Genomic DNA, 56,520 nt, shown 5'->3' on the forward strand with positions numbered 1-56,520 from the left:
TCCAGGGCCGTGAAGATCTCCGTTTTGGCTTCGGGGTTCTCGGTGACGGCCTCGATCACGAGCTGCCGGTCGCCGAGGTCCTCCAGGTCCCCGGTGCATACGAGCCGGGCCAGGGCATCCTCGGCGGAGAGGCGGTCGAGCTTGCCGCGCTGAACCGCTCGCTCCAGGGAGACGGCCACGCGTTGACCGGCCGCTCGGGCGGCGGTGGCGTCCGCTTCGGCCACGACGGTGTCGAGTCCGGCGCGGGCGCATACCTCGGCGATGCCCGCGCCCATCTGGCCGCCGCCGACGACACCGACTCGCCGGATACCGGCAGGCTGCGGGAGGGCGTTCACGCGTTCACCTGCGCGGGGGCGCGGCGGACCAGGTGGCGGGCGTAAGCGTCAGGCGTGAAGAACAGCGCGAGCTGCACCGAAAGCGCGGAGTCCACGAAGACCTCACGGGCTTCGAGGGCGAGCGCCTGCGGGTCCTCGGCCTCCAGCGCCGCGCATTCGGCGTCGAGGAGGTCGATGACCGTACTCCGGTCCACCCGGTCGTGGCGCAGCCACTGCCAGATCTGGACGCGGGCGATCTCGGCGGTGGCGGCGTCCTCCATCAGGCCGTTCAGTGCGACGGCGCCACTGCCGCGCAGCCAGGCGTCGAAGTAGCGCAGCGCCACGGCCACGTTGGAGCGGATGCCCTCGGAAGTCGGCGGAGCCGCGATCCTGCGGACGGACAGCAGGTCGGCGGCCGTGACCTCGACGTCCTCGCGCGTGCGCTCCAGCTGGTTCGGCCGGTCCGCGAGGACACCGTCGAAGACCTCCCGGCAGAGGGGGACGAGGCCGGGGTGGGCGACCCAGGAGCCGTCGAAGCCGTCCTCGGCCTCCCGTTCCTTGTCGAGCCGGACCTTCGCGAACGCGGCGACGTTCACGTCCGGGTCCTTGCTGGGGACGTGGGCTGCCATACCGCCGATGGCGTGGGCGCCGCGCTTGTGGCAGGTGCGCACGAGGAGTTCGGTGTAGGCCCGCATGAAGGGGGCGGTCATGGTGACCGAGGCCCGGTCGGGGAGCTGGAAGTCGGTACGGTGGCCGAAGGTCTTGATGAGGCTGAAGAGGTAGTCCCAGCGGCCGGCGTTGAGGCCGGCACTGTGCTCGCGCAGTTCGTAGAGGATCTCCTCCATCTCGAACGCGGCGGTGATCGTCTCGATCAGCGCCGTGGCGCGGACCGTGCCACGGGGGATGTCGAGGAGGTCCTGGGCGAAGACGAAGATGTCGTTCCACAGGCGGGCCTCGGTACGGTTCTCCAACTTCGGGAGGTAGAAGTACGGGCCGTACCCGGCGTCGATCTGCCGCTGCGCGCAGTGGAAGAAGTACAGACCGAAGTCCACGAGCGAGGCGGACACGGGACGGCCGTCGACCTCCAGGTGCTCCTCGGTGAGGTGCCAGCCGCGCGGGCGGACCATGATGGTCGCGAGGTCCGCGCCGAGGCGGTACTCCTTGCCCTCGGTGGTGGTGAAGTCGATGCGGCGCTCGATGGCGTCGAGCAGGTTGAGCTGACCGCCGACGACGTTGTTCCAGGTGGGTGCGGTGGCGTCCTCGAAGTCGGCCATCCAGACCTTGGACCCGGAGTTCAGCGCGTTGATCGCCATACGGCGCTCCGGCGGGCCGGTGATCTCCACTCGGCGGTCGGTCAGCCCGGGGGCGGGCGGGGCCACGCGCCAGTCGGTGTCGGCGCGGACAGCGGCCGTGGCGCGGGAGAAGTCCAGCGGCGTCCCGGACGCCAAGTGGGCGGAGCGGCGGCGGCGTTCCTTGAGGATTTCCAGACGGCGGTCCGCGAAGGCGGCGTCGAGCCGGCCGATGAACTCCAGGGCCTCGGGAGTCAGTATCTCCTCGTGGCGCTCAGCCGGCGCGCCGAGAACCCGGACGCTGCTGATCAGGGGCATGAGTGACATGAGGTTCTTCTCCTCAGCGTGGGGCGGCGGGCGCCCAAGGGAAACCCTCGGGCGCCGTCGGACGACGATCGGTGGAGCGCCGAGCTGGGCCCGGCCGGACCCGGAGCGGAGGCTCCTAGTGGAACTGCTCTTCCTCGGTGGAGCCGGCGAGCGCGGTGGTGGAGGAGGCCGGGTTGACCGCGGTGGAGACCAGGTCGAAGTAGCCGGTACCGACCTCGCGCTGGTGCTTGACGGCTGTGAAGCCCTGGGCCTGGGCGGCGAACTCGCGCTCCTGAAGGTCGACGTACGCCGTCATGCCGTGCTCGGCGTAGCCGCGGGCCAGGTCGAACATCCCGTGGTTGAGCGAGTGGAAGCCGGCCAGGGTGATGAACTGGAAGCGGTAGCCCATCGCGCCCAGCTCCCGCTGGAACTTGGCGATCTGGTCGTCGTCCAGCGCGGCCTTCCAGTTGAAGGAGGGCGAGCAGTTGTAGGCGAGCATCTGGTCCGGGTACTGGGCGTGGATCGCCTCGGCGAACTCGCGGGCCTGGGCCAGGTCGGGCGTGCCGGTCTCGACCCAGATGAGGTCGGCGTACGGGGCGTACGCCAGACCCCGGGCGATGACCGGGGCCATGCCGTTCCGCACGTGGTAAAAGCCCTCGGCGGTGCGCTCACCCGTGCAGAACTCCGCGTCGCGCTCGTCGACATCGCTGGTCAGCAGGGTGGCCGCGAGGGCGTCGGTGCGGGCGATGATCAGCGTCGGGGTGTCCGCGATGTCGGCGGCCAGGCGGGCCGCGTTCAGGGTGCGGATGTGCTGGGAGGTGGGGACGAGGACCTTGCCGCCGAGGTGGCCGCACTTCTTCTCGGAGGCCAGCTGGTCCTCGTAGTGGATCCCTGCCGCACCCGCCGCGATCATCGCCTTGGTCAGCTCGAAGGCGTTCAGCGGTCCGCCGAAGCCGGCCTCGGCGTCCGCGACGATCGGGGCCAGCCAGTCCGTCGTGTCGGTGCCTCCCTCGGCGGTGGCGATCTGGTCGGCGCGCAACAGCGCGTTGTTGATCCGACGCACCACCTGGGGCACGGAGTTGACCGGGTACAGGCTCTGGTCCGGGTAGGTGTGCCCGGCCTGGTTGGCGTCGGCGGCCACCTGCCAGCCCGAGAGGTAGATGGCCTGCAGCCCGGCCCGGACCTGCTGGACGGCCTGGCCGCCGGTGAGGGCGCCGAGCGCGTGGATGTAGTCCTGCTCGTGGAGCTGTCGCCACAGCCGCTCGGCGCCGCGCCGGGCCAGGGTGTGCTCCTCGCGGACGCTGCCCGAGAGCCGCACCACGTCCTCGGCGGAGTACGTCCGCTCGATCCCTGCCCACCGCGGGTCGTCGGCCCAGCGCTGCTTGAGCTGCTCGGCCGCCGCCGTCGTGTTCGCCTCTGCCATGACCGTCACCGTTTCCGTCGTCGCTTGTCTTGCCAATGCCCCCGACAGGGATCCACGCATTGACACTCTGTGCCTGATGAAGAAGGCGCGGCCGCCGAACCCGCCCGTGGGCCGGAGCTGAGCAATGCTGCCGATCGGCCAGGAGCGGACGGCCAGACCACCGAAATCAGGGCATGAATCGAGGTTCTGGGGTCCTTCCCGGCCACCGGTTCCGGCTGGCCGCAGGACTGACTCTGACACTGGCACTGGGTGCCATCAAGGAGGTACGTCTGCCAAGGTTTGCGAATCTTCGAGGCTGAAATTGCCAAGCTTGCGAAGGTTACCGATGAGTCAGGTCGCCGTATGCTGACGGGATCCGTCCGACGGTGGAGGAGTCCGGTGAGCAAGACCTACGCGGGAGCACGCCTGCGGCGGCTGCGCGAAGAGCGGCGCATGACGCAGGCCGACCTGGCCAGGGTGCTGGGCATCTCGCCCAGCTACCTGAACCAGATGGAACACGACTCCCGCCCGCTCACCGTCCCGGTGCTGCTGCGCCTCACCGAGGCCTTCGGGGTGGACCCCGGGTTCTTCTCGGAGCGCGACACCAGCCGCATGGTCGCCGACCTTCGCGAGGCGCTGGCCAAGGAGGTCGCCGAAGCCCGCGTCTCCTCCTCCGACCTGGCCGAGCTGGCCACGCGGATGCCCGCGGTCGCCGCCGTCCTGCTGGACCTCGGGCGACGCAGCCAGCTCCTGGCAGAGCGGCTCGCCGACGCGGCCGAAGGCCGTGGGGGCCCGGCGGAGGCGCCGCGCTCTCCCCACGAGGAGATCCGCGAGTTCTTCTACCGGCGGCAGAACTACCTCCACGACACCGACCTCGCCGCCGAGGACCTGGCCCGCGAGATCCGCATCCGCCCCGGGGACGTCATCCGCGCCCTGACGCACCGCCTCACCGACCGACACGGGGTGAGGATCGCCGCAGACTCCGACAGGCTGCACCACTACGACGCCGATGGCCGCGCCCTGCACCTGTCGAGCAGGCTCCGCCCCGGCCAGCAGGCCTTCCGGATGGCCACCCAGCTCGCCCTCCTCGAGTACGGGGACGAGCTCGACCGCCTGGCCGCCGAGGACTTCCCGGCCGGGTCCGAGGCGCGCCCTCTGGCCCGGATCGGCATCGCCAACTACTTCGCCGCCGCGCTGATCCTCCCGTACACGGCCTTCCACACGGCCGCCGAGGAGTTCCGCTACGACATCGAACGACTCACCGACCACTTCGGCCTCGGCTACGAGACGGTCTGCCACCGCCTCAGCACCCTCCAGCGCCCCAGGCTGCGCGGCGTCCCGTTCTCCTTCGTACGCGTGGACAGGGCCGGCAACATGTCGAAGCGGCAGTCCGCCACCGGATTCCACTTCTCCCGAGCGGGCGGCACCTGCCCGCTCTGGAACGTCTACGAGGCCTTCGCCGCGCCCGGCCGCATCCACGTCCAGGTCGCCGCCATGCCCGACGGACAGCGGTACCTGTGGACCGCCCGCGCCGTCACCCGCCACCGCGGCGGCTGGGGCGAACCCGGCAAGACCTTCGCCATCGGCCTCGGCTGCGAAATCCGTCATGCCTCCCGGCTCGTGTACGCCGACGGGCTCGACCTCGACAACACGGCGGCCGCCACCCCGATCGGCATGGGCTGTCGCCTCTGCGAGCGCCTCGACTGCCCGCAGCGGGCGGTCCCCCCACTCGGCCGTGCCCTCGCCGTGGACGAGAACAGCAGCACGTTCGTCCCGTACCCCGTCATCGGCGCGTCCTCGTCACCCCGCAGCTGACGCACCTGGCATCGGCCCAGGCCTCGCGGACACGTCCCCAACCCCCTACCAGCTGTGGCGGTCATGGAACCCTCGGCATATCCCGAACCCGACGTACGTCTGGCGCGCCTCGCGCAGGTGGTCGGCCTCCCAGCCACATGGCCTCCGACCGATAAGCTCCTCGACGAACTCGCGAAGCGGACCGGGCTGCGCACCCACGACCTCCTGCTCATCGCGGACCTCCCCGTGCCCGCGACGGCGTGGCTCTTCGACGAGACGGCCGGCGCTTCCAGTTCCATGGTGTCGCGTTCCCTTGCTCTGCCCCCGTCCGGCAGGCACCTGTTGCGCACCCGTGCACGCTCCATGACCGCGCCGGCGGGCACGCTCACGCCTTGGAAACCCCGCCCGTACGAGCAGTACCCACTGGGCTTCGGCTCCCTCCTCCTGCGGATGCTCGCGCTCCGTAACCTGAACTGGTCTGGGGCAGCCAAGGTCATGTGCCTGATGTCCGGTGTGTGCAAGGCGGCCTCGACCATCGGCGCGGTGGGACGAGGTGCCAAGGAACTCGATGCGGAGATGCTCGACGGCTTCGCGGCGACGCTCGGCATACGGGTCGCCGTGCTGGCTGGGCTGACCGACGTCCGCCCATCGGCCGAGCCTTGCGAACCTGCGCCCGAGGTGGTCGACACGGCCTTGCTGATCTGGGAGGTCCGGCAGCTGACCTGGGACCAGGAAGGTGCGCTCGCCGAGTACGCGCAGGTGCTGGGCGGGACGTGAAACCGTCCGGGACGCCCGATCACCCGCTCTTGAACACCGGGTAGGGAACGTACGTCTGCCGGTCGGGGTCGACCGCGAGGCGGCCGCCGGCCGGCGGCCTGGCCCGCTGGGCGCAGTCGCGGCGCTCGCAGATCCGGCAGCCGAGCCCGATCGGCGTCGCAGCCGACTGTTCCACCACCGCGAGACCCTCGGCGTAGACGAGCCGGGACGCGTGGCGGAGCTCGCAGCCCAGCGCGACGGCGAACTCGGCCCGGCGGGCACGATGGCCGTAGCCTCCGCGGGTCACAGTGCGGGCGATCCAGAAGTACTTCTTGCCGTCCGGCATCTCCGCCACTTGGGTCAGGATCCGGCCCGGGGCCGAGAACGCCTCGTAGACGGTCCACAGCGGGCAGGTCCCGCCCAGCCTGGAGAAGTGGAAGTCGGTCGCGGACTGGCGCTTGGAGATGTTCCCGGCCCGGTCGACCCGCAGGAACGAGAACGGGACCCCGCGCTGTCCGGTGCGTTGCAGGGTGCTCAGCCGATGGCAGACCGTCTCGAAGCCGACCCCGAAGCGTGCCTGGAGGAGCTCGATGTCGTAGCGCAGTTCCTCGGCCGCTGCCCGAAAGGGCCCGTAGGGCATCAGGAGGGCGCCCGCAAAGTAGTTCGCCAGTCCGACCCTGGCCAGTCCGGACGACGCCTCGGAGTCGAACTCGGTGTTGGCCACCAGGGAGTCGAGCAGCGGACCGTACGCCAGCAGCGCCAGCTGGGTCGCGAGCTGGAAGGCACGCTGCGCGTCGGTCAGCCAGGGCGACAGGAACAGCAGGCCACGTTCGCGATCGAAGCGGCGGGCGTCCGAGGACCAGTCCGGAGCACCGTCGAAGAGGGTCACCCCGTGCCGGGTGGCGAGGACTTTCGCGAGGCGGTCCGCCGTGCGGGACACGGAGCCGCCGCCCAGGGCCGTTGCGACGGCTTCCGCTTCGGTGTCGAGCGCGTCGAAATGGTTGTGGTAGGCGTAGAAGAAGTCCCGTACTTCGTCATGCGGTTCGGCGCGCACCACGACCGCCGAGTCCCCGGGCGGGGCCAGAGCGGCGACCTGCTCGGCCGCGTCCCGATAGCGGTGGTGGAGCGCGACGAGGGCCTTCGCGATGTCCGGGTGGTCACGGGCCATGTCCGCGATCTCCTCGGAGGCCACCGAGACCCCGCCGGCCTCGTCCGCCAAGGCGGCGCGCAGATCGGTGGTGAGGCGTTCCTCGTCGGCTTCGGAGAAGAATTCGGGGTCGACCCCGAACACCTCGGCGATCTTCAGCAGAACCGGAGCGGTGAGCGGCCGCTGGCTGTGCTCGATCTGGTTCAGGTAGCTGGTGGACAGGTCCAGGGCACGGGCCAGCTCCACCTGGTTCATGCCCCGCTCGCGTCGCAGCCTGCGCAGTTTCGCGTGGGCGTAGATCTTCCGTCCGGCCGTACGTCCCATGTGGCGACAGCGTCCCTTCCACCCGTTCCTCTCTTGCGAAGGTAGCACTCGCCTCTTTCGCAAGATTCGCAGATTCGCAGCATTTGAAGGTACTGATTCCGCAGGTTGGAGCTGTCGCATCGGTTCCGAATGCGGGGAAGGGTGAGGCATCGAAACCTTCGCATCCCGCACCCGAGGAGTTCCATGATCGAGCACGAGGTACGCGTCCATCCCAGCGCCGACCGTCTTCCGCGCGAGCGGCAGCTCGCCTGGAAGCTGGCCGAGGCGGCAACCGGCACGGAGCCGGGCTCCGTCCTCGATCCGCAGGCCGCCGACATGGCGGTGAACCGGATCGTGGACAACGCCTCCGTGGCCGTGGCCTCCCTGCTGCGTCGCCCCGTCGCGGTGGCCCGGGCCCAGGCCGCCGCCCACCGGGCGGTGCCCGGAGCCTCCGTCTTCGGGCTGCCGCCGGAAGCACGGGTCTCCCCCGAATGGGCGGCCTGGGCCAACGGCACGGCCGTGCGCGAGCTCGATTTCCACGACACCTTCCTCGCCGCCGACTACTCCCACCCGGGCGACAACATCCCGCCCCTGCTGGCCGTCGCCCAGCACACAGGCCGCTCGGGTGCCGATCTCCTGCGCGGGATCATCGCCGCGTACGAGGTGCACGTCGCCCTGGTCCGGGGCATCTGCCTGCACGAGCACCGGATCGACCACGTCGCCCACCTCAGCGCCGCAACCGCCTGCGGGCTCGGGGCGATGCTGGACCTCGACACCGCGACCGTCTACCAGGCGGTCCAGCAGGCGGTGCACACCACTACGGCCACCCGGCAGTCCCGCAAGGGAGAGATCTCCAGCTGGAAGGCCTACGCCCCGGCCTTCGCCGGGAAGGCCGCGATCGAGGCCGTCGACCGGGCCATGCGCGGCGAGAACTCCCCCTCGCCGATCTACGAAGGAGAGGACGGCTTCCTGGCCAGGATGCTGAAGGGGCCGCAGTCCTCGTACACGGTCTCGCTGCCCGCCGCAGGAGAGTCCCGGCACGCGATCCTGGACACCTACACCAAGGAGTACTCGGCCGAGTACCAGGCGCAGGCGATCATCGACCTGGCCCGTCGGATGCGGGAGAAGACCGGCCCGACCGCAGGAATCCGCAAGGCCGTCCTGCACACCAGCCACCACACCCACCACGTGATCGGATCCGGCTCCGGCGACCCGCAGAAGTACGACCCGACGGCCAGCCGCGAGACCCTCGACCACTCCATCCCGTACATCCTCGCCGTCGCGCTGGAGGACGGCACCTGGCACCACGAGCGGTCCTACGCCCCCGAGCGTGCCCAGCGGCCCGCGACCGTCGAGCTGTGGAAGAGGATCTCCACCGTCGAGGACCCCGAGTGGACCCGCCGCTACCACCACCCCGACCCGGAGCGCCGGGCCTTCGGCGGGCGCCTGGTCATCACTCTCGACGACGGCAGCGTCATCGAGGACGAGCTCGGTGTCGCCGACGCGCACCCGGCCGGCGCCCGGCCCTTCGACCGGGCCGCCTACACCGGCAAGTTCCGCACCCTGGCAGAGGGCATCGTCACGGCGGACGAGCAGGACCGCTTCCTCGACGCCGCCGGCCGACTCGCGGAGCTGGACACCGACAGGCTCGCCGCGCTGTTCCCCGTGGTCGACACGACCCGGACCACCGCCTACGACGGGACGCTCCCGAAAGGACTGTTCTGATGCTGCACACCCACACCACCGCGACAGCCAGGCGCCAGACCTTCCGCGAACAGCTCTCCTCGGGCCGGCTGCTGCGCATGCCCGGCGCGATCAACCCGTACTCGGCCCGCCTCATCCAGGAGGCCGGCTTCGACGGCGTCTACCTTTCGGGAGCGGTCCTCGCCGCCGACCTGGGGCTGCCCGACATCGGCCTGACGACCGCGACCGAAGTCGCGGCCCGTGCCCAGCAGATCACCAGGACCATCGACCTGCCTGCCCTCGTAGACGCCGACACCGGCTTCGGCGAACCTCTGAACGCCGCCCGCACCGTCCAGCTCATGGAGGACGCGGGCCTGGCCGGCCTCCACCTGGAGGACCAGGTCAGCCCCAAGCGTTGCGGCCACCTCGACGGCAAGGCGCTCATCCCCCTCGATGCGATGGTGCGCCGGGTACGGGCAGCCGTCGACGCCCGACGCGATCCGGACTTCCTCCTGATGGCACGCACCGACGCCCGCTCCGTCGAGGGCCTGGAGGCGGCGATCGACCGCGCCAAGGCGTACGTGGACGCGGGGGCGGATGCGATCTTCCCGGAGGCCCTGGGCAGTGAGGCCGAGTTCGAGGCCTTCCGCAAGGCCGTCGGCGTACCGCTTCTGGCCAACATGACCGAGTTCGGCAAGGGCCCCGTGCTGTCCGCCCGCGCGCTGGAAGACCTCGGCTACAACCTCGTCATCTACCCCGTGACCCTCTTCCGCCTCGCCATGGGCGCGGTCGAGGCCGGCTTGCGCACGATCGCCGAAGAGGGGTCCCAGGAGTCCCTCCTCCCCGGTATGCAGACCCGCTCCCGCCTGTACGAGGTCCTCGACTACGGCGCGTACAGCGCCTTCGACGGAAACGTCTTCGACTTCACCCTGCCGCCCGGCAGCTGACCCCACCGGAGTGAGCCATGACCGCCACCATCCCTGAGGTCCACCGCGGCCTCGCCGGCGTCGTCGTCGACACCACCGCGATCTCCACGGTGATCGAGGAGACCAACTCCCTGACGTATCGAGGCTATCCGGTGCAGGAGCTGGCCGCGCACCGCTCCTTCGAGGAGGTCGCCTACCTGCTGTGGCACGGCGAGCTGCCGGACGTCGGCGAGCTGGAGCGGGTCCGGGCCCGGGAGCGGGCCCTGCGCCCGCTCGACCGCACCACGGCCGAACTGCTGGCCGGCCTGCCCCGGACCTGCCACCCCATGGACGTCCTCCGCACCGCCGTCAGCTTCTTCGGCGCGGAGGACCCCACCGAGGACGAGGAGGGCACCGCCGGCCATCTGACCAAGTCGCTGGGCCTGCTCGCCAAACTGCCGGTGGTCGTCGCCGCCGACCACCGGAGACGGCTCGGGCAGGACCCCGTCCAGCCGGATCCGGACCTCGGCTATGCGGAGAACTTCTTCCACATGTGCTTCGGCTCCGTACCCGCCCCCGAGGTGGTGCGCTGCTTCGAGATCTCGATGATCCTCTACGCCGAACACAGCTTCAACGCTTCGACCTTCACCGCCCGCGTCGTCACCTCCACCCTCTCCGACCTCTACAGCGCGGTGACGGCGGCGATCGGCGCACTGAAAGGTCCCCTGCACGGCGGCGCCAACGAAGCGGTCATGCACATGTTGCGGGAGATCGGAGACCCCGAGCAGGCCGCCGACTGGCTGAACCGGGCCCTGACGGAGAAGCGCAAGATCATGGGCTTCGGCCACCGTGTCTACAAGCACGGCGATTCCCGCGTTCCGATTATGCAGGAGGCCACCGACCGGCTCGTCGCCCGGGCCGCGAACACGGAGGTGACCCGGCTCGCCGCACTGCACGCTGCCCTGCGCCACGCGATGATCGGCCGCAAGGGCATCCACCCGAACCTGGACTACCCGGCCGCGCTCGCCTACCACCTGATGGGCTTCGACGTACCCATGTTCACTCCGCTGTTCGTCATGAGCAGGGTCACCGGATGGACGGCCCACATCACCGAACAGCTCGCCCACAACGCACTGATCCGCCCCCTGGGCATCTACAACGGCCCGGAGCAGCGCCCGCTCCCCCAGACAGTCTGAGCGATCGGGCAGCGATGACCGGAGCCCTGCCTCCCCGCATGTGCGGGAAGACAGGGCTCTCTGGAACCGGCTGCGGGTTCCTTGATCAGCTGAGAACCGACGACGGCCGAGCAGCCGCCGACTCCGTACCTGCAGGATCGGTGCGCTGGGCCAGGAGCCGCTGGGCGAGGATGCCGAAGACGATCCCGAACACGGCCCACAGCACGAGCTGGACCGAGATGGATGCGACCCGGAAGTCCCACAGCAGGGCCGCGGGGAACTCGTCCTTGACGGCATCGGTGTTGTCCGGGAGCACCAGGAAGGCCAGTCCGGTGGCGACGACGAAGCCCGCCCCAGCCGCCAGGGTCGCGTTCCAGTTGCCCAGGCGCGGCGCCAGGCGCCGGCCCAGGACGATCGCGCCGACGCCCAGCAGGACGCTGAGCAGGATCATCAGGAAGAACAGCGTGGTGCGCTGGCCGATGGTGTCCGGGTTCCCGACGGCCGGCGGGGTCGCCGGGTACTTCAGGAACGGCACCATGTAAACCAGCGTGAACGCGCCCCCTGCGGTGAGGGCGGCCGTGGCCCGGGGGCCGAACCGGCCCACGCGGCCCAGGGCGAAGGAGAACGCGAGGGAGGCGATGCCGCCCAGCGCGACCCCGTAGACCAGCACGCCGGTGGCGAGACCGACGGTGGACTGCACGGGCCGGCTGACGAGTTCTTCCTCTTCCTCCGCGGCGGCGGGGGCGTCGCCGCCGCCGTGACCGGCGTGGCCGGCCGCGGGAGCGGCTTCCTTGGCGGCCGCGGCCTCCTCGACGGCGATGGAGCCGCGTACCGGGGGCTCACCGACCACATAGGCGACGGCGAAGGCGAACAGACCGGCGATCAGGCCCGCGAGCATGCCGCGGACCAGCAGACCTCTGACAGTGGAGGCGTACATGATGTGCGTGCCTCTCAGTGGCAGGGGAAGCCGAGCAGGTGACGACCGTCGTGCACCCACTCGTGCACGCCCTCGCCGGAGAACACGGCGGTGGCACCCTGCTCCGCGCCGACGAAGTACAGGGCCACGAGCATCAGCAGCCCGACGAACAGCGCCCAGGGCAGGACCGCCTTCACGGGCAGCGGCGCCGAAGGCGAGAGGGCGGGAGCGGGTATGGCAGCGGAAGCAACGGCCTCGGCCATGGTGGAACCTCCTCGGGGAACAACGCGTCCCATACGGTGGTGCAGGACAACGGTCCGAGGGTCTGACTCGCTGCCACCGCCACCCCGGAGAGGGTGCCAGAGCAGCACACAGTGGCGCGACCGTGCCGGATTCACACCGGGCTTCCGTCTCGCCGTCGTCGCTATGTGTAGATGTCGGCGTGACGCTACAGCCTGCGGCCGATCCGGCCAAGGGGGTGAGTCCCTGATCACAGCGCATGCCCAAGGGCGGGGTTCGATGTCCATGTGCCGAAGCCAACCCGGATGGCCTCCGTGTGTGACCGCCGTAGGGTGATCATCATGGCCAGTTCCCCAGTTGATCAGGAGACCGAGAACCCCTTCGACTCAATCAGGGTCGGCGATGTCCGCGAAATCGTCCGCGAGGGCGACAAGATCACCGTACGGATCGTCGCGGTCGACCTGACACGTCAACGGCTCTCCCTGTCCTGCCGGGGCCTTCAGAACAGCGGAAGGCCCCGGCAGGACGAACACCGTTGAGGACGCCGGTCGCGCTCAGCCGTGTGTGAAGTGCGGCGGGCGCTTGTCCACGAAGGCGGACATGCCCTCCTTCTGGTCGGCGGTGGCGAACACGGCGTGGAAGAGGCGGCGTTCGAAGCGGACGCCCTCCGTGAGAGTGGTCTCGAAGGCTCGGTTCACGGCTTCCTTGGCCATCATCGCCACCGGCTTGGACATGTCGGCGACGGTTGTGGCCACCGCGAGTGCCTCGGCGAGCAGTTCGTCCGCGGGCACGATCCGGGAAACCAGCCCTGCGCGCTCCGCCTCTGCGGCGTCCATGGTGCGGCCGGTCAGGCACAGCTCCATGGCCTTGGCCTTGCCGACGGCGCGCGTCAGACGCTGGGAGCCGCCGATGCCGGGGATGACGCCGAGCTTGATCTCGGGCTGGCCGAACTTCGCGGTGTCGGCAGCGAGGAGGATGTCGCAGAGCATGGCGAGTTCGCAGCCGCCGCCCAGCGCGTAACCGGAGACCGCGGCGAGCGTGGGGGTGCGGAGCTGGCCGAGGCGGTCCCAGGCGGTGAACCAGTCGGAGAGGTACATGTCCATGTAGCTCTGCGGGCGCATCTCCTTGATGTCCGCGCCCGCCGCGAAGGCCTTGGCGGAGCCGGTGAGGACGATGCAGCCGGTCTCCGGGTCCCGGTCGAGTTCCTCCGCGGCGGCCACGACCTCCGTCATGACCTGGAGGTTGAGGGCGTTGAGGGCCTCGGGCCGGTTGAGGGTGAGGACGGCCACGCGGCCCTTGCGTTCGACCAGGATGGTCTCGTAGGCGGTCATGCGGGGGTTCCGTTCTGGTTCGTTCCGGCGGGGCGGAGGGTGCGGACGATCGCCGAGAAGTCCAGGCCCGCGCCCGCGCCTTCGGCGAACTCGGCATACATTTCGGCGGCCTTGAGGCCCAAGGGAGCCTCCACCCCGCCGGCCCGCAGGGCGTTCGCGGCGAGGCCCAGGTCCTTGGCCATCAGCGGAGCGGCGAAGCCCGGCCGGTAGTCGCGGTTGGCCGGGCTCGTCGGTACGGGTCCGGGCACGGGGCAGTTCACGGTGAGGGCCCAGCACTGGCCGGAGGCGGTGGAGGCGACGTCGTACAGCGCCTGGTGGTCCAGGCCCAGGCTCTCGGCCAGGACGAAAGCCTCGCTCACCCCGATCATCGAGACGGCGAGGATCATGTTGTTGCAGATCTTCGCGGCTTGGCCGGCTCCTGCCGCACCACAGTGCACGGCCTTCTTCCCCATGGCGCCGAGCAGCGGCTCGGCAGCGGCGAACTCGGTTGTCCCTCCGCCCGCCATGAAGGTGAGGGTCGCCGCTTCCGCGCCCACGACTCCTCCGGACACCGGGGCGTCCAGCCCCCGGTGACCGGCCGCGACGACGGCCTCGTGCGCGGCCCGGGCGTCGGCCACGTCGATCGTGGAGCAGTCGACGAACAGGGTCCCGGGGCGGGCCGCGGCGAGCAGCCCCTGTTCCCGGTAGAGGGAGAGGACGTGACGGCCCGCGGGAAGCATGGTGATCACCACGTCGGCCACGGCGGCGGCCTCGGCGGCGGAGGGCGCCGGCTCGACGCCGGTGGCGGCAGCGGCGGCCAGCAGAGCCGGTACGAGGTCGAAGCCGAGGACGCGGTGGCCGGCTTTGACGAGGTTGGCGGCCATCGGCCCGCCCATGTGTCCGAGCCCGATGAATGCGACGGTAGTGCTCACCAGACGACCTCCTGCGACGAAGTGGCCGCGACGAGCCCGAGCTCGTTCGCGTCGAGCGGGGCGAAGTACCGGTCCACGTCCGCCGGGGTGACGTCCTCAAGCGCGGCCGGAGACCAGCGCGGGTTCCGGTCCTTGTCGATGACCTGGGCCCGGATGCCCTCCACCAGGTCGAGCGAAGACAGTGCCGCGCAGGAGATGCGGTACTCCTGCTCCAGCACCCGCTCCAGCGGGCCGAGCCGGCGGGCGGCGCGCAGCGCGGCCAGGGTGACCTTGACCGCCGTCGGCGACTTGGACAGCAGGGTGCCCACCGCGTCCTTCGCGGCGGACGGGCCCGAGGCCAGGAGCCGGGCCACGATCTCCTCGGCGGTGTCGGCGGCATAGCAGCGGTCGATCCACTCGGCGCGCGCGGGAACGAGGGTCCCTGCGGGAGGCGCTTGCACGTGCCGCTCCAGCACTTCGTGTACGGATTCCACGGCCAGCTCCCGGGACAGCGCGGGCAGCGCCTGTGCCGGGACGAAGTGGTCGGCGAGCCCGCACAGCAGCGCGTCCGCGGCACCGACCGGAGCTCCGGTGAGTGCCAGGTGGGTGCCGAGCTCTCCCGGAGCCAGGGCGAGGAGGTAGGTGCCTCCGACGTCGGGGACGAAGCCGATGCCGGTCTCCGGCATGGCGATCTTGGAGCGTTCGGTGACGATCCGGACGCTGCCGTGGGCCGAGACGCCGACTCCACCGCCCATGACGATGCCGTCCATGAGCGCGACGTAGGGCTTCGGGTAGCGGGCGATCAGCGCGTTGAGGCGGTACTCGTCCCGCCAGAAGTCCGCCGAGGCGGTGCCGCCGGTGCGGGCGTCGTCGTAGATCGCCCGGATGTCCCCGCCCGCGCACAGGCCCCGGTCCCCGGCGCCCTCGATGACGACGAGGGCGACGGCGGGGTCCTCGGCCCAGGCCGTGAGGGCCTGCTCGATGCGGAGCACCATGGGGTGGCTGAGGGCGTTGAGTGCCTTGGGGCGGTTGAGGGTGATGTACGCGGCGTGGCCCTCGGTGCGCAGGAGGACATGGTCGCGGTCTTCAGGGGCTTCGTGTGTCATCGCAGGGTCTCCGTGAGTCCGCGCGCGACGATGACGCGCATGACCTCGTTGGTGCCTTCCAGGATCTGGTGGACCCTTAGGTCGCGGACGATCTTCTCGATGCCGTACTCGCTGAGGTACCCGTAGCCGCCGTGAAGCTGGAGGGCCGCGTCGGCCACCGTGTACCCGGTGTCGGTGGCGAACCGCTTGGCCATCGCGCACAGGCGCGGCGCCAGCGGATCCCCGGTGTCCAGTGCCTCGGCGGCCTGCCGGACCAGCGCGCGGGCGGCGGCCAGTTCGGTGGCCATGTCGGCCAGACGGAACTGGAGCGCCTGCGCGTCCAGGAGTCGGCTGCCGAAGGCCTCACGGTCGGCCAGGTAAGACAGGCTCCGGTCGAGGGCGCTCTGGGCTCCGCCGAGCGAGCAGGCGGCGATGCCGAGGCGGCCGCCGTTGAGGCCGTTCATGGCGATGCGGAAGCCGTCGCCCTCCGCGCCGAGACGCCGATCGGAAGGGATCCGGACGCCGTCGAGGATCACCTGGCGGGTCGGCTGGGCGTTCCAGCCCATCTTCCGCTCGTTGGGACCGAAGGAGACGCCCGGGTCCTCGCGCTCGACGACGAAGGCGGAGATCCCGCCCGGGCCCGGCTCGCCGGTCCGGGCCATGACCACGTAGACGTCCGAGGTGCCGGCACCGGAGATGAATTGCTTGACGCCGGTGAGCACGTAGTGGTCGCCCTGGCGTTCGGCGCGGGTGCGCAGCGCGGCGGCGTCCGAGCCCGCGCCCGGTTCGGTCAGGCAGTAGCTGCCCAGGGTCGCCGCGGAACAGAGTCCGGGCAGCCAGCGGGCGCGCTGGCCTTCGTCTCCGTAGCGGTCGATCATCCAGGCGACCATGTTGTGGATGGAGAGGTAGCCGGCGATGGACGGGCAGCCCGTCGCGAGGGTCTCGAAGACGAGCACGCCGTCGCTGCGGGAGAGGCCGGAGCCGCCGTGTTCCTCGCGGACGTACACGCCAGCGAGACCGAGTGCGGCCGCGCGGCGGATGACGTCGACGGGGAAGTGCTTGTCCTGGTCCCAGGCCACGGCATGGGGGGCGAGCTGCTCCTGGGCGAAGTCGAGGGTGACCTCGGCGAGGGCGAGCTGGTCCTCGGTGAGGGTGGTGGTCACGGCGCTCACCCCATCGTCGGGATGGTGAAGCTCGCGCCCTCCTTGACCCCGGAGGGCCAGCGCGAGGTGACGGTCTTGGTACGGGTGTAGAAGCGGATCGAGTCAGGGCCATGCTGGTTGAGGTCGCCGAAGCCGGAGCGCTTCCAGCCGCCGAAGGTGTGGTAGGCGACGGGCACCGGGATGGGCACGTTGACGCCGACCATGCCCGCACCCACCCGGCGGGTGAACTCGCGGGCGGTGTCCCCGTCCCGGGTGAAGATGGCAACGCCGTTGCCGTACGGGTGCTCGCTCGGCAGGTGCAGCGCCTCCTCGAAGTCGGCGGCGCGGACCACGGACAGGACGGGGCCGAAGATCTCCTCCCGGTAGACGCGCATCTGCGGGGAGACCCGGTCGAAGAGGGAGGCACCGGCGAAGAAGCCGTCCTCGTGACCGTCCAGGGTGAAGCTCCTGCCGTCGACGACGAGCTCGGCGCCCTCGTTGACGCCGATGTCGACGTAGCGGCGCACCCGGTCGAGGGCGTCCCGGCTGACCAAGGGGCCGAAGTCCGCGTCCGGGTCGTCGGAGCGCCCGATCTTCAGGGTCGCGATGCGGTCCTTGAGCGCGGCGACCAGCCGGTCGGCTGTGTCCTCGCCCACCGGTACGGCGACGGCGATGGCCATGCAGCGTTCGCCGGCGGAGCCGTAGCCGGCGCCAATCAGGGCGTCCACGGCCTGGTCGAGGTCCGCGTCCGGCATCACGATCATGTGGTTCTTCGCTCCGCCGAAGCACTGCGCCCGCTTCCCGTGGGCGGCAGCGGTGGCGTAGATGTGCGCGGCGATCGGCGTGGAGCCGACGAAACCGAGTGCCTGGACGCGGGGGTCCTCGAGGAGGGTGTCCACGGCTTCCTTCCCGCCATTGACGACGTTCAGGACGCCCGGCGGCAGACCGGCCTCCAGGAACAGCTCCGCGAGGCGCAGCGGTACGGACGGGTCGCGCTCGGAGGGCTTGAGGATGAACGCGTTGCCACAGGCCAGGGCAGGCGCGGCCTGCCAGAGGGGAATCATGGCGGGGAAGTTGAACGGGGTGATGCCGGCGACGACACCGAGCGGGGATCGCAAGGAGTGCACGTCGATGCCGGTGCCCGCGTTGTCCGTGAACTCGCCCTTGAGCAGGTGCGGGATACCTGCTGCGAACTCGACAACCTCCAGGCCGCGTTGCAGGTCGCCGTGGGCGTCGGCGACGGTCTTGCCGTGCTCGGCCGACAACAGCCGGGCCAGGTTCTCGCGTTCACCCTCGACGAGCTGGAGGAAGCGCAGCATGACGCGGGCGCGGCGCTGGGGGTTCCACTGCCCCCATTCGGCCTGCGCCTCCTCGGCGTTGGCGATGGCGGCCTCGGTGTCGGCGCGCCCGGCGAGCGGGACCCGGGCCTGGACGGCGCCGGTGTTGGGGTCGTACACATCGGCGAAGAGCCCGGAGGTGCCGGTGGTGTGCTTTCCGCCGATGAAATGGGTGAGTTCACGGACCATGGGTGCCTGCTCTCGTCAGGTTGGATCCGGGGATGGCACGGCAGGCCGGCGGACTGCACCCGGGTGTGGGTGCGCCGCTGCGGGGAAGCCGTGAGAACTACGAGCGCGCGAAATCGGTGTGTGCGTGCTCCGCCGGATCACCAGGGTCGTGGGTACAAACCGGTGCCATGCGTGTCTGCTCCATCCTCGTGGACAACACGGAACAATCCGCGGCCGGTATCCTGACTCCCGGATCCCCGCGCGCCGCCCGCCTTCCCGACAGACCTCGTCAGTGGCGTGTGGATGGCAGCACACTCCCCGGTCACAGTGGCGGGACCGTGCCGGTTTCTCACCGGCTTCCCTGCACCGCGGACCTTGTGCCACGAACATATAGTTGGACGTCCTAGTAAGTCCAGACCCACCACTCGGGCGGGCCTAGAGTCGTGGCATGCGCATCGTCTCCCTGCTCCCCGCGGCCACGGACATCGTGGCGGACCTCGGACTGGCCGCTGACCTGGTCGGGCGCACCCACGAATGCGACTGGCCGCCCGCGGCGGTCGCGTCGGTGCCCGTCGTCACCCGCGCCGAATTCGACGCGGACGCACTCAGCAGCCGGGAGATCTCCGCCGCGGTCGGTGGCGCGGCGCACAGCGGCTCGTCGCTCTACACCTTGGACACGGAGGCACTGGCCGCGCTCGCCCCCGACGTCCTGCTCACCCAAGACCTCTGCCGGGTCTGCGCGGTTTCCTACGAGAGCGTCTCCCGGGCGGTGCGCCTCATGGATGCCGGACCTCGCGTGCTGAGCCTGGAACCGCGAACCCTGGACGACGTCTTGGACTGCCTCGTCACTGTGGGCGACCTGCTGGGAGTCCGGGACACGGCCGAGCGCCGACGCACAGAGCTGCTCGGCCGGCTCGCCGGTGTCCGGCGCGCCGTGGCGGGCCGGCCGAGGCCGCGGGTAGTGGCCATCGAGTGGCTCGACCCGCTGTGGCCGGCCGGACACTGGGTACCGGAGCAGATCACGTACGCGGGAGGGAAGCCACTGCTGGCCGCGCCCGGGGAGCACACCAGGCCGATGACGTGGGATGCGGTACGCGCCGCGCGCCCGGACGTCATCCTGGTGCTGCCGTGCGGCTTCCCGCCCGAACGGACCCTGACCGAAATCAGCCTGCTCACCGCGCTGCCGGGGTGGGAGGAACTGCCCGCCGTGCGGGCGGGCGAGGTGTGGGTGCTGGACGGCCCCGCGTACTTCAATCGGCCGGGTCCGCGCGTGGTCCGGGGTGCCGAAGTGCTCGCCCACGTACTGCACGGGGCGCAGGCCGGAGACCCGGTGACCGAGGCGGAGGCGCGGCGGCCGGGCCGGGCGTAGCGTTGCCTTCCGGCCGAACACGGCCCGCCAGAACGGAACCGATGTGTTCACGCGATCACCTTGCTGGATCCGCTTCCGGCGCATGCCCACCAGGTCGTACGATGCGTTCTGCTCCGGTCCCACGCGGCGGGAGCTCACAATCGAATGCATGCACAACTGGGGGAAGCCGGTGGGAATCCGGCGCTGACCTGCAACCGTGAACGGGGCCGAAGGCACCGTGAGTCGGAGTACCCGGGGTGCGATGCGTACTGCTTCTCACTGTCATGGTCTGCAGCGCGAAGCCCCCACCCCGGGCCTGCGTCCCCTGCCCGTTTCCTCATGGAAACGGGCAGGGGACGGGCACGTGTGGCGGAGGGACCGTCGGCTCGGACCCGTCGCCCCTCTCCGGAAGAAGGCACCATGCGCCAGCTCCTCGCCCGCCGCTCAGTGATCACCACCGTCGCTGTCGGCCTCGCGCTCGCCACCGCTCCTGCCGTGGCCGAGGCCGCCCCCAAGCCGAACACGAACGCGGCCGTCAAGGTCAACCTCACCGTTCAGGGCCCCAACGGGCTGCTGTTCAAGGGCAAGATCAAGACCAAGGGCCACGACGTCACAACCACCACCGGTGGCACCCACAAGTGCGACGGCACCAACGGCGGCGCCAACCCGTCCAAGGTTCCGACCCCGACCGCGGCGCTCGACGACGCGGCCCGCCTGAACTACTTCGCCTGGGACGGCACTTGGTACGCGTCCTTCGACGACTTCTCCGTCGACACGATCAAGGACGTCAGCGGCGGTGGCTCCGCCTACTGGAGCATCGCGGTCAACGGCACCCCCACCCCGGTCGGCGGCTGCCAGTTCAAGCTCAACGCCGGCGACCAGGTGTCCTTCACCTGGACGTCCTTCTAGTCCCTTCCGAAATCCGTGCCACCTGGCTCACTCCATCGGTCAGCTAGCGCTTGCGTCCAGGACCGTTGGCCGCGCCGGGTGATGCTTCCGGCTGCTTTCCGATGACGCGTTGGGCCTGCTCGACCGCTGCTTCCAGAGCGCTGAGCAGGCCATACGACCGCTGGCGGGAACCATCGGGTGCCTTGCGGGAAGTCTCGGCCGGGACCTCGCCCGCCCGGAGCAGTGCACACATCGCCCCGGCTACCCGAGTCAAGGAGGTGAGCGCCTCCCGTGTCATCCGCAATCGCACTACGTGGGAGCCGAACTGGCGCCTCGAGGCCGCGAGGCTCTCGTACTCCTGCTCCGTGAGGGCGACCAACGGCACCCCGTCGACGATCACATGACGCGGCACGATCTTCGCCATCCCCGACCCTCCCGGCGCCATGGGTGAACGCCCTGCTTTCACGTTGCCCGTTCCTCCAATAGTGCAACAGTGCGGGTTGCGGGCTTCAGACCCGCAAACCCGCACTGCCGTCGAGATGATCAGGCGCCCCACCGCAGGGCGATGGTGTCGCCCACGTTGATGACCTTCTCGCGCAGGGCCCCGGCGAAGGAGGATCCGTCGACGCTGACCTTCCAGGTGTTCGAGCCGCTGTTGGCCTTGCCGTTGACCGTGGTGATCGTGCCGGTCCCGGAGGACGGGGTCACACCGGTGACGCAGCCCGAGGGGGTGGCCGCCGAGGTCGCGGCGGTGAGCACGTCGCCGAGCGTGGTGGTCGTACCGGTCGGTGTGAAGGCCACCGAGCAGACCTTGAGGTTGCCGGCCCCGTCGTCGACGGTCAGCGCCAGCTTGGTCGCCGTCCCCGCGGTGAAGGTGGACTGGGCGACCCACTGCGGGGCACCGGGGGTGACCGGGACGGGCGGAGCCGTGGTGAAGCCGCCACCGGCGACGGCGCGCAGCGCGTCGATGGAGGAGTAGGCCGAGGGCGTGGTGTCGGAGGGCTTGTACTTGAAGCCGCCCGCCGGCTTGTACTGGTTGGCGATGAGGAAGTCGACCGGGGTCTTGCCGCTGCCGGTGAGGAAGTCGCCCGTCTGGGGGTTGAAGCCGCAGGCGTTGAGGCCCGCGACGCCCCAGCCGTTGGAGCTGGTGTTGACGCCGTACAGGGAGTTGAAGGCGCCGCTACTGGAGACGAGGGTGCTCTTGAGGAAGTTCTTTGCCTGGACGACGTCGGTGTCGGTGTTCGGGACGCCGGAGATGCAGAGGGCAGCCATGGCGGCGCCGGTCATGTCGACGTCGCTCGCGGAATTCAGGACGGTGGGGTTGCCCTCGGCCTTGTTGAAGGTCCAGCCGCCGTCCACGTGCTGGTTGGCGCGGATGCGGGTGACCATGGAGTCGGTCAGTGCCTGCGGCACCCGCTTCGCGCCGCCCTGGGTCTTGGCGCCGCCCAGCGAAAGGGCTGCGAAGACCGTGCCGTTGAAGTTCCCCGACGGGCCGAAGTAGCCGGCCTCGGCGGTCTGCCAGTAGGAGTAGATGTTGGCTATGAGGTTGCGGGAGGCCGAGACCCGGGCCGGGTCGATGCCGGCGGCGTAGGCGTTGAGGGTGCCGCGCTCGTAGTCGGTGACCACCGGGGACGCCTGCGGCCAGCCCGCCGTCGACAGCAGGTTGCGGTAGACGGTGCGCGCGTTCTTCGTCGTGTCGCCAGCGGGGTAGACGTCGACGACGGCCGTGCCGGTGGCTGCGAAGGCGCTGAACGCCCACTCGTTCGACAGGCCGCTGCCCGCGTACGAACCATCGGCGGCCTGGAGGGACTTGAGATACGTCACGCCGTTGGTCTTGGACGTGGCGATCTGGGCGGGCGAGGAGGTCGCGAAGGCCGGCAGGGTCGTGAGGGCGAGTGCGCCGAGGGCTGCGGGCACCGCGAGCGAGAGGCGGCGCGGGGTACGGGTACGGGACATGGCCTGCTCCTGGAATGGGGGACGCCGACCTGACCGTGGCTCGTGCGGGCGGGCAGCCCGGAGCTCGGTGGCGGCCGTCCGAACGCGTGGTACGGCTGGTGATGTGCCATGCCGCATGGGCATTCGGGCTCGGTGACGGCCCCCTGCCGTCCCACACCGCTGCGCGTCAGCCCCGGATTCGCACCAGGTTCCCCCATGTGGCAGCCCAGGACGCTACCCGAGTGATCAAAGCTCCGCCAGCCGCTGTGCCGGGGACCGATCGAGCGCTGCCGGAGCCATGTCACATGAGACGCAGACCACCTTGACGCTGTCTTTATCCGCGTGTTCCACTCCGACTGATAAGCACTCAGCTCCAGGGGAAGCCGGTCGAATTCCGGCGCTGACCCGCAACCGTAGGCCCGGCACCGCCGGGCGAGTCGGAATGCCTGGAGCCGGATTTTGCAGCGAGAAACGCCGTCGCGGACTACGGCGTGGTTCGAAAGGGCTTCCCCGTGCGCCCACGGGCTGCGGAAGCCCTTTTTGCCACGCACTGGTCCGCCCGGCCGACACGAGGGGCCGTGGTGGGGACCGCACAGCAAGCAGAGCGACACCTGGGAAGCAAGGGGCTGCTGTCGCTCATATCGGCGGCGCTGCTGACCTTCGCCGCGAGCGTGGCCTTCGTGGGCGGGACGGTGTCCGCCTCGGCCGACCCGATCGAGCAGTGCACGGCCACCACCGGGGCGATCGTCGCCGTGGACTTCGGCCCGTTCGGCGGCAAGGTGGAGAAGGGCTGCGACACCACGCCCACCACCGGCTACGAGTTGCTGCAGACTGCTGGGTTCACCATGGAGGGCACCGTCCACGACGGCCCCGCGTTCATCTGCCGCATCGGCAAGGGCACCGGTACGCAGTACCCCACGCCGGACAAGGAGGACTGCGTCCTCACGCCCCAGGCCACCGCCTACTGGTCGTACTGGACGGCTTCGCCGGGGCAGCGGAAGTGGTCGTACAGCCAGCAGGGCGCCATGGCCCGCAACCCGAAGCCGGGCGATGTGGAGGCCTGGGTCTACGGTGGCACCGACATCGCCGGTACGAAGGGCAAGCCGTCCTTCTCCCCCGACGACATCCGCGGCTTCACCACCCCCGATCCGACCGTCCCGACGGCCCCGCCCACCGTGCCGGCCGGACGGGTCGATGTACCGGCGACCACCCGCTGGGTCACCGGGACGCTGACGGACGGGGAGCGCGTCGTCGACGAGGGCTCCACCACCCCGAACCACTTCCTCTCCACGGAGGCCGTGTTCGCCCTCGCGGCAGCGGACCGCAAGAGCCCGGTGGCGAAGAAGATCGCCGACTTCCTCGCCACGCCCGCGCAGACCGATGCGTACGCCTACCCGGCAGGCAAGGACGGCATCCCGGACGCCACCGCCGCAGCCCGGCTCGCGCTGGTCGCCGAGGCCACCGGCAAGGACCCCCGCACGTTCGGCGGGCATGACCTCCTCGGCGACCTCGTGAAGTACGCCTGCCCCCGCGACATCGGTGACGGCGAGACGGTCGAAGGCTGCTTCACCAAGGGCGACTTCCGCACGACCGGTCAGGCCGACGCCCAGGCCATGGCCGTCATCGCGCTGGTCAACGCGGGTATGACTCCTCCCCCCGGCTCCGTGGCCCGGCTGACCGTCCTGCAGTGCGAGGACGGCGGATTCACCAGCGTCCTCATCCGGCCCGGTAGCCCGGGGTGCGAGAGCGAGGCCGGCGCCACCGGCCTGATCACGCTGGCCCTGGAACGGGCGGGCGGCCACGAGGCGGTGCTCCAGAAGGCCCGCGGCTACCTGAAGAGGACCCAGCAGGCGACCGGCGCCTGGCCTGCCGTCTACTACGAGACGACCGGCAACCCGGCCGCCACCGGCTGGGCCGCGCAGGCTCTGCGCGCCCTCGGCGACGAGGCGTTCGCGGACGCCGGGGTCTCCTGGCTCTCCAAGCACCAGCTCCAGACGGGCGGATTCGGCTTCGCCGAGGACGACACCGAATCGAGGCTGTACCCCACCGCCACGTCCGCGATCGCGGGCGCCGGCAGCGATCTCGCCACGCTGACCGCAAAGCCGGCCGAACCGCCGACGCCGACGAACCCGCCGACCACGCCCCCGGCCGGTGAAGGGCCCGACCTGAAGAAGGGCGCCGCGTACCTGACCGCGCCGTCCCGGCTGGTGCAGGGCCGCTTCTACGAGAGCCAGCCCGGCAGTGGCTTCGCCGACTACGGCCTGACCATCGACGGCGCGTACGCCCTCGCCGCCACCGGCGGGGACAACACCGCCCTGCGCCGCATCGTCGACTTCATGGACAAGGGCGGCAAGGACGGCCAGAAGCGCGGCATCCACGACTGGACCCTCGTCGGCACGAAGTACGCGAACGGCGGCTCCATCGGCAAGGCGGCCGTACTCGCCGAAGCCGTGGGCCGCGACCCCCGGAACTTCGGCGGCCAGGACCTGATCTCTGCTCTCTCCAAGATCACCTGCCAGGCGAAAACCGACACCCGCCAGGAGTGCGCGGCCAAGGGCAACTACGCCTACGCCACCTCCGTCTTCAAGCAGTCCCTCGGCGTCATGGCCCAGCTCCGCGCCGGTGAGAAGGGCGCCGCGGCCGAACCCGCCACGTATCTCAAGAGCCTCCAGGCCCCCTCGGGCGCCTGGGTCAGCCTGATCGGCGAGCCCAGCGGCCCCGAGGTGGACTCCACCGCCATGGCCGCCATGACCGTGGACCTCCTGCCCGACGCCGACTCCCAGGCGGCGGTGGACAAGGCACTCGCCTGGCTCGCCACCCAGCAGAAGGAGGACGGCGGCTTCCCAGGTGCCTCCGGCAACTCCGTCAACTCCGCGGCCCTCGCCATCCAGGGGCTCTCCCTGGACGCGCCCAAGTACAGCTCTCAGATCGCCAAGGCCCGCAAGTTCCTGGCGAGCCAGCAGAACGGCGACGGCGGGTTCAACGTCGCCCAGGGCGGCCAGACCGGCTCCGACCTCCGCGCCTCCACCCAGGCCGTCGGCGGCGCAACCGGCATCTCCTTCGGCGCGCTGACCCGCGACCTGACCGGCACCACCCCCGAGCCCGTCCCCAGCACCTCTGGCGGAACGTCGGGGGGTACCTCCGGCGGCAACGGTTCGCCCGTCATCGTGACTCCGGGCGAGACCCATGGCGGCACAGGCTCCGCGGGTGGCTCCGGGGCGGGGGGCGGCGGCCCTCTCGCCTCCACCGGAGCCCAGGTCGGCACGCTCGCCGCCGCGGCACTGGCACTGATCCTCGGCGGTTGGGGCATCACCCGCGCCGCGAAGCGCCGCCGCGAGACCCCGGGAAGTGAGGCATGAGCCGCAACCGCGTCGTGCGGGCCCTGGCCCGGACGGCTGCTGCGCTGGGGCTGACGGTGGCGGCCTTCGCCGCCACCGCGTCCCCGGCCGGCGCCGCACCGCAGCCGATGGGCCAGTGCACCACCTCTTCGGGGGTCGTCCTCGCCGTGGACTTCAGCCACTGGGGCGGACCCGTCTACCGCTCCTGCGGCACCACCCCCACCACCGGCTACGAACTCCTCAACCAGGGCGGCTGGGCCACCACCGGCACCGGCCACGACGGTCCTGCCTTCATCTGCCGCATCGGTTACAGCGGCCACCAGGGCGGCAAGCAGTACCCCACCCCGCAGCAGGACGACTGCGTCCTGACCCCGCCCGCCTCCGCCTACTGGTCGTACTGGCACGCGAACCCCGGGCAGAACACCTGGGAGTACAGCCAGCTCGGCGCCATGCTCTACAAGCCGAAGCCCGGCAGCGTCGACCTGTGGATCTTCGGCGGGACGAACATCGAGGGCACCGAGGGCAAGCCCACCGTCACTCCCGACCAGCTCCGCGCCAAGAACACCCGGCCCACCGGGGGCCCCGCGCCCAAGGACACCCGCACGGCCGCACCGCTGCCACCGAATGTCAACACCGGTCCCAGGCCGGAGAACCCGCCCCCGAGCGCCCCTCAGGCCACGGCACCGCCGCCCAGCCCCACGGCTTCGGAAAGCCCCTCGGCCTCGGCGAGCCCTTCGGAGAGCGTCTCGCCCCTGCCCTCCACGCCACCTTCGTCCAGTGCTCCGGCCGTGGCCGCGCCCGGCCCCCAGGTGGTCGAAGCGGCGCCTGCCGCCGACGCGAAGCACGATGTCGGCTCGTACCTGCCCGCCGTCGTCACCGGAGCGCTGGTGCTGCTGATCGGCGCCGCGGCCGTGTACGCCGCCAAGCGCCGCCGTCGTACGGAGTAGCCGCGTGCCACGCACCACCACCTCGGCACAGGCGGCGAAGCCGCCCGTGTCCGGCCCCGCGCCGGACACGGGCGGCCGCCGACTGCCCCGCACCCTGCACCCCGTCGCCTGGTGGATCTGGGCCCTCGCCCTCGCCACCGCCGTCAGCCGCACCAACAATCCGCTGCTGCTGTTCCTCGTCCTCGCGGTCCTCGGCTACGTCATCACCATGCGCCGTACCGAGGCGCCCTGGGCGCGCGGCTTCAAGTACTACCTGTATCTCGCGCTGACCGTCGTAGCGATCCGGGTCACGTTCCGCGCGATCTTCGCCACCGGCATCACCCCGCGCGACCACTTCCTGTTCTCCCTGCCCCACATCCCCACCCCCGACTGGTACGCGGGCATCCAGCTCGGCGGCCCCGTCTCCCTGGAAGCACTGCTCTCCGCTGCGACGGACGGACTCAGGCTCGCCTGCATGCTGTGCTGCATCGGCGCCGCCAACACCCTCGCCAACCCGAAGCGGGCCCTGCGCGTCCTGCCCGGTGCCCTCTACGAACTCGGGGTCGCCGTCACCGTCTCCATCAGCGTCGCCCCGCAGCTCGTCCAGAGCGTGCAGCGCGTCCACCGCGCCAAGCGGCTGCGGGCCGGCCGTTCCAAGGGACTCCGCGCCCTGCGCGGCATCATCGTCCCCGTCCTCGAGGACGCCCTGGAACGGTCCCTGCGCCTGGCTGCCGCCATGGACTCCCGCGGCTACGGCCGCGCAGGCACCGCCACCCGTGGTTCGCGTCGCCTGACCGGCGCCCTCATGCTGCTCGGCATGTGCGGTCTGTGCGCCGGTGCATACGGGCTCCTCGACGCGACCGCGCCGAAGCTGCTCGGGCTCCCGGCCATGGGTGCCGGGGCCGTGCTGTGCTTCGCCGGGCTGCGCCTGGGCGGCCGCCGGATCACCCGGACCACCTACCGGCCCGATCCCTGGCACGTGGCCGAATGGGCGGTCGCCGGCTGCGGCGTCCTCTCCGCCGTCCTCCTCTTCGCGAACGTCGGCTTCAACGCGGCCGAGCTCAACCCGTCGATCTACCCGCTCAGCTGGCCCACCCTGCCGCTCGTGCCTGCGGCAGCGATCCTCCTCGCGGGGACTGCCGGCTTCCTGGCCCCGCCGCCGACCGCGCCGGCCCGTGCGGCCGTCCCACCCCAGCGCACCGAGGAACTCAAGTGATCCACTTCGACCAGGTCACCGTCCAGTACGAGGACACGGCCGAACCGGTCCTGCGCGATGTGAACCTCACCGTCGAGGAAGGCGAACTCTGCCTCGTCGTCGGCCACACCGGCGTGGGCAAGTCCACGCTCCTCGGAGCCGTCAACGGGCTCGTCCCGCACTTCACCGGCGGCACCCTCTACGGTCGCGTCCTCGTCGACGGCCGGAACACGGCCGAGCACCCGCCCCGCGAACTCGCCGACGTGGTCGGCGTGGTGGGCCAGGACCCGCTGGACGGCTTCGTCACCGACACGGTCGAGGAGGAACTGGCCTACGCCATGGAGCAGCTGGCGGTCCCGCCCGCCACCATGCGCAAGCGCGTCGAGGAGACCCTCGACCTCCTCGGCCTCGCCGACCTGCGCCACCGCGCCCTGCACGAGCTCTCGGGCGGCCAGCAGCAGCGCGTCGCCATCGGCTCCGTCCTCACCGCCCATCCACGGGTGCTCGTGCTGGACGAGCCAACCTCCGCCCTGGACCCGACGGCCGCCGAGGAGGTCCTGGCCGCCGTCACCCGGCTCGTCCACGACCTCGGCGTCACCGTCCTCCTCGCCGAACACCGCCTGGAGCGCGTCGTCCAGTACGCCGACCGCGTCATCCACCTGCCTGGCAACGGCCAGGTCGTCTCCGGCACACCCGCCGAAATCTTCCGCAGCTCCTCCATCGCCCCGCCCATCGTCGAACTGGGCCGTGCTGCGGGCTGGACGCCGCTGCCACTCTCGATCCGCGACGCCCGCCGGGCCGCAGCCCCCCTGCGGACCCGGCTGGCAAACACCATCCCCCCGCCGGTCCGGCCCGTCCCGGCCCCGGACCGACCGGAACTCCTCACCGCACGCGGCGTCGTCGTGACCTACCACGGCGTACCGGCCGTCCGAGAGGTCGACCTGACCCTGCACGGCGGCGAGATCACCGCACTCATGGGCCGCAACGGCTCCGGCAAATCCTCCCTCCTCTGGGCGCTCCAGGGATCCGGCCCGCGCAAGGCCGGATCGGTGGCCGTCAGCACTCCCGGCGACCCGAAGCCGCTCGACCCGCGGAAGCTGTCGGCCGCGGACGCCCGGCAGCTGGTCGGGCTGGTCCCGCAGACCCCCACCGACCTGCTCTACCTCGAGTCCGTCACACAGGAACTCGACCAGGCCGACGCCGAGTCCGGCGTCGCCGCCGACGGGATCCGGGCCCGCACCATCCTGGACCGGCTCGCCCCCGGCATCCCCGGCTCCACCCACCCTCGCGACCTGTCAGAGGGCCAGAAGCTCGCCCTCGTTCTCGCGATCCAACTGACTGCGGCACCTCGGGTGTTGCTGCTGGACGAGCCCACCCGCGGGCTCGACTACCGCGCCAAGAGCGAACTGATCCGCATCGTCGACGACCTCGCCGCCGAGGGCCGCGCCGTCGTGATCTCCACCCACGACGTCGAATTCGTCGCCCGCGCCGCCGACCGCGTCGTCGTCATGGCCGAGGGAGACATCGTCGCCGACGGCCCCACCGACGAGGTCATCGTCGCCTCCCCCGTCTTCGCCCCGCAGACCGCGAAGATCCTCGCCCCACTCCCCTACCTCACGGTCGCCCAGGCCGCCGCCACCCTCACCGACCACGGGACGGACCCGGCCTCATGACCGCACGCGCCGCAGCCATCCGCATCCGTGCACGCGCCGGGATCGTCATCGCCATGGCGGCCTTCCTCGGCATCGTCGCCTTCTTCTGGCCCTTCCTCGTGGCCCCGGGAAAATTCGGGTCGAACTACGCCCCGCCGCTCATCTTCGGAGTCCTCCTCGCCATCGTGCTGTGCGTGGTGATCTCCGAAATCGCCGAAGGCGGCATCAACTCCAAGGCCCTCGCCATGCTCGGCGTACTCTCCGCGGTGAACGCCGCGATCCGCCCGCTGGGCGCGGGCACGGCCGGCATCGAGACGGTGTTCTTCATCCTCGTCCTGGCCGGCCGGGTCTACGGCCCGGGCTTCGGCTTCACCCTGGGCTGCACCTCGCTCTTCGCCTCCGCCCTCATCACGGGCGGGGTCGGGCCCTGGATGCCGTACCAGATGTTCGGCTGCGCCTTCGTCGGCATGCTCGCCGGCTTCCTCCCCAAGGCCGCCGGCCGGAAGGAGGTGGCCATGCTCGCCGTCTACGGATCCGTCTCCGGCTACCTCTTCGGCTTCCTCCTCAACCTCTCCTTCTGGCCCTTCTCCCTCGACCCCAACAGCTCCATCGCCTACCTCCCCGGCCTTCCCTTCACCGAGCAGTTCCACCGCTACCTCGCCTTCGACCTCGCCACCTCCCTCGGCTGGGACACCGGCCGCGCCGTCACCAACTTCGTCTGCATCTGCCTGGCCGGCCCCGCCGTCCTCACCGTCTTCCGCCGCGCCGCACGCAAAGCCCGCTTCCAAGCCCCGATCCGCTTCAAACCCAGCACCCCGGCTGAGAACTGAGCTGCAACGCCCGCCGCCGATGACCTGCCACAGCACGGGGCCGGGAGGGGCGACCGGGCGCCTGCCCGAAACTGAGGAGTCCGGGCAGGATCGCGTCGTCATGCCTGTCCGGTGGTGGGACGCAGTTCGCGTTCGAGGGCGGACAGGGCGAACGCGTGCGCGGAGGTGTGCTCCCAGCGGGACCGTCCGAACATCACGTCTTCGGAGATCCCGCTCAGCATCGCCACGGCCCGGATGGTGAACCCGGGGAGGTCCACTTCGGCGAACTGCCCCAGATCGCGGCCCTCACGGACGATAACCCGCCGCGTCGACCTGGAGCTCTGGATGGACGGGCTGGGTCTGGACGCGGTGGTCTTCCCCGCCGTCGCCGACGTCGGCCCCGCCGACATGGACGTCTCCGTGGCCTCCGCCGACCTCGGCTGGCGCAACGGCGTCTGGGTCGCCAACGGCAACCTGGTCCCCCGCCACCTCGGCATCCCGACCGTGACCGTGCCCATGGGCACCATGGCAGACACGGGCATGCCCGTCGGGCTGACCTTCGCGGGCCGCGCCTACGACGACAACGCCCTGCTGACTCTCGCCGCCGCCTTCGAGAACACCGGCACCCGGCGCTCCGAGCCGCAGCGCACCCCGCGCCTTTCGGCGGAGTGACCTGACAGAGACCTCCGGGAGATCACAACGGCCGGTACCGGAAGCGGCAGCCCGTGAAAACGCGCCGGGGCCCCTTCCCGTCCACAGGGAAGGGGCCCCAGCCCCGCCGCGGAGTCACGGCTGCCGGTCTGTCCCCGCCTCGCCTCCCGCGTGGGCGGGCTGGAGGTTGGCAGTCCACTTCTCCTCGATACGGCCGAACCTCCAGACGGCGAACGCGACGATCCACGTGGCGATGAAGAGGCCCACGATGAGGTAGCCGATGATGTTGAGATTGAGGCCGCCGACCCAGTCCCAGAACGGTCCGTGCAGGTCGAGCTTCTCGCCGACGAGACCCAGCAGCTCGACCGTGCCGATGATGAGGGCTACGGCCACCGACAGTCCGGTGATGGTGAGGTTGTAGTAGACCTTGCGGACCGGCTTGGAGAAGGCCCAGCCGTAGGCGAAGTTCATGAACGAGCCGTCGATGGTGTCCAGCAGCGACATTCCCGCCGCGAAGAGGACCGGCAGGCACAGGATCGCGTACCACGGCAGCCCGGAGGCCGCGCCGGTCCCGGCCAGGACCAGCAGGGCGATCTCGGTGGCGGTATCGAAGCCGAGGCCGAACAGCATCCCGAGCGGGTACATCTGCCACGGCTTGGTGATCGACCGCATCAGCCGACCCAGGAGGCGGTTCATGAAGCCGCGGTTGTTGAGCTGCTCCTCCAGGGCGGCCTCGTCAAAGTGACCGGAGCGCATTTCCCGGAAGACCTTCCAGATCCCGGCCAGGATCACCAGGTTGATGATCGCGATGGCGTAGAGGAAGACGCCGGAGACGGTCGTTCCGATCCATCCCGTCACGTTGTGGAGCTGGGAGTCGTCGTTCTCAACCGGCCCGGCGAGGGCCTTGATCCCCAGGGAGAGTAGGACGGCGAGAGCGAAGACGATCGTGGAGTGGCCCAGGGAGAACCAGAAACCGACCGACAGGGGACGCTGGCCCTCGTGCATGAGCTTGCGGGTGGTGTTGTCGATCGCGGCGATGTGGTCGGCGTCGAAGGCGTGCCGCATGCCCAGGGTGTAGGCGGTGACGCCGAGCCCGATCCCGAAGGTCTTCTCGCCCAGGCTGTAGTGCTCGGGCGCGACGATCGCGACGAGGGTGAACCACCCTATGACGTGCAGGGCGGTGATGAAGGCGGCCATCCCGGCCACCCGCCGCCACTCCGCCCGGGTCATGGACCCGGTGAAGCGTTGCCATCGGGAGCGAGAAGACGCTGGTGGGACAGGTGTCGCGGCAGTCATGGGTGGCTTCTCTCGGTCGCGTTCCACATCTAACGCGAAGAGAGTGCTCTTGCAACCTATGTGCAGGACGAGGATGAGGGCGACGTGACCGAAGGCTGGCCGACAGCTGGTGGAAGCTTTGCACCGCCGTGGGGAGGACGTGGCATGCGGCCACGCCCTCCCCAGGGAGCAGATCAGCGGCTGCCGATGAGACGGGGCAGTTCCGCCAGGGTGTCAGCGAGACGCTCGGCGGCGAGCCCGCCGCCTTGGGCCAGCTCCGGGGAACCGCCGCCGCGCCCGCCGAGGAGCTGCTTGACCAGCGTGGCGGCGTTCAGGCCCGCCTCGCGGGCGGCCTTGTTCAGTGCGACGACGACCACCCCCGCCGCCGTACCGACACCGACGGCACCCGGCATCGCGGCAGGCAGCCGGTCGCGCACGGCCATGGCCAGGGCGCGGGCCTCGTCGGCACCGCCCTCGGCGGTGGCGGTGACCACCTGGACGCCGTTCGCGTCGACCCCCCTTCCGGCGAGTTCGGCGGCGCGGGCGGTGTTCGCCTGCTGCTTGAGGCGGGCGTTCTCCCGGTCGGCGGCCTTCAGCCGGTCCAGCAGCCCGGCGATCTTCTCCGGCAGCTCGGCGCGCGGGGCGCCGAGCTGTTCGGCGATCCGGGCGACCAGGTCCCGCTCGCGGGCCAGGTAGGCGAAGCCTTCGACGCCGACGGCGGCCTCCAGGCGGCGCATGCCCGCGCCGACCGAGCCCTCCGAGGTGAGGGCGACCGTGCCGACCTGCGAGGCGTGCTCCACATGTGTGCCGCCGCACAGCTCGCGCGACCAGGCCCCGCCGATTTCGACGACCCGGACCTTCTCCCCATACGTCTCGTCGAAGAGGGCGAGCGCGCCCAGAGCCTTCGCTTCGGGGAGGGTCATCCACTGCACGCCGACCGGCAGGTCGCGGCGCAGGGCCCGGTTCGCGGCCTCCTCCACCTCGCTGCGGACGGTCGCCGAGAGGCCGCCACGCCAGGGGAAGTCGAGGCGCAGGTAGCCCGGCCGGTTGTAGGACCCGGCCTGGAGGGCGGTGGGGCCGAGGACCTCTCGCAGGGCCGCGTGCAGTACGTGGGTACCGGAGTGGGCCTGGCGGGCGCCCAGCCGCCACTCCGGGTCGACGGCCGCGTGCACCGCGTCACCCGGGGCGAGCTCACCCTCGGTGACCCGCACCTGGTGAGCGACGAGGCCGGGCAGCGGACGCTGGACGTCCAGTACCTCGGCCTCTACCGAGGCCCCGGACAGGACGCCGGCATCGCTGTCCTGGCCGCCGGACTCGGCGTAGAAGGGCGAGCGGTCCAGGACGACGGTGACGATCTCCCCGGTCCGGGCCACGGGTACCGCGCCCTCGGCCCCGAGGACGGCGAGGACGCGGGATTCGGTGGTCAGGGTCTCCCAGGCCCGCCAGTCGGTCGGCCCGTGCGCATCGAGGACGGACCGCAGGGCCGTGGTGTCGACGGCTCCGCCGGACTTGCGGGCGCGGGCGTCCGCGCGGGCCCGTTCCCGCTGCTGGTTCATCAGTGCGGTGAAGCCCTCACGGTCCACCTCCACGCCCTGTTCGGCGGCCATCTCCAGGGTGAGGTCGATGGGGAAGCCGTAGGTGTCGTGCAGCAGGAACGCCTGCGCGCCGGGCAGTGAACGCCCGCCCTCCGACTTGACCTTGGTGACGGCGGTGTCGAGGACGGTGGTGCCCTGCTTGAGCGTGGCGCGGAAGGCGTCCTCCTCGCCGTACGCCTGGTCGGTGATCCGTGGGAAGGCTTCGGTGATCTCCGGGTAGCTGGGGGCCATGCAGGCCCGGGCAACGGGCAGCAGTTCGCGCAGGGCCGGGTCCTGGTAGCCGAGCTGGCGCATGGAGCGGACGGCGCGGCGCAGGATGCGGCGCAGGACGTAGCCGCGGCCCTCGTTGCCGGGGGCGGTGCCGTCCCCGAGGAGCATCAGGGCGGTGCGGACGTGGTCGGCGACGACCCGGAGGCGTACGTCGGCCTGCGCGTCGGCTCCGTAGCGGACGCCGGCGAGGGTCGCGGCGCGGTCGAGGATCGGGCGGGTCTCGTCGATCTCGTAGAGGTTGTCCTTGCCCTGGAGCAGGGTGGCCATGCGTTCCAGGCCCATGCCGGTGTCGATGTTGCGGCGGGGCAGTTCGCCGAGGATCGGGTAGCCGGACTTGCCGGGGCCCTCACCGCGCTCGTACTGCATGAAGACGAGGTTCCAGAACTCCATGTACCGGTCCTCGTCGACCGCAGGTCCCCCCTCGCGGCCGAGGGCGGGGCCGCGGTCGTAGTACAGCTCGGAACAGGGGCCGCAGGGGCCGGGGACACCCATGGACCAGAAGTTGTCCTCGTCGCCCCGGGCCACGATCCGGTCGTCCGGCAGGCCCGCGACCTTGCGCCAGATGCCGCGGGATTCATTGTCGGAGTGGTGGACCGTGACCCAGATTTTGTCCGGGTCGAGGCCGTAGCCGCCGTCTGCCTGGGAGGTCGTCGACAGCTCCCAGGAGTAGGCGATGGCCTCTTCCTTGAAGTAGTCCCCGAAGGAGAAGTTGCCGTTCATCTGGAAGAAGGATCCGTGCCGGGTGGTCTTCCCGACCTCCTCGATGTCCAGGGTCCGTACGCATTTCTGCACGCTGGTGGCCCGCTCCCACAGCGGGGCGGCCTCACCGGTGAAGTACGGCTTGAACGGCACCATGCCTGCGTTGACGAACAGCAGCGTCGGGTCCGGTGTGGGCAGCGGGGCGCTGGGGACGGCCGTGTGGCCGCGCTCGGCGAAGTAGTCCAGAAATCTGCTGCGGATGTCGGCGGTACGCACGGTGGGTCGGCTCCGTTGGTCGGTTCTCAGATGGGGCGAGGGGCGGCGGGGCGGGCCGGGTGTCGGGGGCCGAGGAAGGCGGCGTAGCCGGCTCCCTCGGGTGCCGGGTGGGTGGCCTGGGTCCAGCCCTGCCGCTCGTAGAACGCGCAGGCGGCCCTGGCGCGGACCGAGGTCAGCAGCCAGCAGAGGCCGTCGGAGCGCTCCTCGGTGACGGCAGCCAGCAAGCGGGCGCCCAATCCGGCGCCCCGGGCACGGGCGGCGACGGCCAGCTCGTCGACCTCCCGTGCGCCGCACAGCCAAGCAGAGGTGTGCCGCTCGCCCAGGGCTGCCGATATGTACGGGTAGCAGCGGTCGGTCGGGAAGGACTCCGGAGTCGTCCAGGCCGTGGCGTAGCCGAGGACGGCGTCCCCGTCGAGGGCGAGTGCCGCGGTGAAGCCCGGGCGCTTCACGTCGTCGGCGAGCCGCCGGACGTAGTCGTCGGCCCGGCCCGGATGCTCCGACCAGGGCGGGGCGCCGTAGGCCTCGCTGTAGACCTCGCGCACCCCTGCCGTATGCCCGAGTACCTCGGAGGCGGACATGCGAAGGACCTGGACGGGCATCAGGCGACCCGGACAGCGGGCCGGGCGAGTGGGGTCAGGGACGCGTACTCGAGGGGGGCGGACGGGTCGATCGAGACGTCCAGCGGGGCCGGCTCGGCGCCGGAGCGGACGAGCAGGTCGCCGACGGCGGCGATCATCGCCCCGTTGTCCGTACACAAGGTCATGGGCGGGACCCGGAGTTCGATGCCGGCGGAAGCGCACCGCTTCTCCGCCAGGGCGCGGACGCGGGAGTTGGCGGCCACGCCGCCGACCACGACCAGTGTCTTCACGTCGTACGCCTTGCAGGCCGCCATGGCCTTGCGGGTCAGGACGTCGGCCACGGCTTCCTGGAGGGCGGCGGCCCCGTCGGCAACCGGCACCTCCTCGCCGCGCTGACGGTGCTGCTCGACCCAGCGGGCGGCGGCAGTCTTGAGGCCGGAGAAGGAGAAGGCGTACGGGTCGTCGCCGGGGCGGGTGAGCGGGCGCGGGAAGGCCACGGCCTTCGGGTTTCCCTCCCGAGCGGCCTTGTCGATGGCCGGGCCGCCCGGGTAGGGCAGGCCGAGGATGCGGGCGACCTTGTCGAAGCACTCGCCGGCCGCGTCGTCGAGGGTGTCTCCGAGGTGCAGGATCGGCTCGCGCACGAGGTCCCGGACGAGGAGGAGCGAGGTGTGGCCGCCGGAGACGATCAGCACCACGCAGGGTTCGGGCAGCGGGCCGTGCTCCAGGGTGTCGGCGGCGACGTGCCCGGCCAGGTGGTGGACGCCGTACAGCGGCACCCCGGCCGCGTAGGCCAGGGTCTTCGCCCCGGCCAGGCCGACCTGGAGGGCGCCGGACAGGCCGGGGCCGGTGGTGACGGCCACGGCATCGAGCCGGCCGATCCGCAGTCCGGCCTGGTCGAGGGCCTGCCTGACCACCGGGTTGAAGGCGTGCAGGTGGGCACGGGCCGCGATCTCGGGCACCACGCCACCGAACAGGGCGTGCTCGTCCATGCTCGACGCCACCACGTGCGCGAGCAGCTTCCCGTCCTGCACGATGCCCGCACCGGTCTCGTCGCACGACGACTCGATCCCCAGCACCACCGGTCCCGCCACAGCACCCACTCCTTCTGCACTTGCCCTGCAACTGCAATATATGTGCAACAAGGAAGCCGGTGGGCCGCCTGCCCGGTGTCAGAGGTTCTGGGAAGAGCCGGAGGGAGTCGGGGACTGGCCACCGCGCCCCGGCGTGCGTGACCGAGTGCCGCCTCCGCCGACCCGTCGCGCGCGGCTTCTGCGGAGCATGGCGGCGTAGAGGATCCCGAAGGCGGTCCATGCGAGGTAGAGGCCCGGCAGGCCGAGGCCGGCGTGTACGCCGAGGAGCCAGCCGAGCGGCACCAGCAGGAGGTAGTCGCTGGTGACCGAGGCGAACAGGACCGCGCGCGTCTCGCCGGCGGCGCGCAGCTGCGCGGCGTAGCCCATGGCGGGTACGAACGGGACGAGACTGAGCAGGGCCAGCGGGGTGGCGGCCCACGCCTGCCGGGCGACGGCGGGGTCGTCGGTGACGAGGGACAGCAGGGGCTGCCCGAGTCCGAGGGCCAGGGCGGACGGTACGGCCAGCATGAGGGCCAGGAGGACGAGGCCGGTGCGGTGCCAGGTGTGGGCGCGTTCGGCGGAGCCGCGGCCGAGTTCTTGGCCGGCCAGAACGGTGAGGGCGGTCGCCGCCGACGCGAGGCAGGTGAAGGTGACCAGGACGAGGTTGTCGACGATGCGGTAGGCGGCCAGTTCCCGGGTGCTCATGTGGGCGGCGAAGGCGGCGAGCAACGCCTCGTTGAAATAGCCGATGCCCGAGGTGGTCATCTCGGGCCAGCCGATCCGCCACAGCCGCCGGGCGCTGTCGCGGGCTGAGGCCATGTCGGTGGCCCGGCTCGGCAGTCGGCGCCGCCCGTACAGGAGGAGGAATCCCGTCCCGGCGACCGTGGCCGTCAGGGTGGCGAGGGCGGCGCCCGCGACTCCGAGCCCGGCCCGGAAGATCAGGACCAGGCCCAGTGACAGGTTGACGAGGTTGACGAGCAGGGCGGTGTACATCGAGATCCGCGTCGCCCCTATGCCGGCACAGGCACCCTGGACGGTGAACGAGATCGCGGCGAACGGGACCGCGAAGGCAAGCACTCGGAGGTACGCCGCGCCCGGACCGACCAGTTCCCCGCTTCCGCCCAGGAGCGACAACACAGGGACTGCCGCGGCGTGGAGCAGCGCGCCCACCACCATCCCGGCGACGGCGGCCACGATCAGGCCCACCCGCACGGTGCGGGCGATGTCGTCCTGTGATCCTTCGCCGTGGTGCCGGGCCACCTGGATCTGCACGGCCGTGGCCCAGCCCCGCACGACGATCAGGGCCACGAGGTACACGGGGGCGGCGAGCGCGAACGCGCCCAGGGCCCGGGTCGACACATGGGCCAGCATGATCGTGTCCACGAGGTTGACCACGATCTGGGTAAGGCCGGCGACCAGCAGCGGATAGGTCAGGCCCCAGGCCCGGCGCAGGCTCGGGCGGTCGGGCTCGGTCACAGGGCGGCCTGGGCGGCTTCCAGCAGTTCGACGTCGCGGTCGAGGAGGATGAGGGTGTCCACGCGCGACTCCTTCCACGCCGCGATGCGGTCGGCCATGGCGGGGAGGGGGCCGACGAGGGCCACCTCGTCGAGGAGGCTGTCGGGAACCAATGCGACGGCGTCCGCCTTCCGGCCCGCGGCGAACTCCTCGCGGATGCGGCGGGCATGGCCTTCGTAGCCCATCTGGCATGCGAGGTCGAAGTAGGTGTTGCGTGCGCCGGCCCCGACGGCCCCGATCAGGTGGGCGAACAGCGGTCGGAGCTGGTCCCGCCCCTCCTGGGCGGTGTCAGCGCGGGCGACGTAGAGGATCGGACAGATACGGACGTCCTGACGCCGTCGGCCGGCCCGGGCGATACCCTCGTCCAGCGGGGCCGTCAGCGCCTTCTCGTGCTCGGGGGCGTACAGGCCGGCGAGCCAGCCGTCGGCGATCTCCCCGGCCAGTGTGACATTCTGCGGGCCGATCGCCCCCAGGTACACCGGGATGTGCGGCCGCAGGGGCGTGAAGTCGGCTTTGACGGGGCGGGCCTGACCGCTGGAGCCGGGACCGCGGTACGGCAACTGGTAGAGGGTGCCGTCGTGTTCGACGCGGGCTTCGTGGGCGACCGCTTTGCGGACGATGTCGACGTACTCGCGAGTGCGGCGCAGGGGCTTGTCGTACGGCTGACCGTGCCAGCCTTCGACGATCCAGGGCACCGACAGGCCCAAGCCGAGGTGGAAGCGGCCGTTGGAGAGGACATCGAGGGTCATGGCGGTCATGGCGGTCGCGGCCGGTGTGCGGGCCGGGATCTGCATGATCGCGGTGCCGAGGTTGATCCGTTCGGTGCGCGCCGCCAGGTAGCCGAGGACGCTGACGGCGTCCGGGCCGTACTCCTCGACGCTCCACGCCGAGTCGATGCCGATCTCCTCGGCCCGCTCGACGATCGGGAGCACCTGCTCGATGGGTTCTCCGCCGTAGCCCAGGGCCAGCCCGAGACGCATGCGGTCACTCCTTGTCCTGTGCGGTGGAAAGGGGGCGATGGTTGATCGGCCGTCAGGAGAACGGCAGAGGGGCGGTGATGAGCTGTTCCTCGGTGAGGGGTCCGGGCAACCAGCCACGGACTGCGGGTTCTTCGCGGAGCCGGTGGCCGCCCAGGAACGGGAAGGCAGCGGGGGCGTTGCAGGACAAGCCGGGCACGAGGACGCGGGCCACGTGCAGTCCTGCCGCCCGGGCCTGCGGGGTGGTCAGGTCGACGGCGACGGCGTGCATCCCCTGCCCTTCGAGCTGCCGCAGGTATCCGCCCCAACTCACCGTGTCGGGGGACGGGAGGGGTACGGGTACCGGGGCGGGGGCACGCAGGCGGTCCAGGCGGGCGCCCTGCATGCGGGGGTCCAGGTAGAGCTGGAGGTGGAGCCGGACGTCGTTGACGTCACGCCAGTCGGTGCGGAAGTCCTCCAGGTAGGCCCGGTCGTGCCGGTGGAGCCTGTAGGGGCTGTGGTCGATCCGCTCCGCCCGCACCGCACGCCAGAACCCGCCGTCGGCGGCGAGCAGTTCAAGGCCGGTTTCGTGCATGCCGATGGCCTCTGTGAAGGCCTTGGCCGCCGCCGCTTCCGCTTGCGGACGGCACGCGCTGCCGAACGCGACCAACTGCCGGACCGGGTCCTCGATGAAGACCCCGGCGACCAGGACGTCGAAGGTGGAGGGGATCCGCAGGAACGTCACCTGAAGGCCCGCCGCCTCCGCTTCCGCCAGCGCTCGGACGAGCGGGCCTTCGGCGACGAGGGGCAGTGCGGAGGCTTCGGCCCCGCTCGCCCACCACAAGGTGACGGCGTCGCGCTCGAACACCTCCTCCAAGGCGGACCGCCGCGCCTGCTCCGGGCTCGGACCGGCGGCGGTACCGGCGAGGACCGGATAATTCGTCGGCGGTTCGACCCGGCGGGTGCCACGGAAATAGTTCACGTAGGACAGTGACGCCGGGACCAGAACCTCTTCCCCGGTGTGCAGATCGTTTCCCCACGTCCAGGAGATCGGCAAATCCCGCTCCATCATCACGAAGGGAAATCCCCGCTGCTGGTACTGCCGGCGGGAGTAGAGCGCGAATTGCCGGGGATCTTCGGCGGGCCGGCCCATACGGGTGAGCAAGTGGTAGGAGCCGGTGACGAGGTCGTCCGGGACACTGTTGCCACAGAAGCGTTCGAAGGCCTCACCGACGGCTGCCCGGCGGGCCGTGGCGTGATCGGCCAGGGCCGCTCCTCCGGTCACCCGCTCGATGACTCCGGAGGCGAGCCCGGGGTCCGCCGAGAGGTGCGCGCTGTAGGAGACGCAGGTCGGTACGGTCTCGACGCGCGGCCGGTCACGAGTGATCCGTTCGATCAGTTCCAGCAAGCCGACCCCTTTCCCCACAGCTCAAAGATGGTGCGCGGAACGTCAGCGCGAGGAGTACGCGCGCGGGCGATGGCACTACGGGGGCGGCATCCGCCGCCCCCGCCGCACGGTCAGCTCTCGGTGGGCTCGTCCTCGCGGTCCTCACGCCACTCGAACGGGGCGTCCACCGCGGGGGTGTGGGACTTCAGGGCCTGGGGTTCCTCGGGCTCGGCCCATCCGGTGTGCGCCATGGTGATGTCCTCCTTCGGTCAGCACGGACGCCCACCCTGGGGTGCACATCCTGTGCAAGTGCGAGTAGGTCGCAAGAAGGCTAGGGCGGCGGCGGAGGGGTTTTCAATACCCAGAACAGAATTAATTGGACGCGCCGACGATATCCCTCTCCGTCCACCCTGAATATGAGAGTTCATTTGGACACACGAAATACACCCTCCATGCACTGCTGACCAGGACTATTCCCCGAAGCGTGATTCAGGAGGTGGGCGCACTCCTTCCCATGGAGCCGGCGCCGGGCAATACGGTCACCTGCGGGATTCCGGTGCGCGGGTGGGTGGCGACGTCGGCGTCCACGCCGTACACCTCGGCCAGGAGCTCCGTGGTGAGCACCTCGCGGGGCGAGCCGGTCGCGACGTTCCGGCCGCCGTGCATCACGCAGATGCGGTCGCAGAAGGCCGCGGCGAGGTTGAGGTCGTGCAGGACGACGACGGCCGTCACGCCAAGCCCTCGTACGAGGCGCAGGGCGTCGAGTTGGTGACGGAGGTCGAGGTGGTTGGTCGGTTCGTCGAGCACCATCGCCGGCGTGCGCTGGGCGAGGGCGCGGGCTATGAGGACGCGTTGCTTCTCTCCGCCGGACAGCCGGTCGAACGGCGCGTGGGCAAGTGCGGCGGCGTCCAAGGCCGCCAGGGACTGCATGACGAGGCGCCGATCGTCGGCATCGTCGCCCTCAAAGGCGCGCTTGTGAGGGGTCCGACCCATGGCGACGACGTCGTAGACGGTGAGGTCGAAGTCCCCGCCGGTTTCCTGGAGGACGGCGGCCATCCGTCGGGCCAGCTGTCTGCGCGGCATCCTCCACACGTCCTGCCCGCCGAGAAGGACGCGGCCCGAAGTGGGCCGCAGGGCCCGGTAGAAGGTCCGCAGCAGGGTGGACTTCCCCGCTCCGTTCGTGCCGACCAGACCGAGTACCTCGCCGGGCGCCACGTGGAACGTCACCTCGCGCACCAGATCGCGGCCGTCCACCACGACGGAGACGTTCTCCGCGTCCAGGGAGACCGGCGGGGCGGCAACGGCGGGCGCCTCTGTCATCGCGCCCCCTTGCGGCGCATCAGCCAGAGGAAGAAGGGACCGCCGACGAGGGCCGTGAGGAGTCCGACGGGTACTTCCTCGGGGCTCATGAGGGTGCGCGCGCCGAGGTCGGCGGCGATGAGGAAGGCCGCGCCGAGCAGTGCGGCGGCGGGCAAGGCACGGCGGTGGTCGGCGCCGACCAGTAGTCGTACGACGTGGGGCATGATCAGGCCGACGAAGCCGATCTGACCGCTGACGGCCACGATGGTGCCGATCATCAGGGCGACCAGCGTGAACAGGGCGGCGCGGAAGCGGTGGACGTCGAGTCCGAGGGCCGCGGCGGCCTCCTCACCGGCCAGGAGCAGGTTCAGGGAGCGGCACACTCCGAGCAGGACGGCGGTGCCCAGCAGCACGGCGCCCGCGGGTATCCACAGGGTGGCCCAGGTGGTGCCGCCCAGTCCGCCGAGCATCCAGCGCAGCGCGGACTGCGTCTTCTGCGGGTCGTTGGAGGTGACGATGAGGAAGCTGGCCACGGCCGACAGGACTTCGGCCATGGCCACCCCGGCCAGAACCAGCCGGACCGCGGTCATCCGTCCTCCTGACCGGGCCAGCAGGTAGACGGCGACCAGCGCAGCGAGGGCGCCGGCGAATGCCGCCGCGGGCAAGGAGAACACGCCGAGGAAGCTGACGTTCAGTACGAGGACGGCCACCGCCCCGACCGAGGCGCCCGAGGACACACCGAGCAGCATCGGATCGGCGAGCGGGTTGCGGACCAGGGCCTGGAGCGCCATGCCGGCGACCGACAGGCCCGCTCCGACCGCTCCGGCCAGCAGGACGCGTGGTAGTCGGACGTCGATGACGATCGTCTCGCGGACCGGCGTCCATGAGGGGTCGATCCAGGACGGGTTCACGCGGTGCAGCAGGATGCCCCAGACCTGACCGGCGGGAACGCTGATCGAGCCGACGGCGACGGCGGCCGTCGCCGTCACCGCCACCAGCACACCGAGCAGGACCACGACCACGGCGTAGGGGATGCCGCGTCGGCGGTCGACTCTCCCGCCGGCGGCCGGTCCGACCGTGCCCGCCGCCGCATCCGCCGCCCCGGCCGTCTCCCGGGTTCCAGCGGCTCCGCTCAACGGAACCGCTCCGGGTGGATCTGCCGGGCGAGGGACTCCACGGCGCCCGGCACCCGCACCCCCAGTACCGTGGACGACAGCGGCAGCACGGCGAAGCGCTGGTTGCGGATCGCGGGCACGTCCTTGAGGGCCGGGTTGGCGAGCAGGAACTTCTTCTTGTCCGCGACAGGCTGGTCGCCGTAGTCGTAGATGACGATCACCTCGGGCGCACGCTCGGCGACCTGCTCGAACGACACGTTGCCGAACGCCTTGTCCACGTCGGCGAAGAGGTTCACCGCTCCGGCCCGATTGATCATCTCGTTGCCGATCCCTCGGCCGCCCGCGGTGAAGGCGTTCTTGTCGCCGCTGTCGTAGACGAACAGCTTGACCGGTTCGACCCCGGCCAGCTTGGCGTCGACCTGGTCGAGCACCGCGTGGAGCGCGCCGATGCGCTGCTCTGCCCTCTGCGGGACGCCGAAGGTCTTCGCGACCTCGCGGATCTCCTTGTCCATGTCCGCCATCGTGACCGGCCCGGTGGCGCACTCCTCGATGTTCAGGCGGGTGTTGACGCCTGCCTTGGTGAACGCGGCCCTGCTGCGGCCCTCCTTCTCGTCGAAGGTGGTCGAGAACCCCCCGTAGACGAGGTCCGGTTCGACCGCCAGCATCGCCTCGAACGACGGGTACTCCTTCGACAGCACCTTGATGCCGTCATAGGCTGCCCGGTACTCCGGCAGGATCGCGTCGTCGAGGTAGCCGGTGCCCACCATCGACTTCTCCAGCCCGAGCGCCAGCATCACCTCCGTGGCGTGCTGGTTCAGCGACACCGCCCGTCGCGGCGGATGCTGATACGTGGTCTCCACCCCGCAGTTGGAGACCGTGAGCGGGAACCCCGGTGCGGAGGCACCCGCCACCGGGCGGCCGCCGGCCGGAGCCGGTTCACCACCGCAGCCGGCCAGCAGCGTGAGCGCGGCGGTCACGGCCACACACAGGGACATCGGGCGTCTACCGGGCATCTGGGGGTTCCTCCCACCGCTCGGGATCGGATGGTCGTCTCGTATGACGGCCACTGCTGCAAACTATGTGCAATTACGGAGCTACGACAACAGAGGGGATCCCGACAGCAGGGGCTCGCGGGATCGCGCCGGGGCGCACAACAACTCCACGCGCCCACCCAGCAGTCGGCAGTGGCCGGGCTCCGGCCCCCGCCCCCTTCTGCGCAGACCAGAGCTGTTCTACCGTCGTACGCATGGCGAACGGGGTGTTCCACACCAAGTACGGCATAGAGATCAATCTGACCCATGAGGACTTGGGCTACCCAGGCCGGCCCGATCTCCTCGACGAGATCACCCGACCCGTGGGCGAGCGCCCCCGGGATCTGCTCCAATGCCTCAAAGACCGCAGGGGCGGCCAGTGCGGGTGCGCCCTGGCCGACAAGTCGCCCTGGATGTTCGTCCGCCGCCAACGGCGCGGCGGCCGGGCGACCTTGGTGGCCGCGCACTTGCCGGTCACCCATGTCGCCACCCCTCAGGAGAGCGACAAGCACAAGGCCATGAAGGAACGGATCGCGCGCACCGCGTCCCGCCACGGCCTCCACGTGCAGCTCGAAGCCCGGTCTCCCGACAACCGGATCATCACCGATGTCCTCGTGACCGGTCCCGCCGGTCGCGTCGGCTGGGAGGCCCAGTACTCCCCCATCAGCACGAGCAGCGTCCACCGACGCTCGGCCCGGGCCCGCGCCAACGGCATTTCGCCCCTGTGGATCACCGGCGACCCCGCCTCCGCCCTGATAGACCGGGTCCCCTGGGCACGCGTGGACGACGTTCCCTGGCAGCGGATCGTCTCACCCCTCGCCATGATCGTCCGAGGAGGCGTACGGCACCTCCAGATCTGGAAGTGCACGCCGGCCAGTGAACGGCCGTGCCCGGAAACTGGACAGGCGTGCGGCAAGTTCCACAGCGGATGGTTCCTCCCCACCCTCTGCGTACCGGAAGAGCGGTCCACCCCGCTCGACGAGCTCGTCGTCACCAGCGCCGACGGAGAACACCTCCCCCTGCGCATCAGCGACCACAACGGCAGCCGCCGAATATCCCACCTCTGGGCACTGGCCGCCGACGTCCGGCGCTGGCACGAGATCAACGGCGACCAAGACCCACCTGCGGACGGCCCGGCAGACGCCGAGGAAGCCCTCGCCTTCACCGAGGAAGAACTCGACACCCACTGCCGCTACGGCGAAGAGGGCACCTTCGTCAGCGACCCCCGCCCACGGCGCGAAACCAGATCAGCAACCGGACTGCAGACCTTCGAGCACCTCGCCATCGACCGGCGTGCACCCAGCCGCCCCGTCCAGCTCCGCCTCACGGAAAACGAGCGGCGTGTCATCGCCGGCCAGCTGCGCTGCCCGCCGTGGGAGATCGGCCCCTGCATGCTGTGCGCCACCCCCATCCACCGCTACGGTCCCCGGAGTCCGCTGGTCTGCCCAGCCTGCCGTAGCCACTGAAAGCTGCCGGAACTCATGGGAGGCCGACCACACCGTGCCTCCTCCCACGGGCCTGTTCAGACCCCGGGCGGGCATCCGTCGGCGCTCGGACAGGTCGCCAGGGAGGATCCCGACCGCACGGAGGGCGAACCAGAAGACTGGGGACTCGTGCGCCAAGGATGTCCCATCGGCCCGGTGCGCTCCCGCGTCCGTTCGTCCCTCATGGCGCTCCTCGCAGACGCCGACACACCCGAGACCGAACGGGGCGCGTTCGTTCCTCGAAGACACCCCTCCGCTGCAATCGAGCCCGCCCACCCCAGCTGCAAGGCACCTGAGGCGAAGGCCTTCCTCACTCGCACGGTTTCCCGCAGCTGCCTGCCGGAGAGGACCGGACGACCAAGGCTGTTGTCACCTGTCCACAATCCGCCATGCACCCTCACATGCGCTTCAGGAACAGATCGCACGCCCCGCCAGGATCTGCCGTCAAGCTCGCGGGCAATGGCGGCGGGCCGACTGCCGATACCGCCCTTCGGCAACAAGTCCACCCCACGCAACGCGAAGCAACATCTGATTACTCGTCAGTAAAGTCAGCAAAGGGTCAGCATTCGTCCGACCAAAGTTGATTACAGCCTGCGACACATGAGACTCGACCGCCAGCATCGGCGGCTACCGCACCACGTCCGGCGACCTCACCTCCGAAACCAAAAGCGGAGGACTGGGGGCGAGCACTGCACCCAGCCCAGTTCCACGAAAAACAGCAGTTCAACGCACCCTTCCTCTGGGCTTCAGGTGGGTCGGAGGCAGTTCCGGGGAGGGAATCGGAGGGCCGTCGTAGCCCTTCACCTCGCCGAATCGGGACCCGTTCATCCAGTCTTCGCGGGCCTGCGCGATATCATCGTGTGACCGTCCGATCCAGTTCCAGAACATCACGATCTCCTCCTCGAACGGCTCGCCGCCGAGGAGCATCAGGCTCGCGTCCGACGTCGCCCGCAGGGGGAGTTCGGTGCGACCGCAGCCGAGGTAGAGCATCGAGCCCGGGAGGACCGGGACGTCGTCGACGTGGGCTTCGCCCGACATCGACAGGATCGCGTACTCGAAGTCCGGGTCCAGCGGGAGGCGGGTTTCCGTGCCCGCCGCCAGGGTCAGGTCCGCGCCCACGATCGGGCTGTACGCCGTGCCCGGCGAGGTCGCCGTGTCCAGGGTGCCCAGGATGACCGTCGCCGTCAGGCCCGGGGCCGTGACCGTCGGGAGGTCCGCGTGGTGCTGGAAATGCGGTTCCACGTCGCGGTGGGCGTCCGGCAGGGCCACCCACAGCTGGGCGCCGTGCAGGAAGCGGGCGTGCGGGCGCGGGCTCTCCTCCGAGTGGCTGATGCCGCGGCCGGAGGTCATCAGGCCCAGTTCCCGGGGGCGGATCGTCTCCAGACTGCCGACGCTGTCGCGGTGCAGCACCTCTCCCTGGTGCAGCCAGCTCACCGTCTGGAGCCCCGAGTGCGGGTGCGGCGCGACCTGCATGCCGGGCTCGTCGGCGATGTCGTCCGGGCCGTAGTGGTCCACGAAGCACCAGGCGCCCACCATGCGGCGACCCAGGTTCGGCAGGAGTCGGCGGACCTCGGTGGACTCCCCGAGCTTGACCGTGCGCGGGCTCAGGAGCTCGCGCACCGGTTCGGCCACGACGAAGCCGCGGCCGCCGCAGGCGGAAAGAGCGGGCTGGCGATCGAGATTGCTCATGTGGACAACCTAGCCCCGACATGGTGGCCGTGGAGAGCGGAATGTTCCGCGGCCGAGGCGTGTTGGAGGCAGCGGACGAACCACCCGAACGGCGGAAGGGACGCGATGAACGCGCCGACGACGTACTTCGAGCACGGGACGGCAGCCGAGCGGTGGGCGCGCGCCGAGCTCTTCTTCGACGCGAAGGAGTACGCGACGGCCGCCCGCATCCTGGAGACGCTGGCGGGCGAGGCCCCCGAGCTGCTGGCGCCCCGGCTGCTGCTGGCCCGCGCCTACTACCACTCCGCCCAGCTGTCCCGCGCCGAGCGCGAGCTTCGCGCGCTCCTGGAGCAGTGGCCGGTCGAGGACTACGCACAGCTGATGCTCGGTCGCACCCTGGAGCGCCTGGGTCGGGCCGCCGAGGCCCGTCCGTACCTGCGGATGGCGGCCGCGATGGCGGGAGAGTTCCCCGAGTAGCGCGCCACCCGGCCCCGCGCATGCGGGTAGGGCCTCCGGCTCGGATAGCCTGGGGCCCATATGAACCGCCTCACCACACCCTTCGGCTCCTACGAGCTCACCCGCTTCCCCGAGGACCCGCGCGACCGGCTCCGTGCCTGGGACGCCGCGGACGAGTACCTGCTGCGCCACCTCGACTCCGGTACCGGAGAGCGGGGACCGGTGGACCTGGCCGCCGCCGGCGGCCGGATCACCGTGCTCGGGGACCGCTGGGGAACGCTGACGACGGCGCTCGCCGCGCACCGCCCGACGCAGATCACCGACTCCGCCCTCACCCGCGCCGCCACCGCCGCGAACCTGGACCGGGCCGGCATCGGGACGGCCAAGTCGACGGTGACCCTGCTGACCACGCAGGACCCGCCGCCCGAGCGGATCGACGTCCTGCTGGTGCGCGTGCCCAAGAGCCTGGCGCTGCTGGAGGACCAGCTGTACCGGCTGGCCCCGCACGTCCACGCGGGCACCGTCGTCGTCGGCACCGGCATGGTCAAGGAGATCCACACCTCCACGCTGCGCCTCTTCGAGAAGATCCTCGGCCCGACGAAGACCTCGCTCGCGGAGAAGAAGGCGCGGCTGATCTTCTGCACGCCGGGCACCCCCGGGGCGACCAGGCCCACCTCCGCCGGGCCGTGGCCCCTGACGTACACGGTGGACGAGGACGCCGGCTCGGCCTCCGGCCTTTCCGTCGTCAACCACGCCGGGATCTTCTGCGCCGACCGACTCGACGTCGGTACCCGTTTCTTCCTGCGGAACCTGCCGACCAACACCGACGGGGCCCGGGTCGTGGACCTGGGCTGCGGCAACGGCGTCGTCGGTACGGCCGTCCAGGCCCACGACCCCGACGCGGAGGTCGTGTTCACCGACGAGTCCTACCAGGCGGTCGCCTCGGCGCGGGAGACCTACCGGGCGAACATCCGCGAGGGCCGGCGCACCGCCGAGTTCCACGTCGGCGACGGCGTCGCGATGCTCTCCCCCGGTTCCGTGGACCTGGTGCTGAGCAACCCGCCCTTCCACTCCCACCAGGCGACGACGGACGCGACGGCGCTGCGGATGTTCGCGCAGTCGCGCAAGGTGCTGCGCCCGGGCGGCGAACTGTGGATCGTCGCCAACCGGCACATGGGCTACCACACCCACCTGCGCCGGCTCTTCGGCAACAGCGAAGTCGTCGCGAGCGAGCCGAAGTTCGTGGTCCTGCGCGCGGTCAAGCAGGATCGTCCGCGCCACATGTGACCTGCCGGTACGTCCTACACTCTGGCGCGTGAGCAGCCAGGTGGAGAACGGGAACGGTGACGGAAGCGGCGCAGGCGACGGTACGGGCGGCGGTGGCGGGCGCTACCGCCGGGAGGACGTGGCGCGGGCGGCCGGCGTGAAGGTGCGCAACCTGCGCTACTACCAGGAGCGCGGGCTGCTGCCGCCGCCGCGCCGGGAGGGCCGGATCGCCTGGTACTCGGACGATCACCTGACCCGGCTGCGGCTGATCGACGACCTGCTGGGTCGCGGCTACACGGTCAACGGCATCGCCGAGCTGCTGCAGGCGTGGGAGGAAGGCGGCGGCCTGTCCCAACTGCTGGGTCTGGAACGGGAGATGACTCGCGACTGGATCCAGGAAGAGCCGGTGACGCTGTCCCGGCGCGAGTTGCGGGAGCTGTTCGGCCCGACCGCGACCGCCGAGGACACCCGGCGGGCGGCCGAGCTCGGCTACGTGACGATCGACGGGGATCTGGTCACCTACCCGAACCGTCGACTGCTGGAGGCCACGCTGACGCTGGTGCGGCAAGGGGTGCCGCTCGCGGAGATCCTGGATGCCGGGGAGTTCGTACAGGCGCAGGCCGCTGCGGTCGCGGACCGGTTCGTGGGACTGTTCCGCCGCTACGTGATCGACGCGGCGGGCCTGGAAGGCCTGGAGGGCCTGGAGCGTCTTTCGGCCACACAACTTCAGCACATCACGGCGGCGGTGGCGGCCTTGCGGCCGGTGGCCGGCGAGGTGGTGACCTCGGAGTTCGCGCGGGCGATGGCCCGGCGGGTGGACACGGAGGTCGCCGAACTCCTGCGTACGGAGCAGTAGGAGTCGGCTCAAAGGGTGCACTCGCACAACCTTGCCAACCCCCATTGGCACTCTTACATTCAACTCGTCGGTAACAACGGTGCACAGCCGAAATAAGGGACGTTCTCATGACCGGTTCTCCCCATTTATCCGACCCGTCCGACCCCGCCGACCCCGCCGGCCCGTCCGGCCCGTCCGGCCCGTCCGACGATGCTTCCGGCCGCGTCCGCTGGCGCCGGTTCGCCGTCCTGACCATCCCCGCCGTGGCCGTGACCGCCGGCCTCGGCATCGCCCTCGCGCAGGGCGTGCTCGCCGCCTCGTTCGCCGTGTCGGGACAACAGTTCAAGGTGTCGGCGAGCAGTCTGGAGGGCGAGGGCTTCGCCCAGTACGGCAGCGTGGACGTCAACGCCCGCCAGGAACTCATCCCGGTGGCCGTCACCGCCATCCGGGAGGCCAAGCTCCACAGCCTCTGTCAGTCCGTGGTCACCTCGCTCCCGGTGATCGGGGACATCTCGCTCAACCTCACCGCCGGGAACAAGTCCCCGGTCGAGGCGAGCAATCTGTTCGTCGACGCGACCCAGCTCTCGGGCGACGCCGTCTTCAGCAACATCGAGATCGGGCGTGACGCCTCCACCCTCGACAAGGGTCCGGCCGAGGCCCAGGGGATGCAGGACCTCTTCGCCCAGCAGGCCGACACGGTCAGCATCACCGGCCTCCAGCAGACGGCGTGGGCGACGAACGCCGGCACCTTCAAGCTCTCCGGGCTCAGCATGAACGTCAGCAAGGGCAAGAAGGAATGCTTCTGAACCTACGGCGGCGCTGGCAGCGGTGGCGGCGCAGCAGACCTTTCTGGGGCGGGCTGTTCGCGATCCTGGCGGGGTCGTGGATCTGCGTCCTGCCGCTGGCACCGCTGAAGATCATGCTCCAGCAGGGGGTGGCGGGTATCCCGTCCGTCCTGATGGGCATGGTGATGATCGTGCTCGGGCTCACCGCGTGGTTCTCTCCCCCACAGCGTTCCCTCGCGGGTGTCCTCACCACCCTGATCGCCACCGCCGCTCTGGTCCTGTCCAATCTCGGCGGGTTCCTGATCGGCACGCTCCTCGGCATCCTCGGCGGCGGCCTGATGTTCGCCTGGCAGCCGCATGCCGCCCGTAGTGCCCGCGGTGCCCGTAACGCCGCGAAGGCGGAGTCCGCCGCGGCCGCACCCCCTCCCCCCACCCCGCACCACGATCCCCAAGGAGCACAGCCATGAGCCGTACGCGCACCGCGCTCGCCCTCGGGACGGCCGTCGCCGGAGCCATCACGCTCGCCTCGGTCACCGCTTCCGCCGCCCCCTTACCGCTGGCCGGGTCGACCACCGTCACCCCGGCCGGGCACGCGTTCCAGGCCACCCTCAGTGGGAAGGCCACCTTCAAGGCCGGTTCGGTCACCGTGACCTGTACGGCCTCCGTCGCCACCGGCAGCGTTCCGGGAGCCCCCGGCAACACCAACCCGGCCGGGGCGGTGTCCTCGCCGATCTCGGCGCCCACCTACAGCTCGTGCACGTCCAGCATGTGGGGCGTGACACCCACGGTCACCACCAGCGGCGCCTGGTCGGTGTCGATGCAGAACGGCGCCCCGATCACCGCCACCATGGGTCTGCCGGTCGGCGGTCTGGTGGTCCAGACGAGCGGGCTCGCCTCCTGCACGGTCACGGCCGCTCCCACCGCCCCGGCGAACGCCGGCGGCACCTGGTCCAACGGCTCGCCGTCGACCCTGACCTTCACGAACGTCTCGGTTCCGGTCACGGTCACCGGCGGGTTCGGCTGCCCGACGAGCGCGACCACGTCCATCTTCAACGCGGTGTACAAGGTGACGGACACCACCGACTCGACGCAGCAGATCACGGTCGGTCCCTGACCCACCCGATCGGCCCCCGGCCCGTCCGTTCCCGGAGCGTTCCGGGAACGGACGGGCCGTCGCGCTTCTCACGCACGCCGTGCGCCTCGCGCGTTCAGCGGTGCGCGGCGAACTCCGTCACCTGCTGGTAGGTGGGCCGGTTCTGCCAGTTGATCTGCGGGTGGGCGAGCCCGCCGACCGGGCGCTGGACGATCGAGTCGGCGCACCACTGGTTCCCGGCCGCGCAGGTCCCGTCGGCCGGGTAGACGGCCGCGGGGGTGGCGGCGGCCGCCTGCTTCAGGGTCGCCGCCACCACCTGCCGGCACGCGGGGAGCGAGCCGCCCCCGCAGTGGACCTGGGACGGTGGATCGACGACCGGCCGTCCCAGCACCATGCGCAGGTCCTCGTCGGCGTAGCCCCACCAGCCGTACTGGAAGGCCGACCCGGCGTGCGAACCGGTGGGCCCGTGGCCCGCGTTCGGTGCCTCGTCCACGGTCAGGGAGGCGCGTAGGGCGTCGTAGAGCGGGGCCCCGAGGCCGGGCCTGAACTCGGCCTCGATCAGCAGCGGCCACCAGGCGTCCATGATCCGGACGGCGTCCGCGTGCGCGTACGTCCTCGAACCCTGGACGGTCTCCTTGCGCCGGGTCCCGCTCGCCTGCCAGGCGGCCAGCTTGTCGATGGCCGCGCCCACCGCCGGATCGGTGACGGGCGCGCTGCGCAGGACGGCGAGGAGTTCGGGCAGCAGGTTCTCGGCGCGCAGGTCGGTGACCGCGGCCTCGGCCATGGCGCCGGTCAGCTTGGCCCGGGTCACCTCGCCCGCCGCCACCAGCGCTTCGACCCGGCGGTCGAGGAGGTCGCCGCGGTGCACGGCGCCCATTCCGAAGCCGGCCGCCCCGTAGTCCTTGGCCTGCTTGTTGTTCCAACTGATGTAGTAGTCCTGCCCGATGGACTGCGGGTGTTCGGCGGGCGGGGTGTAGGCGGCGGTGTTGGCGGCCGGGTCGAAGCCCTGCCACTCGTACTGCTGACGGGCGTGCACGGGCAGGGCGGCGTCGACTCCGGGTGCCCGGACCGGGTTCGACCCGCTGTTGTAGTACGCCGCTTCGCGCGCGTCGGCGTAGAACCAGTTGAAGGCGTAGCCGATGTGCTCGGCGGCCTGCTGGAAGGTGCGGGCGTCCTTGACGTAGGAGGGGTCGTTCAGCATCTGGAAGCCGATGATCGAGTCGGCCTCGTGGCGGTAGGTGGAGCGCAGCGCCGCATACGCGACGGGCTTGCCGGCGACGGTGGCCCGGTGGGTGACGATGCCGTAGTGCGTGCGCCAGACCTGCATGCGATAGGAACCGTCGGGGGTCGGGTCGGCGACGGACTTCTTCCAGGCGTTGGTGCGCTCCAGCTTCTCCATGGGGGTGCACGTGCCCCGGTAGAGGTAGTGCGCACTGGACCTGGTGGGCGCCTGCCCGCCCGGTTCGCACAGCTCCACGGCGAAGGTGTCGGTGATGTCCTGCCCGGCCGAGGTGGCGCTCCAGGCGTAGTCCTGGCCTCGGCCCAGCTGGACGTACATGCTGACGCCCGCGAAGGAGGCGCCGCGGGCGCTGATGCCGGGGCCCTGGAGCTCCTGGAGCATGAGGAGTTGGGGGGCGAGGTAGCCGGTCTGCGGGCCGAACACGGCCACCGGGTGGCCGCTCGCGGTGTGGGCGCCGGAGACGAGGAGGGCATTGGACATGCTCTGCTTGACCGGCTTCGGCGGGTCGGCGGCCTCCTCGGCGGTCGCCGCGCCGGTGCGGTCGTACACGAGCGGCTCGGAGACCACCGATCCCGCGTCCGGCAGCGCCGTGCCCTGCGGGTTCGCGGGCTTCTGGGCGTACGGGAAGCTCGTACCGTCGTGCACGGTGAGTACGGCCTCGGGGTCGTTGCGCTGCCTGAAGGACTCCCAGACCCGGGTGCCCTCCTCCAGCCCGTACCTCTGTTGGGCGGCCAGCAGGGACAGTGCGGCCTGGACCTCGCCGCCTCCCCCGCCGCCGAACAGGCCGCCGACGACGGAGGCAAGGGCGATCAGGTCGGTGATCTTGAAGGGCTTGATCTCACCGGCGTTGGTGATCGAGTCGATGTGCCCGGTGAGGACGTACTCGCCCGGGAAGTAGCGGCCGTTCTTGGACTGGGTGCGATAGAGGTTGATGCCGTCCACGTACGCCTGGGCGTCCTCCATGGCGAGACGCCCGCGCTCGCCCTCGGTGGTGCGGATGCGGTCCACCTGGGCCTGGAGATCGGCCTCGGTGTACGGGGCCTGCGGCCAGAACTGCTGCTCCAGGCCCTGGTTGGCGAGGGCGCCACCGGCGAAGGGGGTCAGGTCGCCGCGTCCGACGTGCCGGAAGAGGTCCATCTGCCAGAGGCGGTCCTGGGCCGCGGCGTAGCCCGCGCCGAAGGAGGTGCCGTAGCGGGTGGTGCCCTTGATGTGGGGGACGCCGGTCTTCTTGTCACGGGTGATGGTGACGTCGGGGCGCGGGCTGGTGGTGGACTCGACCTGGTCGGCGGGGACGCCGAAGGCGGCGTTGTTGAAGAAGTCGTTGACCTTGGCGTCGGTGAGTCCGGGATATCCGGCCACCAGCGAGTCGTAGCGGGCCAGTTGGTCGGAGGCATGGGCGGGCATGGTGCCGAAGGCCTTGTGCAGCAGGATCTGGGTGAGCGTCGCGTTGCCGTTCTGGCCGGGTGGCAGGATGTCGGAGCACTGGCCACCGCAGTAGTCGGCGATCGGGAGCGGTATCGGATCGTCGGCGGGGGTGGCCGCGACCGCGGGGGCGAGGGGGGAGAGCAGAGCGGCGCCGAGGGCGATCAGCCCGGCGGCGACGGCGGTTCTCAGGCGAGCGGTGGGACGTCGCATACGTGCTCCTCCGTGGGGGGCAAGGAACCGGTCACGGGGAGGGTACTGGCGGGACTACCACTCAGTAAGATGAATGACCGTCACTTTTGGTCGCAGGTACGGCCGTTCGTCGTTCGTCGCTCGCCGTTCGCCGTTCGCCGCGTACGGAAAATGCGTTGCCCCCGCGCGTGCGACCGGGCGAAGCTCGCCGACATGTCTCACAGCACCGAGCACCAACCTCCGCAGTCCGCCGCCCCGCGCCCGCCGCGCCGGAACGTCTCCGACCTCTTCTCCGGCGGCCGCCTCACCGTGATCCCGCGCAAGGTCGCCCGGCGCGAGCAGTTGCTCGCCCACCTCACGGAAACCCTGTTCGCGGTGGACCGGGAATACACGGAGCCCGAGGTGAACGACGCGCTGCGCACCGTTCACGAGGACTGCTCGGCGTTGCGGCGCTATCTGATCACCTCGGGCCGGCTCACGCGGACCCGTGACGGCCGTGCCTACCGGCGGGCGGCGACCACCCTGTAGTGCGTCGTCAGTCGGCCGTCGTCACCGATCACGTGGAAGGCGACGGCCGGCGGCTCGTCGAGGTGGACATGCTCGTCGGACCCGGTCCGCGGCTCCCACGGCAGGCGGAGCGTGGAGACCACCCCCGGCGCCACCAGCACCGGCCGACCCGCGAAGGTGGTGGCCGCGGCGGTGTGCGCGTGCCCGCACAGGAAGGCGGTCAGGTGCGGGTGGCGCTCGGCGAGGGCGGCGAGCCGCTCCTCCCCGAACTGGCGTATCTCGTCCACGTACGGGGTGTGCAGCGGCACCGGCGGGTGGTGGAAGGCGACCAGGACCGGGATCTCCGGCGGGGTCTCGGTCAGTACCCCGTCCAGCCAAGCCAGGGTGGACTCCTGCAGAAAGCCGTGGTGCTCGCCGGGAACGGACGAGTCGCAGACGGCGAGGACGAAGCCCTCGCCGCGCAGGACCTGGTCGACGGGCTCGGAGGAGGGGGACCCCTCCCCCAGCAGGCCGCGTCGGAAGGCGGCCCGCTCGTCGTGGTTGCCGGGGCAGACGACCAGTGGGTGGCGCGAGCGCAACAGCTTCGCGGCCTCCTCGTACTCGGCGTCCTTGGCGTGGTCGGCTATGTCCCCGCTGACGAGTACGGCGTCCAAGTCGTGCGGAAGGGCGTCGAGATACTCCATGACGGCGCGGGTGCGGTCGGACGCGCGCCGGTCACCGTCGAGATGGACGTCGCTGAGGTGGGCGATCACGATCACGTGCGATGTCTCCTTCGGCTCTGGTCGATGGATGGGTGGGCACCCATTCAACACGCCGAACCATCCCCCGCCCGGGCGTACCCGCTGTCGTCGGCGGTGCCGGGCCGAAGCCGCTGCCCATCGGGGTGTCGCCGGGTCACCGGCCGTCGGACGGTGCTGCGGGGCGGAGCCGGGTGCGGGTGCCGGTGCGGCGCAGCAGTATCCAGCCGGTGGTCGTGAGGACGACGGCGCTCCCGGCGAGGGTGGCCACGGTGACGCCGGTGGAGGCGAGCGCACCACCGCTGGGTGTGGCGTGGTTGCCGCCGCCGGCCGTGGCCCCGGTCGAACCGCCGCCGACGGTGCCGGGGGTACCGGCGGCGCCGTCGGAGCCGCCGTCCGAACCTCCGTCGGGACCGGAGCCTCCGTCGGAGCCGCCCGTCGTGCTCCCGGCCGAGCCGGTGGAGTCCGTTCCCCCGCTCGTAGCGGGGCCGCCGTCGCCGCTGCCGCCCGTGGTCGGGTCCGGGATGCCGACGGTGAGGGTGGCCACGGCGGTTCGAACCACACCGGAGTCGTTGGCGAACTCCGCCCGGTAGCGGCGGCCGTTGTCGGAGAGAGCCGCCGTGAAGGTGTACGTCGGCGAGGTGGCGCCTGCCACGGCCTGCCAGGTCCGGCCCGCGTCCGTACTGACCTGCCAGACGACGGTGGGCCGCGGGATCCCCTCGGCCTCTGCCGTCAGCCGGACCTCGGTGCCGGCCACGACCGAGCGGTCCGCCGGGCTCCGGGTGACCCGCGGGGAGGTGGCCCGTTCCAGCCGGGTGATCCGGCCGGCCACCGGATCCGACAC

At 70.9% G+C, this 56,520-nt stretch carries 50 protein-coding genes and 5 riboswitches (2 of these 55 cut by a window edge); of the genes, 22 read left to right on the plus strand and 28 right to left on the minus strand.

The annotated features are described in order from the left end of the window. From ACGFYY_RS04540 to aceA, 3 genes are all read right to left on the minus strand, one after another. Positions 1–335: the beginning of a 3-hydroxybutyryl-CoA dehydrogenase gene (locus ACGFYY_RS04540; protein WP_393707054.1), read on the minus strand. 550 nt of this gene lie to the left of the window's left edge; the window shows 335 of its 885 coding nt (coding positions 1–335); it begins with the start codon at positions 333–335; its stop codon lies beyond the left edge, outside the window. Continuing rightward, positions 332–1,930, minus strand: coding sequence for a malate synthase A (aceB, locus tag ACGFYY_RS04545; RefSeq protein WP_393707055.1), 1,599 nt, complete (start codon positions 1,928–1,930; stop codon positions 332–334). The genes ACGFYY_RS04540 and aceB overlap by 4 nt, the downstream gene beginning before the upstream one ends. 115 nt (positions 1,931–2,045) lie before the next feature. Next, positions 2,046–3,332, minus strand: a complete 1,287-nt coding sequence (gene aceA, locus ACGFYY_RS04550) for an isocitrate lyase (protein WP_393707056.1) — start codon at positions 3,330–3,332, stop codon at positions 2,046–2,048. A 378-nt stretch (positions 3,333–3,710) separates the two neighbouring features. On the opposite strand from aceA, the gene ACGFYY_RS04555 reads away from it, so the two are divergent. Both ACGFYY_RS04555 and ACGFYY_RS04560 read left to right on the plus strand, forming a co-directional pair. Further along, complete coding sequence (locus ACGFYY_RS04555; RefSeq protein WP_393707058.1) at positions 3,711–5,126, plus strand: short-chain fatty acyl-CoA regulator family protein; 1,416 nt, start codon at positions 3,711–3,713, stop codon at positions 5,124–5,126. Between the two features lie 63 nt (positions 5,127–5,189). Next, entirely contained in the window at positions 5,190–5,882 is a 693-nt protein-coding gene (locus ACGFYY_RS04560) for a hypothetical protein (protein WP_393707060.1), read from the plus strand. A 19-nt stretch (positions 5,883–5,901) separates the two neighbouring features. On the opposite strand, the gene ACGFYY_RS04565 is transcribed toward ACGFYY_RS04560, so the two are convergent. Beyond that, entirely contained in the window at positions 5,902–7,332 is a 1,431-nt protein-coding gene (locus ACGFYY_RS04565; protein WP_393707062.1) for a short-chain fatty acyl-CoA regulator family protein, read from the minus strand. A gap of 183 nt (positions 7,333–7,515) precedes the next feature. On the opposite strand from ACGFYY_RS04565, the gene ACGFYY_RS04570 reads away from it, so the two are divergent. Genes ACGFYY_RS04570 through ACGFYY_RS04580 form a run of 3 tightly spaced genes read left to right on the plus strand, consistent with a single transcriptional unit; the run spans position 7,516 to position 11,095 of the window. Then, positions 7,516–9,036 (plus strand): MmgE/PrpD family protein, encoded by a 1,521-nt coding sequence (locus tag ACGFYY_RS04570; RefSeq protein WP_393707064.1) that lies wholly within the window; start codon positions 7,516–7,518, stop codon positions 9,034–9,036. Continuing rightward, positions 9,036–9,941 carry a methylisocitrate lyase gene (prpB, locus tag ACGFYY_RS04575; protein WP_393707066.1) on the plus strand — a complete coding sequence of 302 codons (906 nt, stop codon included), beginning with the start codon at positions 9,036–9,038 and terminating at the stop codon, positions 9,939–9,941. Before ACGFYY_RS04570 ends, prpB begins: the two co-directional genes overlap by 1 nt. A 17-nt stretch (positions 9,942–9,958) precedes the next feature. Next, positions 9,959–11,095, plus strand: a complete 1,137-nt coding sequence (locus tag ACGFYY_RS04580; RefSeq protein WP_393707067.1) for a bifunctional 2-methylcitrate synthase/citrate synthase — start codon at positions 9,959–9,961, stop codon at positions 11,093–11,095. A gap of 85 nt (positions 11,096–11,180) precedes the next feature. Here ACGFYY_RS04580 and ACGFYY_RS04585 read toward each other — a convergent pair whose 3' ends face one another. Together ACGFYY_RS04585 and ACGFYY_RS04590 are read right to left on the minus strand one after the other, a co-directional pair. After that, positions 11,181–12,011 carry a CbtA family protein gene (locus tag ACGFYY_RS04585; protein WP_393707068.1) on the minus strand — a complete coding sequence of 277 codons (831 nt, stop codon included), beginning with the start codon at positions 12,009–12,011 and terminating at the stop codon, positions 11,181–11,183. Between the two features lie 14 nt (positions 12,012–12,025). Further along, the gene (locus tag ACGFYY_RS04590; protein WP_371680360.1) at positions 12,026–12,253 is read right to left on the minus strand and encodes a CbtB-domain containing protein; all 228 of its coding nucleotides are present in this window, start codon (positions 12,251–12,253) and stop codon (positions 12,026–12,028) included. Positions 12,254–12,313: 60 nt separating this feature from the next. Further along, positions 12,314–12,399, minus strand: a riboswitch (cobalamin riboswitch). Positions 12,400–12,571: 172 nt separating this feature from the next. Between ACGFYY_RS04590 and ACGFYY_RS04595 the strand changes: the two genes are divergently transcribed. Further along, positions 12,572–12,769, plus strand: coding sequence for a hypothetical protein (locus tag ACGFYY_RS04595; RefSeq protein WP_393707069.1), 198 nt, complete (start codon positions 12,572–12,574; stop codon positions 12,767–12,769). Between the two features lie 15 nt (positions 12,770–12,784). Here the strand turns inward: ACGFYY_RS04595 and ACGFYY_RS04600 are convergent, their stop codons facing one another. From ACGFYY_RS04600 to ACGFYY_RS04620, 5 genes are read right to left on the minus strand one after another with little or no spacing between them, the layout of a single operon-like run. Further along, positions 12,785–13,561, minus strand: a complete 777-nt coding sequence (locus ACGFYY_RS04600) for an enoyl-CoA hydratase (protein WP_393707070.1) — start codon at positions 13,559–13,561, stop codon at positions 12,785–12,787. Beyond that, positions 13,558–14,472 carry a 3-hydroxyisobutyrate dehydrogenase gene (gene mmsB, locus ACGFYY_RS04605; protein ID WP_393707071.1) on the minus strand — a complete coding sequence of 305 codons (915 nt, stop codon included), beginning with the start codon at positions 14,470–14,472 and terminating at the stop codon, positions 13,558–13,560. Before mmsB ends, ACGFYY_RS04600 begins: the two co-directional genes overlap by 4 nt. Further along, positions 14,469–15,557 carry an enoyl-CoA hydratase/isomerase family protein gene (locus ACGFYY_RS04610; protein ID WP_393707072.1) on the minus strand — a complete coding sequence of 363 codons (1,089 nt, stop codon included), beginning with the start codon at positions 15,555–15,557 and terminating at the stop codon, positions 14,469–14,471. The genes mmsB and ACGFYY_RS04610 overlap by 4 nt, the downstream gene beginning before the upstream one ends. Then, positions 15,554–16,708: an acyl-CoA dehydrogenase family protein gene (locus tag ACGFYY_RS04615; protein ID WP_393707073.1), complete on the minus strand. Its 1,155-nt coding sequence runs from the start codon at positions 16,706–16,708 to the stop codon at positions 15,554–15,556. Before ACGFYY_RS04615 ends, ACGFYY_RS04610 begins: the two co-directional genes overlap by 4 nt. After that, the gene (locus tag ACGFYY_RS04620; RefSeq protein ID WP_393707074.1) at positions 16,705–18,204 is read right to left on the minus strand and encodes a CoA-acylating methylmalonate-semialdehyde dehydrogenase; all 1,500 of its coding nucleotides are present in this window, start codon (positions 18,202–18,204) and stop codon (positions 16,705–16,707) included. Before ACGFYY_RS04620 ends, ACGFYY_RS04615 begins: the two co-directional genes overlap by 4 nt. Before the next feature lie 193 nt (positions 18,205–18,397). Beyond that, a riboswitch (cobalamin riboswitch) is annotated at positions 18,398–18,583 on the minus strand. Between the two features lie 48 nt (positions 18,584–18,631). Between ACGFYY_RS04620 and ACGFYY_RS04625 the strand changes: the two genes are divergently transcribed. Then, on the plus strand, positions 18,632–19,552 hold the full coding sequence (locus tag ACGFYY_RS04625; protein ID WP_393707075.1) for a cobalamin-binding protein: 921 nt from the start codon (positions 18,632–18,634) through the stop codon (positions 19,550–19,552). A 159-nt stretch (positions 19,553–19,711) separates the two neighbouring features. Further along, positions 19,712–19,785, plus strand: a riboswitch (cobalamin riboswitch). Between the two features lie 166 nt (positions 19,786–19,951). Next, positions 19,952–20,440: a DUF4430 domain-containing protein gene (locus ACGFYY_RS04630; protein WP_393707076.1), complete on the plus strand. Its 489-nt coding sequence runs from the start codon at positions 19,952–19,954 to the stop codon at positions 20,438–20,440. A gap of 43 nt (positions 20,441–20,483) precedes the next feature. On the opposite strand, the gene ACGFYY_RS04635 is transcribed toward ACGFYY_RS04630, so the two are convergent. Continuing rightward, positions 20,484–20,843 (minus strand): hypothetical protein, encoded by a 360-nt coding sequence (locus tag ACGFYY_RS04635; protein WP_393707077.1) that lies wholly within the window; start codon positions 20,841–20,843, stop codon positions 20,484–20,486. 119 nt (positions 20,844–20,962) lie between these two features. Next, positions 20,963–22,375, minus strand: coding sequence for a hypothetical protein (locus ACGFYY_RS04640; protein WP_393707078.1), 1,413 nt, complete (start codon positions 22,373–22,375; stop codon positions 20,963–20,965). A 96-nt stretch (positions 22,376–22,471) separates the two neighbouring features. Continuing rightward, positions 22,472–22,611: riboswitch (cobalamin riboswitch) on the minus strand. A gap of 120 nt (positions 22,612–22,731) precedes the next feature. Next, positions 22,732–22,801: riboswitch (cobalamin riboswitch) on the plus strand. Positions 22,802–22,935: 134 nt separating this feature from the next. Here ACGFYY_RS04640 and ACGFYY_RS04645 point away from each other — a divergent pair. From ACGFYY_RS04645 to ACGFYY_RS04665, 5 genes are read left to right on the plus strand one after another with little or no spacing between them, the layout of a single operon-like run. Continuing rightward, on the plus strand, positions 22,936–25,713 hold the full coding sequence (locus ACGFYY_RS04645) for a prenyltransferase/squalene oxidase repeat-containing protein (RefSeq protein ID WP_393707079.1): 2,778 nt from the start codon (positions 22,936–22,938) through the stop codon (positions 25,711–25,713). Beyond that, a complete protein-coding gene (locus ACGFYY_RS04650) occupies positions 25,710–26,639 on the plus strand; it encodes a hypothetical protein (protein ID WP_393707080.1) in 930 nt (309 codons plus the stop codon). The genes ACGFYY_RS04645 and ACGFYY_RS04650 overlap by 4 nt, the downstream gene beginning before the upstream one ends. Positions 26,640–26,643: 4 nt before the next feature. Further along, positions 26,644–27,834, plus strand: a complete 1,191-nt coding sequence (locus ACGFYY_RS04655; protein WP_393707081.1) for an energy-coupling factor transporter transmembrane component T — start codon at positions 26,644–26,646, stop codon at positions 27,832–27,834. Then, positions 27,831–29,486: an ABC transporter ATP-binding protein gene (locus ACGFYY_RS04660; protein ID WP_393707082.1), complete on the plus strand. Its 1,656-nt coding sequence runs from the start codon at positions 27,831–27,833 to the stop codon at positions 29,484–29,486. Before ACGFYY_RS04655 ends, ACGFYY_RS04660 begins: the two co-directional genes overlap by 4 nt. Further along, positions 29,483–30,295, plus strand: a complete 813-nt coding sequence (locus ACGFYY_RS04665) for an ECF transporter S component (protein WP_393707083.1) — start codon at positions 29,483–29,485, stop codon at positions 30,293–30,295. The genes ACGFYY_RS04660 and ACGFYY_RS04665 overlap by 4 nt, the downstream gene beginning before the upstream one ends. Before the next feature lie 98 nt (positions 30,296–30,393). On the opposite strand, the gene ACGFYY_RS04670 is transcribed toward ACGFYY_RS04665, so the two are convergent. After that, entirely contained in the window at positions 30,394–30,522 is a 129-nt protein-coding gene (locus ACGFYY_RS04670; protein WP_393707084.1) for a hypothetical protein, read from the minus strand. A 7-nt stretch (positions 30,523–30,529) separates the two neighbouring features. On the opposite strand from ACGFYY_RS04670, the gene ACGFYY_RS04675 reads away from it, so the two are divergent. Further along, complete coding sequence (locus ACGFYY_RS04675) at positions 30,530–30,946, plus strand: amidase family protein (RefSeq protein WP_393707085.1); 417 nt, start codon at positions 30,530–30,532, stop codon at positions 30,944–30,946. A gap of 114 nt (positions 30,947–31,060) precedes the next feature. On the opposite strand, the gene ACGFYY_RS04680 is transcribed toward ACGFYY_RS04675, so the two are convergent. From ACGFYY_RS04680 to ACGFYY_RS04725, 10 genes are all read right to left on the minus strand, one after another. Next, a complete protein-coding gene (locus ACGFYY_RS04680; protein ID WP_393707086.1) occupies positions 31,061–32,155 on the minus strand; it encodes a HoxN/HupN/NixA family nickel/cobalt transporter in 1,095 nt (364 codons plus the stop codon). 239 nt (positions 32,156–32,394) lie between these two features. Continuing rightward, on the minus strand, positions 32,395–35,040 hold the full coding sequence (gene alaS, locus ACGFYY_RS04685; RefSeq protein ID WP_393707087.1) for an alanine--tRNA ligase: 2,646 nt from the start codon (positions 35,038–35,040) through the stop codon (positions 32,395–32,397). Positions 35,041–35,066: 26 nt separating this feature from the next. Further along, positions 35,067–35,618: a GNAT family N-acetyltransferase gene (locus tag ACGFYY_RS04690; RefSeq protein ID WP_393707088.1), complete on the minus strand. Its 552-nt coding sequence runs from the start codon at positions 35,616–35,618 to the stop codon at positions 35,067–35,069. Between the two features lie 20 nt (positions 35,619–35,638). Beyond that, on the minus strand, positions 35,639–36,709 hold the full coding sequence (gene tsaD, locus ACGFYY_RS04695) for a tRNA (adenosine(37)-N6)-threonylcarbamoyltransferase complex transferase subunit TsaD (RefSeq protein ID WP_393707089.1): 1,071 nt from the start codon (positions 36,707–36,709) through the stop codon (positions 35,639–35,641). A 78-nt stretch (positions 36,710–36,787) separates the two neighbouring features. Next, positions 36,788–38,164 carry an MATE family efflux transporter gene (locus tag ACGFYY_RS04700; protein WP_393707090.1) on the minus strand — a complete coding sequence of 459 codons (1,377 nt, stop codon included), beginning with the start codon at positions 38,162–38,164 and terminating at the stop codon, positions 36,788–36,790. Then, positions 38,161–39,183, minus strand: coding sequence for an LLM class F420-dependent oxidoreductase (locus ACGFYY_RS04705; RefSeq protein WP_393707091.1), 1,023 nt, complete (start codon positions 39,181–39,183; stop codon positions 38,161–38,163). Before ACGFYY_RS04705 ends, ACGFYY_RS04700 begins: the two co-directional genes overlap by 4 nt. Before the next feature lie 52 nt (positions 39,184–39,235). Continuing rightward, entirely contained in the window at positions 39,236–40,567 is a 1,332-nt protein-coding gene (locus tag ACGFYY_RS04710; RefSeq protein WP_393707092.1) for a YcaO-like family protein, read from the minus strand. A gap of 468 nt (positions 40,568–41,035) precedes the next feature. After that, positions 41,036–41,866: an ABC transporter ATP-binding protein gene (locus tag ACGFYY_RS04715; protein WP_393707093.1), complete on the minus strand. Its 831-nt coding sequence runs from the start codon at positions 41,864–41,866 to the stop codon at positions 41,036–41,038. Next, positions 41,863–42,981 (minus strand): FecCD family ABC transporter permease, encoded by a 1,119-nt coding sequence (locus ACGFYY_RS04720; protein ID WP_393707094.1) that lies wholly within the window; start codon positions 42,979–42,981, stop codon positions 41,863–41,865. The genes ACGFYY_RS04715 and ACGFYY_RS04720 overlap by 4 nt, the downstream gene beginning before the upstream one ends. Then, on the minus strand, positions 42,978–43,973 hold the full coding sequence (locus ACGFYY_RS04725) for an ABC transporter substrate-binding protein (RefSeq protein ID WP_393707095.1): 996 nt from the start codon (positions 43,971–43,973) through the stop codon (positions 42,978–42,980). The genes ACGFYY_RS04720 and ACGFYY_RS04725 overlap by 4 nt, the downstream gene beginning before the upstream one ends. 233 nt (positions 43,974–44,206) lie before the next feature. Between ACGFYY_RS04725 and ACGFYY_RS04730 the strand changes: the two genes are divergently transcribed. Continuing rightward, entirely contained in the window at positions 44,207–45,457 is a 1,251-nt protein-coding gene (locus tag ACGFYY_RS04730; protein WP_393707096.1) for a hypothetical protein, read from the plus strand. Positions 45,458–46,198: 741 nt separating this feature from the next. Here the strand turns inward: ACGFYY_RS04730 and ACGFYY_RS04735 are convergent. Continuing rightward, positions 46,199–47,164 carry a pirin family protein gene (locus tag ACGFYY_RS04735; protein WP_393707097.1) on the minus strand — a complete coding sequence of 322 codons (966 nt, stop codon included), beginning with the start codon at positions 47,162–47,164 and terminating at the stop codon, positions 46,199–46,201. A gap of 105 nt (positions 47,165–47,269) precedes the next feature. Here ACGFYY_RS04735 and ACGFYY_RS04740 point away from each other — a divergent pair, with 105 nt between their 5' ends. The 6 genes from ACGFYY_RS04740 to ACGFYY_RS04765 all read left to right on the plus strand — a co-directional run bounded on the left by ACGFYY_RS04740 (position 47,270) and on the right by ACGFYY_RS04765 (position 51,599). Next, a complete protein-coding gene (locus tag ACGFYY_RS04740; RefSeq protein WP_365270780.1) occupies positions 47,270–47,620 on the plus strand; it encodes a tetratricopeptide repeat protein in 351 nt (116 codons plus the stop codon). Between the two features lie 60 nt (positions 47,621–47,680). Next, positions 47,681–48,886, plus strand: a complete 1,206-nt coding sequence (locus ACGFYY_RS04745; RefSeq protein WP_393707098.1) for a methyltransferase — start codon at positions 47,681–47,683, stop codon at positions 48,884–48,886. 28 nt (positions 48,887–48,914) lie between these two features. Continuing rightward, positions 48,915–49,721: a MerR family transcriptional regulator gene (locus tag ACGFYY_RS04750; RefSeq protein WP_393707099.1), complete on the plus strand. Its 807-nt coding sequence runs from the start codon at positions 48,915–48,917 to the stop codon at positions 49,719–49,721. 227 nt (positions 49,722–49,948) lie between these two features. Beyond that, positions 49,949–50,506 carry a DUF6230 family protein gene (locus tag ACGFYY_RS04755; RefSeq protein ID WP_393707312.1) on the plus strand — a complete coding sequence of 186 codons (558 nt, stop codon included), beginning with the start codon at positions 49,949–49,951 and terminating at the stop codon, positions 50,504–50,506. Then, entirely contained in the window at positions 50,497–50,952 is a 456-nt protein-coding gene (locus tag ACGFYY_RS04760; protein ID WP_393707100.1) for a DUF6114 domain-containing protein, read from the plus strand. The genes ACGFYY_RS04755 and ACGFYY_RS04760 overlap by 10 nt, the downstream gene beginning before the upstream one ends. Further along, positions 50,949–51,599 (plus strand): hypothetical protein, encoded by a 651-nt coding sequence (locus tag ACGFYY_RS04765; protein ID WP_365270793.1) that lies wholly within the window; start codon positions 50,949–50,951, stop codon positions 51,597–51,599. The genes ACGFYY_RS04760 and ACGFYY_RS04765 overlap by 4 nt, the downstream gene beginning before the upstream one ends. Before the next feature lie 94 nt (positions 51,600–51,693). On the opposite strand, the gene ACGFYY_RS04770 is transcribed toward ACGFYY_RS04765, so the two are convergent. Continuing rightward, complete coding sequence (locus ACGFYY_RS04770; protein WP_393707101.1) at positions 51,694–54,453, minus strand: penicillin acylase family protein; 2,760 nt, start codon at positions 54,451–54,453, stop codon at positions 51,694–51,696. 192 nt (positions 54,454–54,645) lie between these two features. Between ACGFYY_RS04770 and ACGFYY_RS04775 the strand changes: the two genes are divergently transcribed. Further along, complete coding sequence (locus ACGFYY_RS04775) at positions 54,646–54,960, plus strand: DUF2087 domain-containing protein (RefSeq protein ID WP_393707102.1); 315 nt, start codon at positions 54,646–54,648, stop codon at positions 54,958–54,960. Here ACGFYY_RS04775 and ACGFYY_RS04780 read toward each other — a convergent pair. Both ACGFYY_RS04780 and ACGFYY_RS04785 read right to left on the minus strand, forming a co-directional pair. Continuing rightward, positions 54,933–55,697 (minus strand): metallophosphoesterase, encoded by a 765-nt coding sequence (locus ACGFYY_RS04780; protein WP_393707103.1) that lies wholly within the window; start codon positions 55,695–55,697, stop codon positions 54,933–54,935. The two genes, ACGFYY_RS04775 and ACGFYY_RS04780, sit on opposite strands and share 28 nt — an antisense overlap. Before the next feature lie 136 nt (positions 55,698–55,833). After that, positions 55,834–56,520: the end of a hypothetical protein gene (locus ACGFYY_RS04785; protein WP_393707104.1), read on the minus strand. The gene runs 1,074 nt beyond the window's last position; only the last 687 of its 1,761 coding nucleotides appear in the window; its start codon lies beyond the right edge, outside the window — the gene reads right to left on this strand; it ends in the stop codon at positions 55,834–55,836.

It is taken from the genome of Streptomyces sp. NPDC048331, from assembly GCF_043201215.1.
Lineage (GTDB): Bacteria > Actinomycetota > Actinomycetes > Streptomycetales > Streptomycetaceae > Streptomyces.

Coding starts and splice junctions, on each gene's coding strand:
- aceB (WP_393707055.1), bottom strand. CDS start 1,930: ATGTCACTCATGCCCCTGATCAGCAGCGTCCGGGTTCTCGGCGCGCCG.
- aceA (WP_393707056.1), bottom strand. CDS start 3,332: ATGGCAGAGGCGAACACGACGGCGGCGGCCGAGCAGCTCAAGCAGCGC.
- ACGFYY_RS04560 (WP_393707060.1), top strand. CDS start 5,190: ATGGAACCCTCGGCATATCCCGAACCCGACGTACGTCTGGCGCGCCTC.
- ACGFYY_RS04565 (WP_393707062.1), bottom strand. CDS start 7,332: ATGGGACGTACGGCCGGACGGAAGATCTACGCCCACGCGAAACTGCGC.
- ACGFYY_RS04570 (WP_393707064.1), top strand. CDS start 7,516: ATGATCGAGCACGAGGTACGCGTCCATCCCAGCGCCGACCGTCTTCCG.
- prpB (WP_393707066.1), top strand. CDS start 9,036: ATGCTGCACACCCACACCACCGCGACAGCCAGGCGCCAGACCTTCCGC.
- ACGFYY_RS04580 (WP_393707067.1), top strand. CDS start 9,959: ATGACCGCCACCATCCCTGAGGTCCACCGCGGCCTCGCCGGCGTCGTC.
- ACGFYY_RS04585 (WP_393707068.1), bottom strand. CDS start 12,011: ATGTACGCCTCCACTGTCAGAGGTCTGCTGGTCCGCGGCATGCTCGCG.
- ACGFYY_RS04590 (WP_371680360.1), bottom strand. CDS start 12,253: ATGGCCGAGGCCGTTGCTTCCGCTGCCATACCCGCTCCCGCCCTCTCG.
- ACGFYY_RS04595 (WP_393707069.1), top strand. CDS start 12,572: ATGGCCAGTTCCCCAGTTGATCAGGAGACCGAGAACCCCTTCGACTCA.
- ACGFYY_RS04600 (WP_393707070.1), bottom strand. CDS start 13,561: ATGACCGCCTACGAGACCATCCTGGTCGAACGCAAGGGCCGCGTGGCC.
- ACGFYY_RS04610 (WP_393707072.1), bottom strand. CDS start 15,557: ATGACACACGAAGCCCCTGAAGACCGCGACCATGTCCTCCTGCGCACC.
- ACGFYY_RS04620 (WP_393707074.1), bottom strand. CDS start 18,204: ATGGTCCGTGAACTCACCCATTTCATCGGCGGAAAGCACACCACCGGC.
- ACGFYY_RS04625 (WP_393707075.1), top strand. CDS start 18,632: ATGCGCATCGTCTCCCTGCTCCCCGCGGCCACGGACATCGTGGCGGAC.
- ACGFYY_RS04630 (WP_393707076.1), top strand. CDS start 19,952: ATGCGCCAGCTCCTCGCCCGCCGCTCAGTGATCACCACCGTCGCTGTC.
- ACGFYY_RS04635 (WP_393707077.1), bottom strand. CDS start 20,843: ATGGCGAAGATCGTGCCGCGTCATGTGATCGTCGACGGGGTGCCGTTG.
- ACGFYY_RS04640 (WP_393707078.1), bottom strand. CDS start 22,375: ATGTCCCGTACCCGTACCCCGCGCCGCCTCTCGCTCGCGGTGCCCGCA.
- ACGFYY_RS04650 (WP_393707080.1), top strand. CDS start 25,710: ATGAGCCGCAACCGCGTCGTGCGGGCCCTGGCCCGGACGGCTGCTGCG.
- ACGFYY_RS04665 (WP_393707083.1), top strand. CDS start 29,483: ATGACCGCACGCGCCGCAGCCATCCGCATCCGTGCACGCGCCGGGATC.
- ACGFYY_RS04675 (WP_393707085.1), top strand. CDS start 30,530: ATGGTGAACCCGGGGAGGTCCACTTCGGCGAACTGCCCCAGATCGCGG.
- ACGFYY_RS04680 (WP_393707086.1), bottom strand. CDS start 32,155: ATGACCCGGGCGGAGTGGCGGCGGGTGGCCGGGATGGCCGCCTTCATC.
- ACGFYY_RS04690 (WP_393707088.1), bottom strand. CDS start 35,618: ATGTCCGCCTCCGAGGTACTCGGGCATACGGCAGGGGTGCGCGAGGTC.
- ACGFYY_RS04705 (WP_393707091.1), bottom strand. CDS start 39,183: ATGCGTCTCGGGCTGGCCCTGGGCTACGGCGGAGAACCCATCGAGCAG.
- ACGFYY_RS04715 (WP_393707093.1), bottom strand. CDS start 41,866: ATGACAGAGGCGCCCGCCGTTGCCGCCCCGCCGGTCTCCCTGGACGCG.
- ACGFYY_RS04725 (WP_393707095.1), bottom strand. CDS start 43,973: ATGCCCGGTAGACGCCCGATGTCCCTGTGTGTGGCCGTGACCGCCGCG.
- ACGFYY_RS04730 (WP_393707096.1), top strand. CDS start 44,207: ATGGCGAACGGGGTGTTCCACACCAAGTACGGCATAGAGATCAATCTG.
- ACGFYY_RS04735 (WP_393707097.1), bottom strand. CDS start 47,164: ATGAGCAATCTCGATCGCCAGCCCGCTCTTTCCGCCTGCGGCGGCCGC.
- ACGFYY_RS04740 (WP_365270780.1), top strand. CDS start 47,270: ATGAACGCGCCGACGACGTACTTCGAGCACGGGACGGCAGCCGAGCGG.
- ACGFYY_RS04745 (WP_393707098.1), top strand. CDS start 47,681: ATGAACCGCCTCACCACACCCTTCGGCTCCTACGAGCTCACCCGCTTC.
- ACGFYY_RS04760 (WP_393707100.1), top strand. CDS start 50,497: ATGCTTCTGAACCTACGGCGGCGCTGGCAGCGGTGGCGGCGCAGCAGA.
- ACGFYY_RS04765 (WP_365270793.1), top strand. CDS start 50,949: ATGAGCCGTACGCGCACCGCGCTCGCCCTCGGGACGGCCGTCGCCGGA.
- ACGFYY_RS04770 (WP_393707101.1), bottom strand. CDS start 54,453: ATGCGACGTCCCACCGCTCGCCTGAGAACCGCCGTCGCCGCCGGGCTG.
- ACGFYY_RS04775 (WP_393707102.1), top strand. CDS start 54,646: ATGTCTCACAGCACCGAGCACCAACCTCCGCAGTCCGCCGCCCCGCGC.